The sequence below is a fragment of the Nocardia sp. NPDC019323 genome (genome assembly GCF_044389845.1).
Lineage (GTDB): Bacteria > Actinomycetota > Actinomycetes > Mycobacteriales > Mycobacteriaceae > Nocardia > Nocardia implantans.
Window position 1 is genome coordinate 1 of record NZ_JBIRYN010000001.1, and the last position, 57,671, is coordinate 57,671.

At 68.4% G+C, this 57,671-nt stretch carries 44 protein-coding genes (1 of these 44 running past the window's edge); 14 read left to right on the top strand and 30 right to left on the bottom strand.

Features of this window, described 5'->3' with window-relative positions:
• Nucleotides 1–232 precede the first annotated feature (232 nt).
• From ACH49X_RS00005 to ACH49X_RS00050, 10 genes are all read right to left on the bottom strand, one after another.
• Nucleotides 233–1,945 carry an acyl-CoA dehydrogenase family protein gene (locus tag ACH49X_RS00005; RefSeq protein WP_195083275.1) on the bottom strand — a complete coding sequence of 571 codons (1,713 nt, stop codon included), beginning with the start codon at nucleotides 1,943–1,945 and terminating at the stop codon, nucleotides 233–235.
• Nucleotides 1,946–2,041: 96 nt separating this feature from the next.
• Complete coding sequence (locus ACH49X_RS00010) at nucleotides 2,042–3,520, bottom strand: phospholipase D-like domain-containing protein (RefSeq protein WP_195083276.1); 1,479 nt, start codon at nucleotides 3,518–3,520, stop codon at nucleotides 2,042–2,044.
• A 68-nt stretch (nucleotides 3,521–3,588) separates the two neighbouring features.
• Nucleotides 3,589–3,894, bottom strand: coding sequence for a MerR family DNA-binding protein (locus tag ACH49X_RS00015; RefSeq protein WP_195083335.1), 306 nt, complete (start codon nucleotides 3,892–3,894; stop codon nucleotides 3,589–3,591).
• A gap of 40 nt (nucleotides 3,895–3,934) precedes the next feature.
• Nucleotides 3,935–4,846 (bottom strand): cutinase family protein, encoded by a 912-nt coding sequence (locus ACH49X_RS00020; RefSeq protein ID WP_195083277.1) that lies wholly within the window; start codon nucleotides 4,844–4,846, stop codon nucleotides 3,935–3,937.
• A gap of 611 nt (nucleotides 4,847–5,457) precedes the next feature.
• Entirely contained in the window at nucleotides 5,458–6,165 is a 708-nt protein-coding gene (locus ACH49X_RS00025) for a DUF6069 family protein (RefSeq protein WP_397068457.1), read from the bottom strand.
• Between the two features lie 151 nt (nucleotides 6,166–6,316).
• On the bottom strand, nucleotides 6,317–7,441 hold the full coding sequence (locus ACH49X_RS00030) for a bifunctional 2-methylcitrate synthase/citrate synthase (protein ID WP_357209029.1): 1,125 nt from the start codon (nucleotides 7,439–7,441) through the stop codon (nucleotides 6,317–6,319).
• Nucleotides 7,441–8,355 (bottom strand): methylisocitrate lyase, encoded by a 915-nt coding sequence (prpB, locus tag ACH49X_RS00035; RefSeq protein WP_357209031.1) that lies wholly within the window; start codon nucleotides 8,353–8,355, stop codon nucleotides 7,441–7,443. Before prpB ends, ACH49X_RS00030 begins: the two co-directional genes overlap by 1 nt.
• Nucleotides 8,355–9,857 carry a 2-methylcitrate dehydratase PrpD gene (prpD, locus tag ACH49X_RS00040; RefSeq protein ID WP_357209033.1) on the bottom strand — a complete coding sequence of 501 codons (1,503 nt, stop codon included), beginning with the start codon at nucleotides 9,855–9,857 and terminating at the stop codon, nucleotides 8,355–8,357. The genes prpB and prpD overlap by 1 nt, the downstream gene beginning before the upstream one ends.
• A gap of 229 nt (nucleotides 9,858–10,086) precedes the next feature.
• Nucleotides 10,087–11,796, bottom strand: a complete 1,710-nt coding sequence (gene ctaD / locus ACH49X_RS00045) for a cytochrome c oxidase subunit I (protein ID WP_357110981.1) — start codon at nucleotides 11,794–11,796, stop codon at nucleotides 10,087–10,089.
• A gap of 113 nt (nucleotides 11,797–11,909) precedes the next feature.
• The gene (locus ACH49X_RS00050; protein WP_357110978.1) at nucleotides 11,910–13,703 is read right to left on the bottom strand and encodes a thiamine pyrophosphate-requiring protein; all 1,794 of its coding nucleotides are present in this window, start codon (nucleotides 13,701–13,703) and stop codon (nucleotides 11,910–11,912) included.
• A 327-nt stretch (nucleotides 13,704–14,030) separates the two neighbouring features.
• Here ACH49X_RS00050 and ACH49X_RS00055 point away from each other — a divergent pair, with 327 nt between their 5' ends.
• Both ACH49X_RS00055 and ACH49X_RS00060 read left to right on the top strand, forming a co-directional pair.
• Entirely contained in the window at nucleotides 14,031–14,867 is an 837-nt protein-coding gene (locus tag ACH49X_RS00055; RefSeq protein WP_195083284.1) for an alpha/beta fold hydrolase, read from the top strand.
• Nucleotides 14,868–14,876: 9 nt separating this feature from the next.
• Nucleotides 14,877–15,794: an AraC family transcriptional regulator gene (locus ACH49X_RS00060; RefSeq protein ID WP_357209035.1), complete on the top strand. Its 918-nt coding sequence runs from the start codon at nucleotides 14,877–14,879 to the stop codon at nucleotides 15,792–15,794.
• A 6-nt stretch (nucleotides 15,795–15,800) separates the two neighbouring features.
• Here ACH49X_RS00060 and ACH49X_RS00065 read toward each other — a convergent pair whose 3' ends face one another.
• The 5 genes from ACH49X_RS00065 to ACH49X_RS00085 form a co-directional block, all read right to left on the bottom strand.
• Entirely contained in the window at nucleotides 15,801–17,207 is a 1,407-nt protein-coding gene (locus ACH49X_RS00065) for an acyl-CoA synthetase (RefSeq protein ID WP_357110972.1), read from the bottom strand.
• Nucleotides 17,208–17,307: 100 nt separating this feature from the next.
• A complete protein-coding gene (locus ACH49X_RS00070; protein ID WP_357110969.1) occupies nucleotides 17,308–18,822 on the bottom strand; it encodes a carboxyl transferase domain-containing protein in 1,515 nt (504 codons plus the stop codon).
• Nucleotides 18,823–18,883: 61 nt separating this feature from the next.
• Entirely contained in the window at nucleotides 18,884–20,524 is a 1,641-nt protein-coding gene (locus tag ACH49X_RS00075; protein ID WP_357209036.1) for an FAD-dependent monooxygenase, read from the bottom strand.
• A gap of 90 nt (nucleotides 20,525–20,614) precedes the next feature.
• Nucleotides 20,615–21,892 carry an MFS transporter gene (locus ACH49X_RS00080; protein ID WP_357110963.1) on the bottom strand — a complete coding sequence of 426 codons (1,278 nt, stop codon included), beginning with the start codon at nucleotides 21,890–21,892 and terminating at the stop codon, nucleotides 20,615–20,617.
• Between the two features lie 148 nt (nucleotides 21,893–22,040).
• Entirely contained in the window at nucleotides 22,041–22,721 is a 681-nt protein-coding gene (locus ACH49X_RS00085) for a FadR/GntR family transcriptional regulator (protein ID WP_195083289.1), read from the bottom strand.
• Between the two features lie 118 nt (nucleotides 22,722–22,839).
• Here ACH49X_RS00085 and ACH49X_RS00090 point away from each other — a divergent pair, with 118 nt between their 5' ends.
• The 4 genes from ACH49X_RS00090 (at nucleotide 22,840) to ACH49X_RS00105 (ending at nucleotide 26,833) form a co-directional block, all read left to right on the top strand.
• Nucleotides 22,840–23,757, top strand: a complete 918-nt coding sequence (locus ACH49X_RS00090) for an alpha/beta hydrolase fold domain-containing protein (protein WP_195083290.1) — start codon at nucleotides 22,840–22,842, stop codon at nucleotides 23,755–23,757.
• Nucleotides 23,754–24,800 (top strand): quercetin 2,3-dioxygenase, encoded by a 1,047-nt coding sequence (locus tag ACH49X_RS00095; RefSeq protein ID WP_195083291.1) that lies wholly within the window; start codon nucleotides 23,754–23,756, stop codon nucleotides 24,798–24,800. The genes ACH49X_RS00090 and ACH49X_RS00095 overlap by 4 nt, the downstream gene beginning before the upstream one ends.
• 44 nt (nucleotides 24,801–24,844) lie before the next feature.
• Nucleotides 24,845–25,726 (top strand): LysR substrate-binding domain-containing protein, encoded by an 882-nt coding sequence (locus ACH49X_RS00100; protein WP_195083292.1) that lies wholly within the window; start codon nucleotides 24,845–24,847, stop codon nucleotides 25,724–25,726.
• A gap of 240 nt (nucleotides 25,727–25,966) precedes the next feature.
• Entirely contained in the window at nucleotides 25,967–26,833 is an 867-nt protein-coding gene (locus ACH49X_RS00105; RefSeq protein ID WP_195083293.1) for a universal stress protein, read from the top strand.
• A 71-nt stretch (nucleotides 26,834–26,904) separates the two neighbouring features.
• On the opposite strand, the gene ACH49X_RS00110 is transcribed toward ACH49X_RS00105, so the two are convergent.
• On the bottom strand, nucleotides 26,905–32,361 hold the full coding sequence (locus tag ACH49X_RS00110; RefSeq protein WP_357209038.1) for a carboxyl transferase domain-containing protein: 5,457 nt from the start codon (nucleotides 32,359–32,361) through the stop codon (nucleotides 26,905–26,907).
• Between the two features lie 573 nt (nucleotides 32,362–32,934).
• Entirely contained in the window at nucleotides 32,935–33,594 is a 660-nt protein-coding gene (locus tag ACH49X_RS00115; RefSeq protein WP_357209040.1) for a TetR/AcrR family transcriptional regulator C-terminal domain-containing protein, read from the bottom strand.
• A 238-nt stretch (nucleotides 33,595–33,832) separates the two neighbouring features.
• Here ACH49X_RS00115 and ACH49X_RS00120 point away from each other — a divergent pair, with 238 nt between their 5' ends.
• The 3 genes from ACH49X_RS00120 (at nucleotide 33,833) to ACH49X_RS00130 (ending at nucleotide 36,310) form a co-directional block, all read left to right on the top strand.
• A complete protein-coding gene (locus ACH49X_RS00120; RefSeq protein ID WP_357209042.1) occupies nucleotides 33,833–34,594 on the top strand; it encodes an ADP-ribosylglycohydrolase family protein in 762 nt (253 codons plus the stop codon).
• Complete coding sequence (locus ACH49X_RS00125) at nucleotides 34,570–35,745, top strand: XdhC/CoxI family protein (RefSeq protein ID WP_357209044.1); 1,176 nt, start codon at nucleotides 34,570–34,572, stop codon at nucleotides 35,743–35,745. Before ACH49X_RS00120 ends, ACH49X_RS00125 begins: the two co-directional genes overlap by 25 nt.
• Before the next feature lie 271 nt (nucleotides 35,746–36,016).
• Nucleotides 36,017–36,310, top strand: a complete 294-nt coding sequence (locus tag ACH49X_RS00130) for a hypothetical protein (protein ID WP_195083298.1) — start codon at nucleotides 36,017–36,019, stop codon at nucleotides 36,308–36,310.
• A 161-nt stretch (nucleotides 36,311–36,471) separates the two neighbouring features.
• Here the strand turns inward: ACH49X_RS00130 and ACH49X_RS00135 are convergent, their stop codons facing one another.
• The 4 genes from ACH49X_RS00135 to ACH49X_RS00150 all read right to left on the bottom strand — a co-directional run bounded on the left by ACH49X_RS00135 (nucleotide 36,472) and on the right by ACH49X_RS00150 (nucleotide 41,539).
• Nucleotides 36,472–37,575, bottom strand: a complete 1,104-nt coding sequence (locus ACH49X_RS00135; protein ID WP_195083299.1) for a spore photoproduct lyase family protein — start codon at nucleotides 37,573–37,575, stop codon at nucleotides 36,472–36,474.
• Nucleotides 37,576–37,900: 325 nt separating this feature from the next.
• Nucleotides 37,901–38,812, bottom strand: a complete 912-nt coding sequence (locus ACH49X_RS00140) for a manganese catalase family protein (RefSeq protein WP_195083300.1) — start codon at nucleotides 38,810–38,812, stop codon at nucleotides 37,901–37,903.
• Nucleotides 38,813–39,171: 359 nt separating this feature from the next.
• Entirely contained in the window at nucleotides 39,172–39,807 is a 636-nt protein-coding gene (locus tag ACH49X_RS00145; RefSeq protein ID WP_357209046.1) for a hypothetical protein, read from the bottom strand.
• 91 nt (nucleotides 39,808–39,898) lie between these two features.
• Complete coding sequence (locus ACH49X_RS00150; RefSeq protein WP_357209048.1) at nucleotides 39,899–41,539, bottom strand: RecQ family ATP-dependent DNA helicase; 1,641 nt, start codon at nucleotides 41,537–41,539, stop codon at nucleotides 39,899–39,901.
• A 185-nt stretch (nucleotides 41,540–41,724) separates the two neighbouring features.
• Between ACH49X_RS00150 and ACH49X_RS00155 the strand changes: the two genes are divergently transcribed.
• On the top strand, nucleotides 41,725–42,216 hold the full coding sequence (locus ACH49X_RS00155; RefSeq protein WP_323124024.1) for a DUF1360 domain-containing protein: 492 nt from the start codon (nucleotides 41,725–41,727) through the stop codon (nucleotides 42,214–42,216).
• Between the two features lie 5 nt (nucleotides 42,217–42,221).
• Here the strand turns inward: ACH49X_RS00155 and rox are convergent, their stop codons facing one another.
• From rox to ACH49X_RS00185, 6 genes are all read right to left on the bottom strand, one after another.
• Complete coding sequence (gene rox, locus ACH49X_RS00160) at nucleotides 42,222–43,646, bottom strand: rifampin monooxygenase (RefSeq protein ID WP_357209050.1); 1,425 nt, start codon at nucleotides 43,644–43,646, stop codon at nucleotides 42,222–42,224.
• Between the two features lie 195 nt (nucleotides 43,647–43,841).
• Nucleotides 43,842–45,113: an ATP-grasp domain-containing protein gene (locus tag ACH49X_RS00165; RefSeq protein WP_357209051.1), complete on the bottom strand. Its 1,272-nt coding sequence runs from the start codon at nucleotides 45,111–45,113 to the stop codon at nucleotides 43,842–43,844.
• Nucleotides 45,103–46,488 (bottom strand): MFS transporter, encoded by a 1,386-nt coding sequence (locus tag ACH49X_RS00170; protein ID WP_357209053.1) that lies wholly within the window; start codon nucleotides 46,486–46,488, stop codon nucleotides 45,103–45,105. The genes ACH49X_RS00165 and ACH49X_RS00170 overlap by 11 nt, the downstream gene beginning before the upstream one ends.
• A 101-nt stretch (nucleotides 46,489–46,589) precedes the next feature.
• The gene (locus ACH49X_RS00175) at nucleotides 46,590–47,567 is read right to left on the bottom strand and encodes an AraC family transcriptional regulator (RefSeq protein WP_357209054.1); all 978 of its coding nucleotides are present in this window, start codon (nucleotides 47,565–47,567) and stop codon (nucleotides 46,590–46,592) included.
• Between the two features lie 323 nt (nucleotides 47,568–47,890).
• A complete protein-coding gene (locus tag ACH49X_RS00180) occupies nucleotides 47,891–48,115 on the bottom strand; it encodes a hypothetical protein (protein WP_195083308.1) in 225 nt (74 codons plus the stop codon).
• Nucleotides 48,116–48,144: 29 nt separating this feature from the next.
• Nucleotides 48,145–48,585 carry an RICIN domain-containing protein gene (locus ACH49X_RS00185; protein ID WP_195083309.1) on the bottom strand — a complete coding sequence of 147 codons (441 nt, stop codon included), beginning with the start codon at nucleotides 48,583–48,585 and terminating at the stop codon, nucleotides 48,145–48,147.
• A gap of 426 nt (nucleotides 48,586–49,011) precedes the next feature.
• Between ACH49X_RS00185 and ACH49X_RS00190 the strand changes: the two genes are divergently transcribed.
• Nucleotides 49,012–49,227: a hypothetical protein gene (locus ACH49X_RS00190; protein WP_195083310.1), complete on the top strand. Its 216-nt coding sequence runs from the start codon at nucleotides 49,012–49,014 to the stop codon at nucleotides 49,225–49,227.
• 63 nt (nucleotides 49,228–49,290) lie between these two features.
• Here ACH49X_RS00190 and ACH49X_RS00195 read toward each other — a convergent pair whose 3' ends face one another.
• Both ACH49X_RS00195 and ACH49X_RS00200 read right to left on the bottom strand, forming a co-directional pair.
• Entirely contained in the window at nucleotides 49,291–50,184 is an 894-nt protein-coding gene (locus tag ACH49X_RS00195) for a serine hydrolase (RefSeq protein WP_195083311.1), read from the bottom strand.
• The gene (locus tag ACH49X_RS00200; protein WP_195083312.1) at nucleotides 50,181–51,056 is read right to left on the bottom strand and encodes a LysR family transcriptional regulator; all 876 of its coding nucleotides are present in this window, start codon (nucleotides 51,054–51,056) and stop codon (nucleotides 50,181–50,183) included. Before ACH49X_RS00200 ends, ACH49X_RS00195 begins: the two co-directional genes overlap by 4 nt.
• A 196-nt stretch (nucleotides 51,057–51,252) precedes the next feature.
• On the opposite strand from ACH49X_RS00200, the gene bla reads away from it, so the two are divergent.
• Nucleotides 51,253–52,152 (top strand): class A beta-lactamase, encoded by a 900-nt coding sequence (bla, locus tag ACH49X_RS00205; RefSeq protein WP_195083337.1) that lies wholly within the window; start codon nucleotides 51,253–51,255, stop codon nucleotides 52,150–52,152.
• Nucleotides 52,153–52,192: 40 nt separating this feature from the next.
• Here bla and ACH49X_RS00210 read toward each other — a convergent pair whose 3' ends face one another.
• Nucleotides 52,193–52,918: an SDR family oxidoreductase gene (locus ACH49X_RS00210; protein ID WP_195083313.1), complete on the bottom strand. Its 726-nt coding sequence runs from the start codon at nucleotides 52,916–52,918 to the stop codon at nucleotides 52,193–52,195.
• Between the two features lie 90 nt (nucleotides 52,919–53,008).
• Between ACH49X_RS00210 and ACH49X_RS00215 the strand changes: the two genes are divergently transcribed.
• The gene (locus ACH49X_RS00215) at nucleotides 53,009–53,416 is read left to right on the top strand and encodes a MarR family transcriptional regulator (protein WP_323124021.1); all 408 of its coding nucleotides are present in this window, start codon (nucleotides 53,009–53,011) and stop codon (nucleotides 53,414–53,416) included.
• A 162-nt stretch (nucleotides 53,417–53,578) separates the two neighbouring features.
• Nucleotides 53,579–57,671, top strand: partial view of a CHAT domain-containing tetratricopeptide repeat protein gene (locus ACH49X_RS00220; protein ID WP_357209055.1) — the 5' portion only. It continues 503 nt past the right edge of the window; only the first 4,093 of its 4,596 coding nucleotides appear in the window; its start codon is at nucleotides 53,579–53,581; its stop codon lies off the right edge, out of view.

Consider the following 57,671-nt stretch of genomic DNA (forward strand, 5'->3'; position numbering starts at 1 on the left):
ATACGCTGGGAACCGAAAGACTTGGTCACACTCTCGGTCCTGACCTCGACGCCCACGCCAACCTCCACAATTCTCAGCGAGCTGCCCCACCGGCGGACCCCTGCGACCGTGATCGGTCCCGCAGCGACAAGTTACTCGAAATTCATACGTGATAGTACTGGAACAGGTTACTGTGCACAGCACTCTCGGTCCCCGCTGCGCCCGCCCGAGCGCCGCGGGGACCGGCAGCCGACTACGGGTTCATTTCGAACGCCCCCGCATAACTCATCACCTCGTCGTGCAGGCGTGCGGTTCGCCCGCCGTCGATGATCGGCTTACGCAGCACACTGAGCGCCCAATCCTGCTGGGCCGTGGTCGATGAGGCTTTCGAGAACACTCCCAGCGCGTAGGCGGAGAAGTCACGCACGAATATCTCGAAGATCGAATCCACGATGTCCTCGGACGCTCCGGTGATCTCGGCTTGCTCCAGGATGAGCTGCCCGTAGGGCAGCAGGGTGAACAGCTCCCCCACCGCGAGCTGGTAGTCCAGATCTTCGAGCTGGTCGGGGGTGGGCGGCGCCTCCACCGGGAACTGGGTGAATCGCTCGGCTTGTTCGACGAACAACGCCACATTCGGCAGGTGCCGATAACGCGCGTACGCGGGGCGCCAATCCGCGAATCGCACCGCGCCGAGACCCGCCGCGCCCGGTTGCCGGAACAACGATTCGTCGTCGCCGGGATCCCGTCGCACCGGGACCGGCGGCAGATCCGCGGGGTTGAACAGGAAGTTCGGCATGAACTTCAATGTCAAGGCCATATTGACGTGCGCGGTGCCCTCCAGCCGTGGCATCGAATCGATGGTGCCGCGGGCCGTCGAGAAGTAGGAGTCCTTCTCGAAACCCTTGGCGGAGATGACATCCGAGAGTTCGCGGAACACGCGCTCGGCCTCGCGGGTGACCTTCATCTTGCCGATGGAGTTGAACATGACGAAGCGGCGGTCCTCCGGCGTCGAAGAGCGCATGTAGTCGATCGCTCGTTCGTGGTAGAGCCGCATGGCGTTCATGCGCACGTAGCTGTCGCTCAGAATCTGCCGCACCTGCGGGAAGTCGGTGACGGGATGCCCGAACAGGATCTTGGCGCTCGCCTGGTTGATCGTCTCGTAGAAACAGTGCTGGACGATCCCCAGCGCGACCATGCCGATGTTGAACTTGCCGCAGTTGACCGCGGCGAGCGCGGAGTCGAATGCCTTGCGGCCCACGTGCAGGACGTCGTCGGCCGAGACGGGGTAGTCCACCAGATCGTAGGCGGAGACGAAGTTCTGGCCGTGGATGACGTTCTTGACCAGCCGGTAGTTCGAATGCTGGCTGTCGGCGATGAACCAGACGTACGCGTCGGCCCCTTCCAGGTCGGTGCGCCTGCCGATGGTGGGCACGATCCTCGCGACGTTGCCGTTGCCGATGTAGTACTTGCTGCCCGTGGCGGTGAATCCACCCGCCCCGTCCGGGGTCAGCAGCATGTCGGTGGCGTAGATGTCGGCGCCATGATCCTTTTCCGACAATCCGAACCCGATGATCCCGCCGCGGTCGAGTTCCTCGGCGGCACGCAGGTGCGCCTTGGCGTTGGCGCTCTGCCAGATGGTGGCGAGGCCGAGCGTCGAAACACCCCACGCGTACCAGTACTGCGATCCATAGAAGCCGGTGATCTCGTTGAACCGGGAGATGAACGCGGTGTCCCAGCGCTTGTCCGGATCCGCGCCCGAGATCGACCGCGGGGTCGCCATGTGGGCGATGATCCGGCTCTCGGCGAGGAACCGCATCCAGTCCTCGTACCACTCCCCCCGGTGCGCGTCGCCGGTGAGCGCCTGTTTGCCCTTCCGCTCGAAGAAGTCGACCACCGACCGCAGCCGAGCCCGCGTGGCTGGATCGAACTCTTCGAACGTCTCGGTTTTCGGGTTGAACAGGGCCATGACGACACCTCTCATACTGATGGCAGGTGCCGTCACTTTAAAACTGATGGCACCTGCCGTCAATCATGCGCCGCGAGCCGCGAGCTCCACTGCGGTCTATCGGCGCCCCTTCGCCGCTGCCTTCCGCCTGCTCCAGCCGAGCCAGGGGCTGTCCCACACGCTCGGCGGCGTGCGTTCGGGGTCCATCAGTCCGTTCTCCGCAAGCGGGCTGTCCTCGTCTTCGACAGTCTGCGGCTCGAATCGCACCAGAGTCCGGCCGTTGCCGCGCAACATCTCGACAGTGCGCAGAAGCGACGACGTCTCGGCGAACACGGCGTCGAAATCCGCGATTGCGGCATCGAGATGTTCGCAGATCAGCTGGCGCCGGATACCGAGGATGGTCTCGCGCAGCAGATCACCGTCCGCGGTGACGGGGGTGACCTCGACCGCCAGGTCGCATTCGGTGTCGAAGCCCATCGAACGGTTGTTGAGGTTCGACGAACCCACCCGCAACAGCCGATCGTCCATCACCAGCACCTTGGCGTGCACGTAGATCGGCGCACCGGCCTCGGTGACGGGGTAGTAGACGCCGAAGCGGTTCTCCACATCGGCGTCCCACAGCACACGCAGTAGGCGGCGGCGGGCCCCGTCCATCGCCTGCTGCTCGAGCCAGCCATCGGCGTGACGCGGCAACACCAGCACGATCTCCGGACCGTTCGGCTCGCGCAACCGCGCGGCGATCGCCTCGGCGATGACGCGCGAGGCCAGATACTGGCTCTCGATGTACAGCGACCGCCTGGCGCCGGCGATCGCCGCCAGATACAACGCCTCGATCTCCCGGACTTCGGCACGGTCGGCGAGTTCCGGGAAGGTCCGCGCGATACCCACCTCCACAGACCGCATCGTCGGCTCCAGCCCCTCCGGCCACGGCTTGTCACCGGCGATCTCGTCGATCGCGGCCAATTGCTGCCCCGTCGCCGCCTTCCACCGCGCCCGAGCCAATTCGCCGATCGCCCTCGCCGCGGCGCCGTCGACGGCGGTGGTCGCGTCGTGCCACGGTCCGTACCGGTTGCCGTTCGGCTCGGTTCGGTAGTGGTTGTCGTCGCGATGGTCGCTGGTGTCCCAGCGATCGACGGTCATGTCGATACCACCGCAGAACGCGAGCGCGTCATCGATCACGACGATCTTCTGATGGTGCGCCGAACCGATCGGGTGCGCGCCGTCCATTTCCAGGTGCAACCGCCGATCGGTCATCCAATTGATGACGAAGATCGGTGTCATCCCACGGCCGATCGCCGCGATCGCGCCGACATTCCATTTCAGCAGGTAGATGTCGAGATCAGGCCGCTGCTTCGGCAGCCAGGACAGGAATTTGCCCAGCCGATCGGGCCCTTCGAGGGTCTTCTCCCGGGGTTCGAACTTGATCCGGGTATCGAAATCCCAGCCGATCAGCACAATGCGCTTGCGGGCCTGCAGCATCGCGGACTTGGCGTGGCGGAAATAGTCCGCCGCATCGATGATGCACGCCAGCCGATCGGCCCGTGCGATCTGCCAGCAGGTGTCGCCGGGGATGAGGATTGGTCGCTCGTCGCTCATGTAGTCAGTTCTCCGTCCAGCCGGACACCCGTCCCCGCAGGTGAGCGCTTCAGAGTACTGCGCGTCTATCAAGCGCCGTGGCGGCGACCGCTGAGGTCATCGCACCCGGCGGCCAGCGCGGCGTGCAGCGAATCGCGCACCGCGGTCAGTTCGGCGAGCTTCGCGTCGACCTCAGCCAATTTCGTCGCGGCGCGGGCCTGCAACCCGGCATCGACGCGGCGGCGTTGCCCGCGCCGGGTGCCCGCCAGCAGATCGGCGACTTCGTCGAGCGTGAACCCGAGCCGCTGGGCCGCCTTGATCACCCGCAGCACGCTCACCGCCTGCTCGGGATACTGACGATGCCCGCCCAGCGTGCGGTCGGGCTCGGCGAGCAGCCCCCGGCGTTCCCGGAATCGGGGGCCGGTGGCGAACCGCTCAGGACCTCGTCGCCTCGATGAGACGCTGCCGCAGCCAGGTCAACGGCGTCGCCGCATCGGGACCGATGGCGTAGAAGGGATAGCTCTGGTGAATGCCGGACTTCAGGAATTCATCGATCTGCTGCCTGCGCTGTTCGTACGCGGCGGTGTTGAGCTGATCGGACAGCAGGCCGAGGCCGCCCGCGGCCAGTGCGTCACCGATGATTTCGGCTGCCTGCCGCTGGTAGTCGTCGATGTTCGCGGGATCCGGATTCGACAGCTGCACGAAGAATCCCGCGATGCGCCCGGCGAAGTCGCCGTCCGGCATCGCGCAGTACAGATCACCCGCGACGCAGAAGGTGTATGTCCGCGCGGAGAGCCAGCCGAAACCGCCCGGGCGGGGCCCGATCGCGCCCGCGCCGGGAACGGGCGGGCCGATCAGGACGTCGCCGGGTGAGCGACGCGGATCGGAGATCAACCCGACCAGGACGACCCGGTGCGGCGGCACCACCCCGAGGCCGGTGCCGATCTCCGCCGCGAGATCACCTGCCGCATCGGCGCCTTGGCTGTAGCCGAGCAACGCGATCCGGGCGGCTCCGCACGCCTGCGCCATTGCCGAGACCAGCTCGCGCGCTTTGTCGATCGCCTCCTGTTTGGAGCGACCGTACACTTCGCCTTCCCAGGGGAAAGCCGTCGCCGCATAATGGACATAGTCGACCTGGACGTCCCCGGGCAGATCATTCAGGCTCATCGCGAGCATTCCTTCGCCCGGATCGGTGTTGGATGTCTCCCAGGTGCCGGGAATCGCCACGACATACAACTCCGGGCAGTGCGCCGGTGCGCCATTCGCGACGGACACGACACCGAACGGAATGGTCGTCACCGCCACCGCCGCACACGCGGCGGCCATGGTTTTCCATCGAGTGAACATCGAATACTCCAGGTACTCGTCACCGAGTCCGCGCGATTCGCGCAGTTTCGGTTGAAGGCGGGGAACGAGGGCCGGGTCAGCGGAGCCGGTTCGGCACCGGCGGATCCGTCATGCCGTTCGGGCCGTACCGAGTTCGACCTCTCGCAGATCCGGTCACTTCCGATCGTGACCGCGCGACGGGTTCCGACGCCGCGCGTCGCCTCAGTACATCCATGCCTGCGCCACTCCTCGTCGAGCCGAGCACCGATCGTGCGCACGCAAGGGCGGCCACACGATGCAACGAACAGAATATCCATTAACTTAATGACCGTCCAGCGCGTCGAGTCCGGCTGCTCGGCATCCGGTCGCAAGCATCTGCCCACTGGACGTCGCAAGAACCCGGCGGCATCGGCCACGTCGCACGCCAATCGCCCACCCGCAGCCGCGCAGCTCTCCGACTCAGAAGCAGTTGAATAGTCGGTCACATATCGACACAATCGACCGCACGATGGCGGATGGTTTCGGCCGCGGTGGTCACCGGCTCCGTCGGACCCGGTCGACCGTCGAAAGCCTCCGCGAACCGTTGAACCCATCCGGCGGCGAGGGCAGGAGCAGCCTCGGCAGCCGGGCGATCACCGATAGACGATGCTCTTGGCGCCCACCATGCGCACGAGGCTGAAGATCGGAAGCCCGATCACCAGATGTTCGATTCCGGTGGAGATGCCTATCCAGAGGTCGCTGGACAGCGCCAGTGGGATGATCACCGCCGCGGCGGTGAGGATGCCGACGATCCAGCCGAAGAACAATTCCGGCGACGGAGTACCCAGGCGCAGCAGATACCACAGCACCCCGCCCAGCAGCGCGCAGATGAACGCCACCACGGCGAACCAGTACGCGTCCTGGGCCATCGGGTTCCACACCCCGAACTTGCCGCTCTCGCTCACACGGGTGGCGATGATCTCGATGATCCAGGCACACAGCCACGCCGCCAGCGCGGTCACCACCGCGGCCGCGACGACACCGCCGACGAACATGCCGATATTGACGTCCGGCTCCTGCCGCGGCCGAGGTTGCCTGCCACGAGGTTCGGAGTGCTGATACGCACCCGGCCCGGCATCCTGACCGTACTCGGAGGCCTGGTCCTGGCCGTACGGGGAGGGCTGGCCGTATCCGTGGTCCTGGCCGTATCCGGCGGGCTGCCCGTACCCGCGAGCGGGGCCGCGCCCGGAAGGCTGGCTGTATCCACGATCCTGGCCGTACCCGGGATCACGGTAATCGCCCGGCTGATAACCGGGTTCGTAGCGTGCGGTGTGCTGGTCGCGCGGATCCATGGGATTCAACCGCCGATCACCTCCGTGGAAAGCATGCGTGTGCGTCGAGTGTAGGGCGGGACCGTGACGGCCGCTGGCTCCCTACCCAACTCCGCTGCGCCGGTGGCCGCGCCATGGACATCGGAACGGCCGCACCCGCGCCTCCGCGCTGCGCGAAACTTCAGGCCACGACCGAGCGTTGCGGGACGCCGACGTATGCGCTCAGCGGCCGGATCAGCGCGTTCGATTCGCCTTGTTCGACGATGTGGGCGGTCCAGCCGGTGATGCGGCTCATCACGAAGATCGGCGTGAACGCTTCGATATCGAATCCGAGCAGGTAGTAGGCGGGGCCGGTGGGGAAGTCGAGATTCGGCTCGATGCCGGTGGCCTCGTGCATGGCGCGCTCGACGGCCTCGTACATCCGCACCCATTTCTGGCCGCCGGTCGCCGCGGCGATGTCGAGGAAGGCCTTCTTCATGGTGGGGACCCGGGAGTCACCGTTCTTGTAGACCCGATGGCCGAAGCCCATCACCTTTTCCTTGCGCGCCAGCTTGTCACGCACCCAGTCCCCGGCCAGCGCGGGATCGCCGATCTCCAGCATGTCGTGCATGACGGCTTCGTTCGCTCCGCCGTGCAGTGGCCCCTTCAACGCGCCGATGGCGGCGGTGACGGCGCTGTAGATGTCCGACAGCGTGGAGGTCACGACGCGGGCGGCGAAGGTGGAGGCGTTGAAGCTGTGCTCGGCGTAGAGGATCAACGACATCTCGAACGCTTCGACCAGCTCGCGTGCCGGGACGGTTCCGAAGCACATGTTCAGGAAGTTCTCCGCGTATCCCAGGTGGGAGTGCGGTGCGATCGGGTCGAGACCGTGGCGACGGCGGTGGTCGGCCGCGACGATGGTCGGCAGCACCGCGAACATGCGCAGCGCCTTGGCCCGATTGGCTTTCGCGGAATTGTCGTCTTCGGCCGGGTCCTCGGCGCCCAGATAGCTGATGGCGGTGCGGACCACATCCATCGGGTGGCAGGTGTCGGGCAACTTGGCCACCAGCGACAGCAGTGATCGGTCGGCTCGACGGGAGGCGCGTTCGCGCTGCTGGAACAGCTCCAATTCGGTGTTCGATGGCAACTCGCCGTACCAGAGCAGATAGGCCACCTGCTCGAAACTGCAGTGGGCGGCCAGGTCCTGCACGGCGTAGCCGCGGTAGGTCAAGGAGTTGGTTTCCGGCACCACCTTCGAGATGGCGGTGGTGTCGACGACGACGCCTGCCAGGCCTTTGCGGATGGCCGGTATCACGGTCTCCGGCATCACTGGTTCCTCTCCAGAGTGAAATCGAATATCGCGGAGTCGAATTCGTTGTATCGCTCGTACCGGAGCAATTCGTAGAGACGCGAACGATGCTGCATGCGATCGAGCAGGCCCGATTGCGTGCCTTGCTCGAAGATCTCCCGCAATCCCGCTTCGGCGGCGAACATCGCCAATCGCAGTGTGGACACCGGGTAGATCACCGCGTTGTAGCCGATCTTTTCCAGCGTCGACGCGGGAACGAGTTCGGACTTGCCGTATTCGGTCATATTCGCCAGCAAAGGAATCGACACCGCGGCCCGGAACCTCTCGAAATCGGCGACGGTGCGCAGCGCTTCGGTGAAGACCAGATCCGCGCCGGCCGCGGCGTAGGCTTTCGCCCGATCGATCGCGGCGTCGATGCCTTCGATCCCGGCGGCATCGGTCCGCGCACAGATCACGAAGTTCGGGTCCCGCCGGGCGGACACCGCGGCCCGGAGTCTGCGCACCATCTCCTCGGTCGGCACCACGGCCTTGCCGTCGAGGTGACCGCACCGTTTCGGGTTCACCTGATCCTCGAGGTGACACCCGGCGATTCCGGCGTCTTCGAGGATGGAAACCGTGCGCGCGGCGCTCATCGGTTCCCCGAAGCCGGTGTCGGCGTCGATGAGCACCGGCAGATCGGTCACTCGCGCGACCTGCCGGCCGCGCTCCGACACCTCGGTCAACGTGGTGAGCCCGATATCCGGCAGCGCGAGATCGGCCGAGACCACCGCGCCGGAGACGTAGACGCCTTCGAAGCCGATTTCCTGGATCAGCTTGGCCACCAGAGGATTGAACGCACCCGGGAGACGCTGCAGACGATTCGAGGCAAGCCCCGCGCGGAACGCGGCGCGCTTGTCGGCGGCCGAGGTGGCGGCGGCCAGCAGTCCCGTCATCAGAACAGTCCCTTCGGCAGCTTCGGCGCACGCGCCAGAACGTCATCGGACACGGTGAGATTCAGCTGCGGCAGTTCGTCGGCGGACAACGCGCCCGTACGCTGCGCGATGTCGAGGAAGCGTTCCTGTTCGGCCGGGTCCACCACGCCGTCGGCGAGAGCGCGGAACTTCGCGATGTACTGGTCGCGGGCGAAGGGCCGCGCGCCGAGCGGATGCGCGTCGGCGACCGCCAGCTCGTCGACGATGACTTCACCGCTGTGCAGCGTGACCTCCGCGCGGGCGCCGAACGCCTTCTCCTTCGGGTCGGTCGAGTGATAACGCCGGGTCCACTCCGGGTCCTCGGCGGTGGAGATCTTGCGCCACAGCGCGACGGTGTCGGGCCGCTGCGCGCGCTCGGGGGCGTAGGAGCGTTCGTGATGCCAGACGCCGTCCTGCAAGGCGACGGCGAAGATGTACATGACGGAGTGATCGAGCGTTTCCCGCGACGCCTTCGGGTCGAACTTCTGCGGGTCGTTCGATCCGGTGCCGATCACCACGTGCGTGTGGTGGCTGGTGTACAGCACGATCGAGGCGATCCGATCCAGGTCGCCGATTCGCTCGCGCATCCGGCGAGCCAGATCGATCGGGGCCTGGCTCTGGTATTCGGCGGAATGCTCCTTGGTGTAGGTGTCCAGGATGCCGCGCTTGGGTTCACCCGGGCCTGGCAGCGGCACCGAGTACTCCTTCTCGGGGCCGCCCAGCAGCCAGGCGATGACGCCGTCCTCGCCTTCCCAGATCGGCGCGGGCGCGCCTTCGCCGCGTAAGGCGCGATCGACCGCCTCCACCGCCATTTTCCCGGCGAAAGCCGGCGCGTAGGCCTTCCAACTGGAGATCTCCCCCTTGCGCGACTGCCTGGTCGCGGTGGTGGTGTGCAGTGCCTGGCCGACGGCCTGGTAGATGGTCTCGGTGTCGAGCCCGAGCAGGGTGCCGATACCGGCGGCGGCGGAGGGACCGAGGTGGGCGACATGGTCGATCTTGTGCTCGTGCAGGCAGATCGCCCGCGTCAGATCCACCTGGATCTCGTATCCGGTCGCCAACCCGCGGATCAGATCCCGGCCGCTGCGCCCGGCGTGCTGGGCCACCGCCAGGACCGGCGGGATGTTGTCGCCGGGGTGGGAGTACTCCGCGGCCAGGAACGTGTCGTGGAAGTCCAGTTCGCGCACGGCCACGCCGTTGGCCCACGCCGCCCACTCCGGTGCGTATCGGCCGCCGACGCCGAAGACGGTCGCGCCGGGCCGATACGGGTGTGCCAGCGCCTGGGCGCGCGCGTTGGCCACCGGGCGGCGCGTCACCGACGCCGCCGCGACCGCCGCGTTGTCGATGATCCGGTTGACGATCATCTCCTCGGTCTCCGGCACGACCGCCACCGGATCCGCGGCGACCTCGGCGATCCGCCACGCGAGATGCTCCTCGCGCGGGAAGTGCTCGGCGGAGCGGTGGGTGCGGACGAGGTGATTTTTCACGAGGTGAGCCTCCAGACAACAAATTCCGTGTTCTCGAATTCGCACACTACCCATGCGTCTATCGGCCGGAAATCCGTCGCAAATGCGGAGATTTGCGTATTCGATTCAGCGAATTTGTGGAGGTTGCGAAAACCATCGGCGGAACCCGCCCGAGCCGCACAGCGGGTGGCTCCCCTCAACGCGGCGCGCGGCGGTGGCGACCGTCATCCGCACTGCCGAGGCGGACGCGTCACGAGCCTGCCTGCGAGCCCCAGCCGACGTGCAGTTCGTCGCGCATCCGTTCGCGCATGTGCGGGTAGTGGAGTTCGAAGGCCGGGCGTTCGGACCGGATACGAGGGAGTTCGTAGAAGTTGTGGCGGGGAGGCGGGCAGGTCGTTGCCCATTCGAGGGAGTTTCCCGCGCCCCAGGCGTCGTCCACCGTGACCACCTCGCCGTAACGGTAGCTGCGGAACGCGTTCCACACGAACGTGATCATCGAGACGCCCAGGATGAACGAGCCGACGGTCGAGACGGCGTTCAGCGCGGTGAACCCGTCGGTCGGTAGATAGTCGGCGTACCGGCGGGGCATTCCCTCTGCGCCCAGCCAGTGCTGCACGAGAAACGTCGTGTGGAAGCCGACGAAGGTGGTCCAGAAATGCAGCCTGCCGAGGCGTTCGTCCATGTAGCGCCCGGTCATCTTGGGGAACCAGAAATAGATCCCGGCGAAGGTGGCGAAGACGATGGTGCCGAACAGCACGTAATGGAAGTGGGCCACGACGAAATAGCTGTCGTGGATCTGCCAGTCCAACGGCGGGCTCGCGAGGATGACACCGGACAGTCCACCGAACAAGAAGGTGACGATGAAGCCGACGGCGAACAGCATGGGCGTCTCGAAGGTCAGGTTCCCTTTCCACATGGTGCCGATCCAGTTGAAGAATTTCACCCCGGTCGGCACCGCGATCAGGAACGTCATCATCGAGAAGAAGGGCATCAGCACCGCGCCCGTGGCGAACATGTGATGCGCCCATACCGCTGCCGACAGCACGCCGATCGAGATGGTGGCGTACACCAGAGGTCCGTAGCCGAACAGGGGTTTGCGGCTGAAGACGGGAAGGATCTCGCTGATGATCCCGAAGAACGGCAGCGCCACGATGTAGACCTCGGGGTGTCCGAAGAACCAGAACAGATGCTGCCAGAGCACCACCCCACCGGTGGCGGGGTCGTAGATGTGCCCGCCGAGGTGCCGGTCGTAGGCCAGCGCCATCAGGGCGGCGGTGAGGATGGGGAACGCGAGCAGGACCAGGATGCTGGTCACCAGGATGTTCCATCCGAACATGGACATCCGGAACATCGTCATACCGGGCGCACGCAGACACACGATGGTGGTGATCATGTTCACCGCGCCGAGAATGGTGCCCAATCCGGATACGGCCAAGCCCATGATCCACAGATCGGCGCCGGCTCCGGGCGCATGGACGATATCGCTCAGCGGCGTATACGCCGTCCACCCGAAATCAGCGGCTCCGCCCGGAGTGACGAATCCGGACACCACCATCGTCCCTCCGAAGAGAAACAGCCAGAAACTCAGCGCGTTCAAACGTGGAAACGCCACGTCGGGTGCGCCGAGTTGCAGGGGCAGGACCGCGTTGGCGAATCCGAAGACCGTCGGAGTCGCATACAGCAGGAGCATGACGGTGCCGTGGATGGTGAACAACTGGTTGTATTGCTCGGGCGACAGGAACTGCAGGCCCGGCCGCGCCAGTTCCGCGCGCATGAGCAGCGCCATCAGCCCGCCGACCAAGAAGAAGGCGGTGGCGGCGACGAGATACATGATGCCGAGCACCTTCGGGTCGGTCGTGGTGACCACCCGCCACAACACCGCGCCCTTCGCAGCGGTTCGCGCCGGATACGGTTTGGTCGGCGTGAGCTGCGGTGTGAGTGGAAACGACACCTGAGTCATCGCTGCTCCTCATCTCCTGCCGGGGGCTCGGAACCACCCTCCGACGCCGGAGGCGAACCTCCTCCGCCGGGACTGCCGTGGTGGCCGCCGCCCGCGACGGGGGATCGAGACGTTCACCCGCGGCGGCCTGGCACGAATTCTTGGACTTTGGTTTTCGCTCCTTGCGCCACGAGATGCCAGGCGTCCGGGTCGCCGCGAAGAACCGCTTCCGCGGTGGATTTCATCTGCTCCCAGGTGGCGTGCGGCGGGATCGGCGGCACTTCCGGATCGCAGCGCACGTCGAGCACCGTCGGCCGCTCGGCCGACAGCGCCGCTTCCCAGGCGGCCGCGAGGTCGCCGGGATCGTCGACGGCGATGGCGCCGAGACCGTAGGTGCGGGCGAGCTCGGCGTAGGACACCTCCGGCAGCGACTGCGATTCCTCGAATTTCGGCGCGCCGCCCATCGAACGCAGCTCCCACGTCACCTGGTTCAGGTCGTTGTTGTGGAACACGCACACCACCAGCCGCGGATCGCGCCACTGCTCGCGATAACGCCTGATGGTCAGCAACTCGCCCGCGCCGTTCATCTGCATCGCGCCGTCGCCGACGAGCGCGACCACCGGCCGGTCCGGGTGGGCGAACTTCGCGCCGATCGCGTACGGCACACCGGGCCCCATGGTGGCCAGCGTCCCCGACAGCGAGCCCCGCATCCGTCCGCGGAACCGCAGACAGCGCGCGTACCAGTTGGTGGACGACCCGGAGTCCGCGGTGACGATGGCGTCCTCGGGGATGCACCGCGACAGCTCCCACACCACCCGCATGGGGTTGACCGGCTTCGCGTCCAGCATCGACTGGCGTTCGATCGTGTCCCACCAGCGGGTCACGTTGGATTCGATCGTCTCCCGCCAGCTGCGATCGGACTTGTGGCGCAGCAGCGGAAGCAGTTCGGTGAGCGTGCTCTTCGCGTCGCCGACGAGGTTGACCTCGGTGGGGTATCGCATGCCGATCATCGCGCCGTCGATGTCGATCTGCACCGCACGCGCCTGACCGAATTCCGGAAGGAACTGCGAATACGGGAAATTCGATCCGATGATCACCAGGGTGTCGCAGTCGCGCATCAATTCATAGCTGGGCCTGGTGCCGAGCAGCCCGATCGATCCGGTGACGTACGGCAGCTCGTCGGACAGCACATCCTTGCCCAGGAGAGCCTTCGCCACCCCGGCTCCGGTGATCTCGGCCAGCTCCATCACCTGGTCGGCGGCGTCACGAGCGCCTTGCCCGACGAGGATCGCCACCCGCGACCCCGCGTCGATGATCTCGGCGGCCCGTTCGATGCCGGCGCGGTCGGCGGTGACCGTGGCGTGCAGTGCCGCCGGCGGGCTGGAGGGGATCTGTTTGAACGCGTGCTCGGGCGGCTGATAGCGCTCCTCCTGCAGATCGGAGGGGATGATCAGCGCCGTGGGGGCGCGACGGGTCGCCGCGATACGAAACGCGCGGTCCAGCGCGTTGGGCAATTGATCGGGAACGTTGACCTCGACCAGATAGTCCGAAGCGACATCCTTGAACAGGCTCTGCAGATCGACTTCCTGCTGATAGCTGCCGCCCATCGCGCTGCGCGCGGTCTGCCCGACGATCGCTACGACCGGCACGTGATCGAGCTTGGCGTCGTAGAGGCCGTTGAGCAGATGGATCGCACCGGGACCCGACGTGGCGGTGCAGACGCCGACCTCGCCGCTGAACTTCGCATAGCCCACCGCCTGGAAAGCGGCCATCTCCTCGTGGCGGGCCTGGATGAAGGCCGGTTCGTTGCCGGCCCGCCCGAACGCCGCGATCAAGCCGTTGATGCCGTCGCCCGGATAGCCGAACACCTGCCGCACGCCCCAGTCACGCAGCCGTCGCAAGACATAGTCGGCGACCTGGTCAGCCATGTCGTTCTCCTGTCCGCCTTCGAGGTGTCGTCTCCGCGGGCCGATTACCCCGGCGAACAGGCCTCAACCCGGCATACGCGGTCCTCGGGAGGGTATTCGCGCTGTGTTCTCTCCTGTTCCGACGCTCGCCTGCCTGGGCGTGGCCCGCGTCGCGCGGCGCCTGCGTCAGCCCATCGGCGGCGGCGCACCGGTCGGCCTGCCCGCTCGGGGTGAACAACGCGCCGGTCCACCATCGCGGGCCGCGGGCCGAGCGTCCGCCGCCACAGTGGGCGTGGCGCTGACATTTGTCCAAGACCGGCCACAGGCGGTCGTCGTATCGTCTCGCTCATGGGTGATTACGACGTCGAGCAGTCGCACGGAATGCACGTGGTCCACGACGGCCCGCGGCAGGCGGCGCCGCTGTTGCTCGTGCACGGATCGGGCGCCTCCGGTGCCTCGTGGGGCCCGGTGGCCGGGGCACTCGCCGCCCACCATCACGTCATCCGGATCGACCTTCCCGGGTGCGGCCAGTCCCCGCCCGCGTCGTCCTACGACGTGCCCGACCAGGCCGGCCGCTTGGCCGCGCTCCTCGACGACCTCGGGCTGCGGCGGGTCCCCGTGGCCGGACACTCCAGCGGTGGCTTCGTCGCCACCGCGCTCGCCGAACAGCGCCCCGATCTGGTGGGGTCCATCGCGCTGCTCAGCACCGCCCCCGCTCTGGACGCGCTGCTTCCGCAGCCGTTGATCGTCCGCGCCTTGCTCGCCCCGCCCTTCGGACCGCTGCTGTGGCGGAGGCGGTCGGTCGGGCTGGTGCGCAAGGCGATCAGCGCCACGACCGCTCGCCCGGTGGACATTCCGGACGAGATGATCGCCGACCTGAAGAACATGCCTTACTCCGCGTTCCGTGAAGTGTTGCGCCGCAACGGCGCTTACGTCGCGGAGCGGAACGTGCCCGAACGCCTGGCGGCTCTCGACGTCCCCGTTCTGGTGATCTTCGGCGCCGCCGATCCTCGCTATGAGCCGTCGTGCGCGCATCGGTACGAGGCGGTGGCGGGCGCTCGGGTCGAGATGCTGCCCGGCGTCGGTCATCTACCCATGCTCGAAGCGCCCGAGACGACGAGCGAACTGCTGCTGGGCTTCACGGCGACCGCGGCGGACACCCCGTCGATAACCCCCACGGCATAGGCTGGTCAGGTGCTGTCGGTCAGGTCGTCATACGACTGGACTTGGGCGGAGGTGGATGTCGCGGTACCGCGTCCGCCCGATCGGCTGCCGGGCATCAGCATGGCCGGGTTCCACCAACGGCTGTCCACGCCCGTGGACATCGCCATGATCGCGCACCCGTCCGTCACCCTGATCGTCGACCTGAGCGAAGCGGGCGGGATCGTCTACGACGACCGCGGGCGGCGCCGGCGCGGCAGCTTCGTCGCCGGACTCCTGCCCGGCCCGCTTCGGACCGGCGGATCGAGCGGCGAGTGCCTTCAGATCCGCTTGTCGCCGCCTGCCGCGGCCGCGGCGCTCGGAGCGCCGGTCGATCTCACCGGGACCGTGGCATCCCTGGACGAGGTCTGGGGCCGCGACGCCGGGCGGATCGAGGAGCGGCTGCGCGCCGCCACCTCCTGGGACGAGCGGTTCACGATCGCGGCCGATGCGCTCGGCCGACGGCTGCGCGACCGTCCATCGGTCGATCCGGAAGTCGCCCACATCTGGCGGCGCACGGTCACCGGCCGGGGGCGGGTACGGGTCGACCGCATGGCGGACGAGGTCGGCTGGAGCCGGCAGCGCCTGTGGTCCCGGTTCCGATCCCAGCTCGGACTCACGCCCAAACGCGCCGCGCAGCTGGTGCGCTTCGACCACGCCGCCCACCTGCTCGCGGCGGGTCACACCGCCGTGAGCGCTGCCGTCCACAGCGGCTACGTCGACCAGTCCCACCTGCACCGCGAGGTCAGGGCGATCGCCGGAGTCACGCCGGCCGCGGTGGCCACCGCGCCCTGGCTGGCGATCGACGACGTAGCGTGGCCTGCCCACACCGCGAGCCTGACGCCACCGCCGACGATCCGCGGTACCCGCACGTCCACGGCTCGGCCGCCGAAACGGTGGCCGAGCCGGTAACCCGTCTCAGTACCCTTCGAGCAGAACCTTCTTCTGCACCTTGCCCATCGCGTTGCGCGGCAGCGCGTCGACGACGCGAACCTCGCGCGGCCGCTTGTGGACCGACAGCGAGCCCGCGACGAAATCGATGAGCGCATCCTCGCCGTGGGCGGCGCCGACGACATAGGCGACGATCCGCTGACCGAGATCGGCGTCGGGCACTCCGACCACGGCTGCCTCCGCGACATCGGGATGCGCCAGCAAGGCCTGCTCCACCTCCCCCGCGCCGATGCGGTAGCCACCGGATTTGATCATGTCCACCGATTCCCGGCCCACGATGCGGTGGAAACCGTCGGAGTCGACGACCGCGATGTCGCCGGTGCGGAACCAGCCGTCCGGGGTTGTCACCTCCGCGGTCTTGGCCGGATTGTTCAGGTATCCGTCGAACAGGGTGGGACTGTGGATCTCCAACTGACCCAGCGTTTCCCCGTCGTGCGCGACCAGCTCCCCGGTTTCGGAGCGCAGCCGGGTTCGCACGCCGTCGACGGGCACGCCGACCCAGCCCGGCCGCCGTTCACCGTCGAAACGAGTGCTCACCGTGATGAGGGTCTCGGTCATGCCGTAGCGCTCGATCGGGGCGGATCCGGTCAGCTGCTTCAGCTGCTGGAACACCGGCACCGGCAGCGGGGCGCTGCCGGAGACGAGCAGGCGCGCGCGGGACAGCGCCGCGGCCGACGTCGTGTCGGTGCACAGACGCGACCATACGGTCGGCACACCGAAGTACAGCGTCCCGCCTGCGGCGGCGTAACGCTGCGGCGTGGGGCGGCCGGTGTGGATCAGCCTCGACCCGATCCGCAGCGCACCGAGTACGCCCACGATGAGACCGTGGATGTGGAACAGCGGAAGGCCGTGCACCACGACGTCGTCGGCGCTCCACTGCCAGGCTCGCGCGATGCCGTCCAGGTCGGCCGCGATCGCCCGGCGGGAGAGCACAACGCCTTTGGGCGCGCCCGTGGTGCCGGAGGTGTAGATGATCAGCGCCGGGGTCTCGGGGGCCGGTTCCGGGTAACCGGTCGACGAACGCGCCGCCGGATCGGGTGTGATCGTGGGCAACGCGACGTCTTCGCGGGGCTCGCCGATCCAGAACTCGGCCGCGGAATCGGTGAGGATGTGGCGGCGCTCCATAGCCCCGGAATCGGACGGGACCGGCACCGCGGCCACGCCGGCGAGCAGGCAGCCGACCGCGGCGATCACGGTCTCCAGCTCGGCGCGGGCGTCGATGGCCACCGCCGCCGCGCCCGCGATCTCGTCGGCGACCGCGGCGGCCGCGGCCAGCAGATCCTCCCGCGAGATCGAGCGGTCCGCCACGGTGACCACCGGAGCCGACGCGTCCTCCGACGCGAGCAGCAGGGACCTCAGCAGTGGTTCTGGCATCGTTGTTTCCTCACAGATCGGTTGGATGGATTTCACTCGGGAGCCGGGGTCGCGGTCCCCGCTCGACAGCGTGCGGCTGTCCGGCGCCGCCGGGACAACGTCATCCGGGCACTCCCAGGCCGCGGTATCGCAGGCGACGCCGGTGGTAACGGTCGGCCGGATCCATGACCACGAGTGCGCGTAGCGCCCCGCCGACGGCGGCCTCGAGCCGACGGCACAGCGCGGGGCCGTCACCGTCCTCGCCGATGACCTGATCGACGATTCCGTGGCGGCACAGCGAGGCAACGTCCATCCCCTGCTCGCGGGCCAGCTGGGGGGCGTGTTCGACATCGTGGTGGACCACCGCGCTCGCCCCCTCGGGCGGGAGCGGGCCCAGCCAGGCGTGCTGGGTGGCGATGACCCGATCGGCGGGCAACCAGGCCAGGGCCGCGCCGCCCGCGCCCTGCCCGAGCAGCACCGACACGGTCGGGCTGTCGAGCGTGACCAGTTCCGCCAGGCATCGAGCGATCTGACCGGCGATCCCTTCCTGCTCCGCCGCGACGCTCAATTCCGCTCCCGCGGTGTCGATCACGGTGACCAACGGCAGCGCCAGCTCGGCCGCGAGCCGGATCGCCCGGCGCGCCACACGCAGCGCGGCGCCGTTCGGTCCCGGCGCGGCGCCGCCCTGCCGCGCGCGTGTGCCGTGCCCGAGGAACACACAGGGGATGTCGGCGATGCGTGCGACCGCGGCCAGTATCCCCGGCGCGACCTCCCCCTCACCGCTGCCGTTGAGCGATAGGTGGCGGGGCGCGATGGCGGTGAGCACGTCCCACGCCCCGACCCGTCCGGGCCTGCGCGACGCCAGCACCGATTCCCAGGCGTCGGAGGGAAGCCGATACCCGTCGTGCGCGCGCAACTGCGCGCTCGTTGCCTCGCCGAGGGCCCTCCGCCCGGCCGGCTCGAGTATGCCGAGGCATCGGCGCAGCCACGAACCCAGTTCCTCCGGCGGCACGACGGCATCGATGATGCCGTGCCGCAGCAGGTTGCCGGTGGACTGCACACCGTCGGGCATGGGAGAACCGAGGGCCTCGACGACGCGGGGTCCGAGGAACCCGACCAGGGCGTCCGGTTCGGCGGCGGTGATGTGCCCCATCGACGCCCACGAGGCGAACACGCCGCCCGTGGTCGGATGCCGCAGGTACACCAGGTAGGGCAGCCCGGCTCGCTTGTGGTCGGAGACCGCGGCGGCGATCTTGATCATCTGCGCGAACGCCACCGCCCCCTCCTGCATCCGGGTGCCGCCCGAACACGGCAACGCCACCAGCGGCAGGCTTTCGCGCGTCGCGCGTTCGACCGCGGTGAGCAGCCGCTGCGCGGCGGCGACGCCGACCGAACCGCCCAGGAAGCCGAATTCGCCCGCCAGCACGGCGATCCGGCGGCCACCGACGCGTCCTTCCCCGACGACGACCGCTTCGTCGAGTCCGGTGCGTTCACGCGCCGCGGCCAGTTGCCGCGCGTAGGAGGCGTTCGGGTGTACGTCGACGAGCCGGTCGTGCCAGGGCAGGAAGCTGCGTGGATCGAGCGTGTCCGTCAGCAATTGCGCCGCCGACCGTCTCGTCCCTGCTGAACGAGTCATGGATGTTGTTCCTCGCACCGGGTGGGCCGGGTTCGATACGGAGGCCGGACTTCTGCGGATCTCATCGCCCGACGGCGACATCGAGCGCCCTCTCCCCGCCGTCCGGATCGTCGGCACGCCAGGCGACGTGCTGATCCGGCCGTACCAGGACCAGCCGGGCGCCGAGGAGTTCCGACAGGCCCGCCTTCGCGGCGATATCACCGTCGGTCAAGCGCAGCACGGTCAGCGGGACACCCAGCTCGGCGGCCCTTGCCTCGATGCGTCCGACATCGAGGTGCTGCCCGTCGTCCTCGATCGTGACGAGGGTGTACTCCGGGCCGAGCGCGTCGTAGAGCGACCGGCCGTCGTGCAGCCACACGTGCGGAAGCAGCGCGCCGGGACAAGCGGAGGGGTGGTATTCGATCGGATCCTCCACGGGTGGCGTCGACCCGTCCGGCGTGATCACCGGGGAGCCCACGTAGGTGTAGCCCAGTACCAGCCCCAGCGAGTGGAATTCGCTCTTCTTCACCGCGAGCGCCGCCGCGGTGCGGGTGCGCGCCGTGTCGCCCGCCGGCCCGGCCTCATTGATCTCCGTCGCCGAAAAGTGGTGCGCGAGTGCGGTTTCCTGCGAACCGGCATCGGCGATGGTGCGTGCGGCCACCGGACGTCGTTCCGCCTCGTAGCTCGCCAGCAGCGCGGGCCCACCCCACCCGTGCAGGACGGCGGCGATCTTCCACGCGATGTTGACGGCGTCACCGATACAGGTGTTGTAGCCGTGGCCACCCCACGGCGGGTTGAGATGGGCCGCATCGCCGACCAGGAACATTCGGTTCCTGCGATAGCTGTCGGACAGCAATTGCCGCGCCACCCACGGATCGGTGGCGATCACCTCCACCGGATGGGTGTCACCGATCAGGCTGTGCAGCAACGCCTCCGGGTCCACCGAGTCCACTCGCACGTCGATCCCCTGCACGATGGCCCACCAGGTGTCGCCCTGGTCGAGCCGCCCGACGATGCCCGCCGCGCCGGGCGCCATCACCCAGTAGTGAATGGCGTTGTCGAATCGGACGCGTTCGGCCAGACCGGGGGCGCGGAACAGGATGCTGAGATTCGGCCGCTCACCCGAGGTGCCTTGAAATCGCGCGCCGATGCTTTCCCGGACGATGCTGCCCCCGCCGTCACAGCCGAGCAGGTATTCGGCCTCGATCGAGCGGGGCGACGCGGTGTCGTCCTCGATGCGCGCTCGGACATTGCCGTTCGGGAGTTCGGTGACCTCGGTGACGCGGCCGCCCAGACACAGCTCGATGTACTCGTTGCCTTCCACAGCCTCGCGCAGGACGAGTTCCACCACCGGTTGCGGCGCTTGCTGACCGCGTTCGGGAGCCAGCTCCGGTTCGGCGACATCGAGCTGGAAGCCGTTTTCGAACCGGGTGATCTCGTATCCGAGCAAGGTGGAGCAGAACACGATGTCCTGTGCCCACTCGACCGGAAGCGGTGCGGCCGCGCGGACCGCGTCCGCGAGTCCCCATCGCCGCAGATGCGTCATCGTCCTGGCGTTGGTCGTCTTCGCGCGCGGGCGGCGGGTATCGATCTCCACCCGCGGTTCCACCACGACGCTGCGAACGCGGTGCTGAGCCAGTTCCAACGCGGCGGCCAGCCCGGACGGTCCCCCGCCGACGATCAGGACGGGCACCACGCCGGGTGGCGAGGCGATGTCGCTCATGCGCCCTTCCTCCCGCTCGCCGCGACGATCGGCACCGGGCCCTGCTCGGTTCCGCGACAGCCGACGATCTTCATCCGGTCACCTTTCCTTTCAGTGTGTCGCCGGCACGGAAGCGGCGTCGTAGTCCATGGCGGTGGCCGCGCGCGGTCGCCGCGGGAGCGCGGCCATCAGCAGCCCACCGGCGAGCGCAGGCACGGCGAACGCCATCGAACTGACGGCGACCGCGGCTGCGCCGGCCACGAAGGCGGCGCCGTAGGTGGGGCCTGCGATCGCGCCCACGCGCCCGATGCCGAGCGCCCAGCCGAGCCCGGTCGCCCGCAGCGAGGGCGGATAGAAGCTCGCGATGTGATCGTTGAGCATGTTCTGGGTGCCGAGGCCACCGAAGCCTGCGACCGCGACCAGCAGCATCAGGGCGAGTTTCGGCGGGTGGGTGCCCAGCAGCGCCAGCGCCACGGCAGCCATGGTGAAACCGGTGAGCACCAGGGGTTTGGGGCCGAACCGCTCGGCCAGCGCCGCGGCCAGCAGCGTCCCGATGATAGCGCCCGCGCTGTAGACGAGCAGGAAGGTGACCGACGACCCGATCGGGTAACCGGCTTTGCGCATGATCTGCGGCAGCCAGGTGGTGACCCCGAACATCGTCAGCATGCTGCACGTCGCGACGAACCAGATACCGGCCGTCGCCCGCGCCATGCCACCGTCGAACAGTCGCGCTGCGGGGGAATTCGCCAGTCCGCCAGGACGTTCGGTTTCCGCGCCGCGTTCCGGGGACGCGAAGGCATGCGACTCGGGAAGCAGGAAATAGGCGACCGGCAGCAAGGTGACCAGCGGGAGCGCGCCGAGGGCGTACACCGGCCGGAAACCGGCGTCTTCGAGCAGCGCCAGCGCCGCCGTGGAAGCCAGCACGCCACCGAACGCGGGTCCGGTGAGCACCATGCCGAGCACGCGGGAGCGATAGCGCGGCGCGGCGAATTCGGCGGCCATCGCGATCGCGGTGGGCATCAGACCGCCGATACCGAGACCCGCGACCAATCGGGTCGCGGCGAACACCAGGAACGACGGGGCCAGCGCCGTGACCAGAGTCGCCGTGGCGAACAGGGCCAAGCAGGCCAGAAACAAGCGACGACGGCCGAGGATGTCGGTGAGGGTCCCCGCGGTCAGAGATCCGAGGAGAACTCCGATCAGGGCCACACTGCCGACGAATCCCGCGGCGCCCGCGGTGACCTGCCATGGGTCGTGCCCGATCAGGACGGGCAAGGTCGCGCCGTAGACGAACAGGTCGTATCCGTCGCTGAGGAGGGCGGCCCAACACAGGATCGGGACGAGTATTCTGCCCCGGTCGACGCTGGCCGAGGTGGTGGAGAAGTTCATGCGAGCCCCTGAGAAGGAGTGTCAGAAAACACCATAATGGTTATAACCATTTGGGTGGTTGTGATGGTAGCCACAGGCCATGGGCCGCTGTCAATACCTGGGCCGTAATCGATGCGCAGGCGGAGCTTCCGGTCCGCTCAGCGGAAAATCAATGCTGCGCGTGCGCTACGGCGGCCGCGCGGGCACGGGCCGGGTCGCCCGATTCGATCGCGCGGATCAGCTCCTCGTGGACGGCGATCCGCTGGGCGAAGTACTCGGCATTGTCGGCTTCCCGAGATCGGCTCGCGCGCGTGGCGTGATGCTCGATGTACTCCTCCAGCCCGAGGTAGGTAGCGCGCAGCACCTGGTTCGGGACGATCGCCACGATCCGCCGGTGCAAATTCCACACGCCCCGGATGAACCCTTCCGGATCCCCCGCCGCATCGCGCGCCACGGCCAGCAGGCGACCGAGCTCGGCGAGGTCCGCGCTGGTGCGGTGGCGCGCCGCCAACTCCGCGACCAGCGGCTCGAGTTCCTCGCGCACCGCGATCGCATCCGCCACCCCGGCAGGATCGTCGTCCACGGTCAGCAGGGTCCGGCCGAGCCGGACGATCGAAGACGGCTCGGCGACGAACAAGCCGCCGCCCGGCCCGGGCCGGACGGTGATGACCCCACGGTCCTGCAACAGCCGAACCGCTTCGATGACCGTCCCCCGTGCCAGCCCCGACTCCTGCTGCAGTTGCTGCCGAGTGCCCAGCTTGTCGCCCGGCTTCAACTCCCCTGCCGCGATGCGGTTCTGGATGAACGACACCAAGGACTCGGCCCGCGTGGGTGCGCCCTGGATCGTCACCGCGTCAGTCTAAAGGGGGATCCGAAAGGTGGCGATACCATCGCTCGTTCGGGACGCCCGAACGATCCTTCGGAAGTTCCCGCTGGTCTGCGGCCCGAGCCGTTCCGATACTGAGCGAATGCCGACCGACCCCGCACGCACCCTGGTCTTCGCCACCCGGCCGGAGGGCCCGCTCCTGCTCGACCTCTACCGGCCGCGGCACGGCGCTTCCCGGCTCCCGCACCCGGTGGTGGTGTGGGTGCACGGAGGCGGCTGGTTCACCGGAGACCGGACGTTGCTGCCGGACCCGCGGCCGTTGCTGCGACGCGGGATCGCGGTCGCGTCCATCGAATACCGGCTCAGCGGCACCGCGCTGTTCCCTGCGCAGTTGCACGACGTCCGGGACGCGATCCGGTTCCTGCGCACCGGCGCCGCCGACCTGTCTGTCGACCCACGCCGCATCGGCGTGTGGGGCGCGTCGGCCGGCGGGCATCTCGCCGTGCTGGCCGGACTGACCGGCGGCATCGACGCTCTGCCGGGAGAGGAGAACACGGGCGACAGCTCCGTACTCGCGGTGGCCGACGCCTACGGACCGGCCACCCTGGTCCCCGGCGTGGTCCCGGACGGCGCGCAATGGTCCGATCGGTGGCCGCCGGAGTGGCGTCTGATCGGCGGCGACCCCGCGGATCTCCCGGACCGGGCGCGGGCCGCAAGCCCGCTGTCGGTGCTGTCCGACCTGCCCGCGGGCGCCGCACTGCCGACGTTCCAGATCGCGCACGGCACAGCGGACCGGCTCGTCCCCGACGAGCACAGCCGCAGGTTGCACGCGGCGCTCGGCGCCCGCTCGCAGTTGTACCTCGTCGACGGGTATCGGCACGGTTTCCTCAACCCACCGGACCGGCCCGACGTCCCGGCCGGCATGGACGACGGCCGCCTGGCCCGCGAGCGGACCGCGGCCGCCGCCCACCTCACCGGCGGCACCACGCAGACCACCACCTTCGGCTTGGACACCATCGCCGACTTCTTCGCCGTGACCCTGACAGGAGAACCCGCATGACGACCGCCGACCTGGACCACATCCACCGGTTGCCGCTCGCCGACACCCTCCCCGGCGAGCCCGTTCCGTACTACCTCGCCAGTGCAGAGGGCCTGCGCTTCGAGGCGTACGGGCAGTTGTGGACGGTGCTGGCGCGCTCATCCGACAGCGGAGGACTCTTCGACGCAGCGACCATCTGCGGGCCACGCGGCGCGTCGGCGCCGTTTCACGTGCTCACCGAGAATCAGCGGACCTATCACGTGACGGCCGGAGCGGTGCGCGTCTGGCTGCCCGGCGAAAGCCGCCTGCTCACCACCGGTGATTCGGTGCACGTCGCACCGGGTGTCGCCTTCGCGTACCGGTTGGAAGCACACCAGTCGAGCATGCTGTTCTGGTCCGCTCCGGGCGGCGCGCTCGACGCGCTTCTGAGGCACCGCCCGGTGACCCGGCACATCTACTCGGCCTCCGCGCTCGGCGCCGACGCCGGAACACCGATCGGCACCGTGGTCGACGGTATCGACCACGCCGAACTCGGCGCGGGCCCGGACGACCGAATCCCCGCCGACCAGCAGAGCTATTTCCTGCGAGCGGCCACCGGCGACCGGCTCGGCTGGCCGGACGCGCTGAACACGGTGACCGCGCGCGGACGCAACACCGGCGGGCGCTACTTGGCCGTCGCCACGACGGGCGGCCGGCAGCCCTACATCCCCCGGCACTTCCACCGGCTGCACACCGAGAACTTCTTCTGCACGGCGGGCCGCGTGTGGATGTGGGTCAACGGCCGGGAGGTGCTGCTCACGCCGGGCGACTACCTGCACGCTCCGGCCGGCACGGTGCACAGCTTCGCGTTCGGCGCGCACAACACCTCGATGCTCGGCATCCTGACCTCCGATGTCTTCGAGCCGTTCTTCGACAGGACCGGTGAACCCACCGAGGACCACGTCTACACCGAGGGCCTCATCGATCCTTCCGTGCTGGCGGGGAAACTGCAGGCGGTCGCGGACGAACTCGATCTCGTCCTGGTCGGCCCACCGCCGAAGCGCACCCTCGCCCCGAGCTTGTGAGCCGAAGCCGCGGCGATCCGGCGCCACAGTAGACTGGCCCGAGCATGAGTATCACGGTGCCCCAGGCCAGGAGCTTTCTGGCGGTCGCGGAGGATCTGAACTACACCCGGGCCGCGCGCCGTCTGCATATGAGCCCCTCGTCGCTGAGCGAGCAGATCACCACGATCGAGCGGCGGCTGGGGCGTCGGCTGTTCCGCCGCACCTCCCGGCATGTCGAACTCACCGAATCTGGCGCCGCGCTGCGGCCGCTGGCCACACGCCTGGTCGAGGCCGCGGATGAGCTGGAGCACTGGGCCACCACGGGGCCGACGACGATCCGGCTCGGATGTCCGGTGTCCAGCCCGCGGTTCCGCGCCCTGCTCGCCATGCTGACAACGACCATGCCGGAAGTCGAGTGGCGAGTGCGCCGACTGCCGTTCGCCCAGGCGTATTCCGCCCTCATCGGCGCGACGGTCGATTGCGTCTTCGTCGCCGAGACAGCCGCGCCGCCCGCCTCGGTGCAGGCGATCGCGCTGTGGCGCGAAGACGCGATCGTCGTGCTGCCCGACGATCACCGGCTGGCCTCGCGCGAACTGCTGCATGTCGACGACCTGCTCGGCGAGACGTTCGTGACCACCGAGGATCCCGCCACGTCCGAGCGCTGGCTGGCCGGGATCAGCCCGGGCGGCGCCCCACCGAAGACACTTCCGGCCGCATCGACACTCGATGAAGCTCTCGATCTGTGCGGCGCGGGCATGGGCATCAACATCGCCGGTTCGTTCGCACCGGACACCTACGCCCGCAAAGGTATTCGCTTCATCCCGCTCGAGGGGGTGCCGCCACGCACCACGTATCTGTGCTTACGGCGCGAAGCCCACAGCCCGGGGCTCCAGGGTCTGATCCGTACGGCGACCGAGGCCCGTTCCCTGATGCCCGACCGGTCCTGACGCACGCCCGGCTCGACGCGAGGACCTCCTCGCCGGACCCGCGCACGACTTCGCCATAGCGGTCGCCGCGCCGCGTGCGGCGGCCGCGCCCCGCGCAGGAGCGGGACCTTGGTCCCTCGCCCCTGGCTACCGGTTGCTCTACTGCCGCCTCGGTAAGGAGATAGACACTCGTCCAGGTACGCCGCGACGACCTCGGCTCGCCCGACGACGGCCCCTGCACGCGAACCGGAGGAGCACCCCATGTCCACCTCGAGCAAGGCTCCGATCCTGGCGGGCGTCGACGGCTCCGGCGTCGCGCTCGCCGCCGTGCGCTGGGCCGCCGTCGACGCCGCCCACCGCGGCGCGCCGCTGCACTTGGTCTATCTGACCGGCGGCCTCGGCGACTGCGGTTCCGGCGTCGAGCGCATCCCATCGGCCCCCGGCAGGCATCGGTGGGGCGGCCCGGAGCTGCTGGAGATCGCGTACGCCTCGGCCGTCGCCGAATCCGCGCGGATCAACCGGATCGAAGTGACCGTCGAACTGACCAACGCTGCCCCCGTTCCCGTTCTGCGCCGCCGATCCGAGCACGCGCGGCTGCTCGTCGTCGGCTCCCAAGAACTCGGCGCGTTCAGCCGCGCGATGCGGGGCTCGCTGAGCACCGCGCTGGCTCGGCAGGCGGGATGCCCCGTCGCCGTCGTTCCCAACGACGCCGAGAACGGTGACGGGCCTGTCGTCGTCGGCGTCGACGCCTCCGCCAGCAGCGCAGCGGCCATCGCGCTGGCTTTCGACGAGGCGGTTCTCCGCGGCGCCGATCTCGTTGTGGTGCATGCCTTATCCGGCCTGCGCGGCAACGGCTCGCCCACCGAATCACGCGAGCAGGGCGAGGAATTGCTCGACCGGAGCCTGACCGGGTACAGCGAGGCGTATCCGGAGGTCACCGTGCGGCGCGTCGTGGTCGAGGACCGCCCCGCCAGGCGACTGCTCGAGATGGGCGAGAAAGCGCGGTCGATCGTAGTGGGCAGCCGCGGGCACGACGAACTCCCGGCGATGCCGCTCGGTTCGGTGAGCCGGGCCGTACTACACGCGGCGCAGGTGCCGGTGATCGTCACCAGGGGCGGCGACCGCTGATCGGATCGTGTCGCGATCGCACACAACCGACCATGCGGCCGCCGCCCGCCGTGGACGTGGCCAGCCCGCCGTCAGCCGCCCAGACGCGCCTGGATGGCCTCGATGACCCGTGGCCGCAACTCCGCGGCACGGATCACCGCGTCGACGGAGCCGACTTCGACGGCACGCTGGATGTTGTGGATGCGGTCGAACTCCGTGGCCACTTCACCGAGCTTCTCCGCGCGCACCGACGACCGCAGTTCGTCCAGTTCCGCGATCAGCGCGGCGCGATCGGTGCCGGACGCGTTGGCCACCCGCGCCTCCAACTCCTGCACCCGCGGATCGGCCGCGGTGCGGGTGGCGACATCACCGGAGAACACCGCCGCCGCGGCGGGCGCACCGCCGAGCACCGACGCGAACGAGCCCTCCAGCGCCAGCACGGTCATGTTCGGGTTCAACGCCTTCGAGAAGACGACGAACGCGCCACCGTGATAGCGAGAGATCACGCAGAACACGATCGGGCCCTCGAAATTCACGATCGCCCGGCCGATCTCGGCGCCGTACTCCAACTGCAGCTTGCGCATCGACTCCGGCGACCCGTCGAAGCCCGACAGGTTCGCCAGCACCACCAGTGGCCGGTTGCCGCTCGCGGCGTTGATCGCCCGTGCGGCCTTCTTCGACGACCGCGGGAACAGCGTGCCCGCGGTGTAGGTGTCCGGGCCGTCGGTGGGCGGAAAACCGTGCCGCGGCACGCCACGCGACTCGATGCCGAGCAAGCACACCGGGATCCCGCCCAGATGCGCGTCCTGCACCACCGCGGTCTCGGCGTCGGCCATTCCCGCCCAGCGCTCCAGCACGGGGTGGTCCTGGTCGGCGACCGCGCGCATCACCGTGCGGATGTCGAAGGGCTTCTTCCGATCCGGATTCGCGGTGCCCGAGAAGATCTCGCCGACGGTGGCGAAGTCGCTGCCGGCCAGGACATGCGGGAAATCGGAGATGTCGCGATCGATGGGATCGCTGGTCCGCGACCGCCGCGGCGCCTGCTCCCCCTGGGCGATGTAGGTGTGGTCGTAGTGCGCCATCAGGATGTCGCGCGCCGCGGCCAGGTTCGGCGCCCAGTACTGCGCCTGCCCGTTCGGACCCATGACCCGGTCGTAACCGCCGATGCCGAAGTTGTCCTCGGCCGACACGCCGCCGGAGAAGTCCAGCGCCTGCTTACCGGTGAGCACCATGGCCGAATCCGGCGTCATCACCAGGATGCCCTTGGTGTGCATGAGCATGGTCGCCTCGGCGTTCCAGTACGGCTGCGCTCCGACATTGATGCCGGCGACCACGATGTTGATCTCGCCGCCCGCCTGGGTGAATTCGACGATCCGCTTGAGCGCGGCCGCCACCCAGTCCATGTTCTCGGTGCCCGATTCCATCGAGATGCGAGCGCCCGCCGACAACGCGTACCACTCCAGCGGCACCTCCAGGCGCTCGGCCAGGTCCAGCGCGGCGATCACCCGCCTGCACTCCGGTTCCGACAGCGCGCCCAAGGATTTCGTCGGGTCGCCGAGCAGCACCACCCGCGTGACGCCCTCCGGGTGTTTCGGCGTGGCCGTGGTGATGACGCCCGCGACGATCGCGGCGGTGTTACGCCCCTTCGGCCGATCGACCGGAACCAGCGTGTGGTCGGCGTCCAGATCGTATTCGGTGAACTTGCCGAGCAGACCGGTCAATTCGTAGGGGTACACGGCATTGCGGCCCGCGGCGCGCAGCACCTTCTGCCGATACGCGTCGAGCGGTTCGATCGGTTCGTCCGACGGCTCGCCGAAGGTCACCACGGTGCCGCCCGCGGCATCGAAGCTGATCCGGATGGCCACCTTCGCCAACTCGCCGGTGTCCGCGTCGCGTTCCCGCGCGATGAGCACGATCTCCTCGAGTCCCGCGCCCGCGGTCGTCGGCAGCACATGGCCGCCGATGCGCTCGAGCTCGGCGCGGGTGACATCCAGCGGCGGCCACACGTACATCACGATGCGATTGGTGTTGAACCGCTTCGCCGACGGCCGCTGCGCCTGCGCCCGGCGGATGGAGTCAAGGCAGGTGGCGATGGTGCTCTCCGCGGTGGGCAGCGCGAGCAGCCGTCCGTCGTGCTCACGCAGCGCGGTCAGATCCCGCACCTGCGCGAACGCGATGAGCCGGTCGTCGGCCGGATTGTCCTTCGCGACGCACCGGAACAGGTAGACCTCCTCGTCGTCGGAGGACGGCAGGCGCGTGAGGTCGAACTTGCGCAGCCGCTCCATCTGCATCCGCTGCGCGATGTACGGGTGCAGACCGCGGATCAGCCGTTCCTCGGTCGGGCCGGTGGCCGACGGACGGAAGGTGAAGTGGTGGTGCATGACCGCCCCGTTGCTGCCGGCGACCGTCGCGGTGATCCGGTGCACCTGCTTCGGCAGCGGCTGCGCGCTGAGCACCGAGTGCAGCTCCGCGGCCATGGCGTCGAAGTCCGCGGGCTGCTTCTCCCAGCTGAGATAGATGTCGGCGTCGATCGACACCGCGTCACCGGTCAGTTCGCCGAGCCCGCGCACCGCGGCGCCGAGCGCGTCGAAGCGCACCGCGGCGGACACCAGGCTGCTCCCGTCGCGGTCGGCGATCAGGTAGCGGCAGCCGTCGACGTCGTGGGTGCGGACGCCGGTGAGCCCCTTGTTGCCGTAGTACCGGCGGGTCAGCACCTCCAGCATGGCGGTGTTGTCGTCGCTGCCGCGGACCAGCCGCTGGCCCAGCAGACGCACAAGCGGCTCGGTGCTGCGGACCATCTCGGAGATGCGCTCGGCGCGATCGGGCGCGTCCGGATGGGTGTCCAGATACCGCAGCGACCGGCGGACGTTGGTGTAGACGCGAGCGCGGTTACGCCGCAGCAACGGCTGGCCGTACCAGGCGAACACCAGACCGCGAGCGAGATCGGCGACGACGGGGAAGTGCACCTGGGTCGCGGCCACCAGTCGTTCCAGTGCCAGGCCGACCGGTTCGCGCAAGGCTCGATCCGGCATCGGCTCGCCCAGCCACTCCCGCAGCAGCGCCGTCACGACCGCGACGGTGTCGGTGCGTTGCTGGGCCAGGAAGATCCGGAAGACCGCGGCCTCGAGTTCGGGGGAACGCTCCAAATCGGAAACCCCGTAGTGCCCGAGCGCCCGCGCGAGCTTGAGCTTGAACGACTCCGGCAGTCCGGCCCGTTCGACGTCGAGGCTCTGCAAGTAGGTGTGGAAGTACTCGCGGGCACTGTGGACATGCCCCTGGGCGTCCTCGCCCGAGGGCAAGTTGTGACTCAGCTCGGCCAGGTCGGTGAACACGTCGACGAGCTCGAGTTCCTCCGCCAGCGGCCTGCGATCATCGGCGACGGCGGCACGACGGGCATCGAGGTAATCCGTCAGCACCCGGCGGTCGTCGTGCGGATCGACGTCGAAGCCCAGCAGCAGGCCGCGCAAGTCCTCCGAGCGCCGGGCGATCCGCTCGTGCGGACGAGCCTGGGCATCCCCGGCGGGCAGATCCAGTTCGACCGAACCGACCGCCGCGGCCTCCTCGACCGCGTCGTCGACCAAGCGCTCCAGCCGCAGCAGGGGCGCGCCGGTCTCCACCTGGGTGCCGACCGAGACGGCGCATTCCTTCAGTCGGGCCTTGAACGGCGCGCGCAGCACCGTCTCCATCTTCATGCTCTCCAGCACCAGCACCGGCGCGTTGGCCTCGACCTCGTCGCCGACCTGCAGCGGCGTGGCGACCACCAGCGCGGGGGCGGGTGAGCGGACGACGCCGCCCTCGTCCCGGCTCACCCGGTGGGTGACACCGTCGACGTCCACCACATGGGTCGGTCCGTGCGTGCCCGCGGTGACCCGGAAGGCGGTGCCGTTGACCACGATCTGCCCGGAATGCCGGTCGTAGCGCACGAGGTCGACATCGGCGGTGCGGATGTCGTCGCCCGCCTCGATGCCGATGCGGAACCGATGCGGGCCGGTGCGGGCCACCCGCACGCGATAGCCGACACCCCGCAATTTGAGGTCGAGCGGCCGGCCGGCGTGGTGCTGCACCAAGGGACGTCCGCCCGCGGCGGTGGACAGCAGCCGGTTTCGCTCGGCGCGTTCCTCTTCCTCGTAGGCGTCGATGGCGGCGGCGGCGAGCGCGACGGCGGAGTTGCGATGCGAGACGAGACGGCCCTGCCCGCGCACGCGGTCGATCCAGCCGGTGTCGGCGCTCGCGTCGATCACCTCGGGCTGATCCAGCAGTTCCAGGACGAAACTCTTGTTCGTGGCGCCGCCCTCGATGATCACCCGCGTCTGCGCGACGGCGCGGCGCAACCGGCCCAGCGCCTCGGAGCGGTCGCGACCGTAGGCGATGATCTTGGCGATCATCGAATCGAAATCGGCGGGAATGGTGTCGCCTTCGCTGACGCCGGTGTCCACGCGGACGCCGGGGCCAGCGGGCAGATCGAGGCGGGCGATCCGGCCCGGGGCGGGAGCGAAGTCGCGGTCGGGATCCTCGGCGTTGAGCCGGGCTTCGATGGCGTGCCCGCGCTCGGCGGGCGGCTCGCCAACAAGACGCTCACCGGAGGCCACCGCGAGCTGCGCGCGAACCAGATCGAAACCGGTGGTCAGCTCGGTGATCGGGTGCTCGACCTGCAGACGGGTGTTGACCTCGAGGAAGGCGAACAGCTCGTCACCGGGGTGATAGAGGAATTCCACGGTCGCCGCGCCGCGGTAACCGACCGCCACCGCCAGACGCTCGGCCGAGGCCTTCAGCTCGGTCACCTGCTCCGGACGCAGCACCGGCGACGCCGACTCCTCGATGACCTTCTGGTTGCGCCGCTGCACCGAGCAGTCGCGCACGCCCAGCGCCCAAGCGGTGCCCTGACCATCCGCGATGACCTGCACCTCGACATGGCGAGCGCCAGTGACGAGCCGTTCGAGGAACACCACGCCACTGCCGAACGCGCGGGCGGCCTCCTGCCGGGTGCGTTCGTAGGCGTCGACCAGCTCGGCCTCGTCGTTGACCACGCGGATACCGCGTCCGCCGCCGCCCGCGGTGGCCTTCAGCATGAGCGGATAGCCGATATCGGCGGCCGAGGCCAGCGCGTCGTCGACGGTCTCGACCGGGCCGCGGCTCCACGGCGCGACCGGGACACCGACCTCCTCGGCGATGAGCTTCGCGCCGATCTTGTCGCCGAGCTTGCGCATCGCCTCGGCATCGGGACCGATGAAGGTGACCCCGATCTGGTCGCACAACTCGGCGAACGCCGGGTCCTCCGCGACGAAACCCCACCCGACCCACGCGGCGTCGGCGCGGGTCGTGACCAGCGCGCGTTCGAGCGCCTTGAGATCCAGATACGGTCGCGCGGAGGCGGGCCCCAGGTCGTAGGTGATGTCGGCCTCGCGCACGAACGTCGCGTTGCGATCGACATCGGTGTAGAAAGCGATGGTCTCGATCGAACGTGCCGTTTCCGCGGCCAGGTCTCGGACCGCGTGGATGAGGCGCATGGCGGCCTCTCCCCGGTTCACAATGGCGATGCGGCTGAACACTCGCCGGTTCCTTCCTCTCCGAAGTTTTGGCCCGGTCGACGGGCAAAGGGTGAATACCCTTTCTCGCACAGCCGGTCGGTGCGAAGACACCTGTCCGGCGGTTACTCGGCCGTATCGTCGCGCGGGCCGGGGGCGGACGCGCCGGGTAGCTGGCTGCCGGCTGCGACTGCCGGGGAAGCGTGGAGTGATCCGGCAGCCGTCGGTCGCAGGGATGGCGATACCTGCGACGGCCGCCCCGACGCCGCATGGTAAGCATCGTTCACCACGCGAAGGGTAGAGGCAGGCCGGTGCCGCGTCAATCGTTTCGCCTCGTCCGAGCCCGCGTCGGCGCGTTGCAATATGGAATCAGAAACACGAATTACTGGTCGGTTTCGAAACACGTCCATTACCGGAGCGTCGGCGGTGAACCGGACCCGGCGGCCGATGCCTGCTTCGTCGTCGGGACGAAGTCGGCCTGCCGACGAGCGTCGACGACGCCGTCCCGCACCACGCCGTAACAGTCGGCGTCCAGCCATCGCGACCACGCCACAGCGGCATCGAAACCATGCCGCCCGAGCTTGCCGTCACATACCGTCAAATACGCAGTGTGGCGGCGAGATTCGCCGCATCGCGAACCTTGCCGTGGAGAACCGTGCGCAATCCTCCGGTGAATCGCACATCCCGGTCGCCGGTCATGATCGCCAGAACGTCATCGGCGCCTTCCGGCCTGACATGATCACCCGTCGAGATTCGCGCCACCAGCGACTCCCACTCTCCCGCGTTGCTCAGTTCGAGGTAGGCCTGTTCTTCGATGACGAAACCCGTTATGTAGGAACGCAAGACGAGCACGATCTCCCCGACGCCGAACTGCGGCAGAAGCACACCGCGCAACAGCGCCATCAGCGTGCTGGAAACTCTGATGGTCTCCGGCGAAGGCGAGTACGAGCCCGCGACGACGCGGCCCCCTTCACGGAAACGCAGCATCGCCGCACGAATACGCTGACAACAGATCATCGTCTGCGCGACATCGGGATTGCCGACGTCGAGGTCCGAGAGGTCCACGGCCCGGAAAACGGTGTCGGCCATCGCACGCTGGAGGTCCTTCCGGTCCCGTACGTGCTTGTACAACGCGCCAGGGGTCACCTCGGCCGCCGCCGCCAGTCGCCGCATCGTGAGGGCGTCCAAGCCGTGCTCGGAAACGTAATCGTGAGCGATGTCGGCCAGCCGCTCCCGCGTCAATCCCCGCTTGGTCATCGAAGTCGCGCGGCTCCCCCGCCGCAAGCGCACCGCATCGCGCGGCCGGCATTTCGCCTCACCTCATCGGCGCATCTTTGCCACCGAATCACCTGAACCGGGGAGCTTTCCCGGCCTCCACAACAGGGGGCGAGAGCACGCACCGCCGGGTGATCAATGTTCACTTTTGCGAGGCTAAGGCAACCCGACAACTGCCGTCAACCACGCGATCAGTGGCACAGTCGCGGAACATCGTTAAATGCGCATATCGAAGTATGAACATGGAATTCGCCTCCTCGCCGGTCGAGCATCCCCGCCGTGGACGCTGTCCCGGTACGGACCAGCCCGACCACTGGTCACCGCGCAGAACACGGTCCCGTTCACGGTGTGGGTCGCGGCGCGGCATCTCGACGACTACCCGGCCGCGATCACCGCCTGCATCGCCGCGGACGGAGATATCGACACCACCAGCGCCATCGTCGGAGGAATCATCACCGCCTACACCGGCACCAGCCCGCACGCGGGAGTGCCGCAAACGTGGCTCGCCGCGCGAGAACCGCTGCCCGCCTGGCTCGAGACACGGCCCGCCGACCACGACGGCGCACGAAATTCGGTTCCGGGCGCGTTCGGCAATGGTTGTCCGGCGCTACGTGAGAACAACCACCTGACGACGGACGCACGCCCCACGAACCGGCCCCTCCCCCACCGACGAGGAACGTGCTTCCGGCTCTGTGCCGGTTTGCCGTGGTCCAGGTGCGCGTGCGCGGGGTGGCTCCCACATAGCCGGCCGACATTTGTCGCCGGTGTACCCGTCGCGGCCGCCGAACCGGAAGCTGCCGGACTCCCCCTCCGCCCGTGCTCGACTCCGCGACAAGGCCTGGAAAGGTACGGACGGACACAGTCGAGCGCACCCGCGCTGGCCGGGCGTCACGATCCTCGTTTTAATCTGGAGATCGACGCGGCTCCTACCGCCGCGTCCCGGCCGGAGGACGCATCATGCGGGACGTGCTCACGGATCTGATGGCGATCTGGAACACCGGGGGCACGGCGGGGCTCGCGACGGTCGTGCGGACCTTCCATTCGGCGCCTCGACCGCCGGGCGCGGCCATGGTCGTCGCCCCGGACGGGACGGTCGGTGGCGGGATCTCCGGCGGCTGCGTCGAAAGCGCGGTATACGAGCTCGCCACTCAGGTCATGCGGACCGGTCGTCCGGCAGTACAGCGGTACGGGTTCTCGGACGACGACGCCTTTGCCGTCGGCCTCACCTGCGGCGGCATCATCGACATCTTCGTCGAAGCGATCTCCCGGGCCACGTTTCCGGAACTCGGCGCGGTCGCCGCCGACATCGCCTGCCACCGGCCGGTCGCCGTCGCGACCGTCATCGAGCATCCGGACCGCGCTCGGATAGGACGCAGGCTGCTGCTGCGGCAAAGCGGTGCGCACGGCACGCTCGGGTCGGCGCGCACCGACGACGCGGTGACCGACGATGCGGCCGGACTGCTCGCGGCCGGCCGCAGCGAGGTGCTGTCCTATGGTCCCGATGGACAGCGCCGAGGCGAGGGTATGGCGGTTTTCGTCGCCGCTCATGCCCCCCGGCCGCGGATGCTGGTGTTCGGGGCCATCGATTTCGCCGCCGCCGTAGCGCGGCAGGGATCGTTCCTCGGGTACCGGGTCACGGTGTGCGACGCACGGCCGATCTTCGCGACCTCGGCGCGGTTCCCCACCGCCGACGAGGTCGTCGTCGACTGGCCGCACCGCTACCTCGCCGCGCAGATCGCGCAGGGCGCGGTCGATGCGCGGACCGCAGTCTGCGTGCTGACCCACGATCCCAAGTTCGACGTTCCGCTGCTCGAGGTGGCTCTGCGCGCGCCGCGGATCGGCTATGTCGGCGCCATGGGATCGCGGCGCACGCACGACCAGCGGATGACCCGGCTACGGCAAGCCGGCCTCACCGACGCGCAACTCGACCGGCTCGCCAGCCCGATCGGCTTGGATCTGGGCGGTCGGACGCCGGAAGAGACGGCGGTGTCCATCGCGGCCGAGATCATCGCGCGACGGTGGGGCGGGGACGGTCGTCCACTGACCCGAACCGCCGGACCGGTGCACCACACGGCGCCGGCAGCGGATCAACCGGCTTCTTCCATGACGCCGCCGCGCCCCCCTGGCGTCTAGTCCGGCTGCCGGAGACCGAAAGCGCGTCACGAGATCCATTCCGACGCACACCGATACGCGCCACCGCGGCAGAAACAATCGAATTCGATCATGAAATGCGATCCGGGGTGAAGATCAAATTGTGTTACCTCGACACAATATCTCGTTAGCCAATTATTAACGGTGATAATTCACACAAGAAGAGAAGTGGATTAGTGGATTTCTTTTTCTTAACGTTGCTGAGGTGCGTCGTGATGGCGCCGTTATCCAACTGTGAAAGGAAGCTCCGTACATGATCTCGCGCATGACCCTCGCCGCCGCCTGCACCGTCTCCGCCGCCGCCCTGCTGCTCGGCCCCGCCGCGGTGGCCTCCGCCGCCACCGGCTCCGCCGCCACCGGCTCCGCCGGCCTGGCCTCGGGTTCGGCCGACGGCGGCTCGTCCACGGGTTCGGCCGGCTCGTCCTCCGGCTCGGCCATGCTCGACTCCGGCAGCTCGGCCCTCGACGGCGGCACCTCCGCCATCGTGAACGTCATCGATGCGATCACCGGCATCAGGGACCTGAGCCAGCCCAAGCCCGCCGCCTGATCCTCACCAGGGCGGTCACCGCGTCGCCGGTGTCCCCCCGAGGCGGAACTTCTTTTGCGCCGCTGACGCTTCACGGCAGCGTGCGCGCACCATTGCAGTGAATTTGCCAGAATCTATCCGTTCATTCGCCGCGCCGAAGTAGCCGCGGCGAATGAGCACAATCAGAACGCGTAGCGCACCTTCAGCCAGGGCGCCCGCAGGGCGATGAGGTCGGTCAAGGTTTCGACCCCGCCCGCTTTGACGTCGTTGCGGTAGCGCACATTCCACATGCCCGACTGGGAGCGCTTGGCCTGCTGGATCGGCGGCCGCCACAGCAGGTCCTCGGCCTTCGGGTGCCAGCCGAGGTTGAGTTCGTGCAATTGCTCGTTGTGGGTGAGCATGATGATCTCCGCCGCGGCCTGGGCCTTGAAGGCCGAGCCCGTACCGTCCGACAACTGCTCCAGCAGCTGCGCCCAGTCCTCCTCCCAGCCTGGGCGGACGACGACGGGGGAAAAGTTCACATGCACCTCGTAGCCCGCTGCAACGAAATCATCGATCGCGGCGATGCGCTGGCGGATCGGCGTGGTACGCAGGTCCAGCAGCTGGGAGTCCGCCTCGGGCATGAGCGAGAACCGGATCCGGGTCCGCCCGCGCGGATCGAGGTCCAGCAGGTCGCGGTTGACGTACTTGGTGGCGAAGGATGCCTTCGCGGTGGGCCACGCGCTGAACGCGGTGATCAGGTCGGCGACGTTGTCGCTGACCAGTGCGTCGACCGAGCAGTCGCTGTTCTCGCCGAGGTCGTAGACCCACGCGTGCGGGTCGCACTGGTTCGGCGCCTGCTTCGGCCCTTGCCTGCGCACGTGGCGTCCGAGATAGCCGATGATCTTGTCGATGTTGGTGAACACCGTGATCGGGTTGGCGTAGCCCTTGCGGCGGGGAACGTAGCAGTAGGCGCACGCCATCGCGCAGCCGTTGGACGTCGAGGGCGCGATCCAGTCGGCCGATCGACCGTTCGGACGGGCCGTCAGCGACTTCTTGACCCCGAGCACCAAGTCCTCGGTCTTGACCCGGATCCAGCGGTCGACGTTGCCCGCGTTGCCGTGCAGCTGGTCGATCTTCCAGTGGGAGGCGACGGTGATGATCTCGGCGTCGGGAAAACGCGCGCGCACCTGCTGCCCGCGCGGGCTCGCCAGCGCGTCCGGCTCGGCCCACAGGCGACGGACGTCCAGCAGACGCGGGCCGGAAGCCGGCCGGAAGGGGTCCGGAACTGCGGTGGATCGACTCATAGCCCCTGCCTACTCCTCCGCACCGACATTTCGGTGGGCGTGAGCGACCAGGTGTGTGCAGCGCCACGGCAATGCATCATGGCGCGCCCCGAGCGGCCCGCCGACCGACCCACGCCATCACCCAGCGCCCGTGGAAGCGAGCGCTGGCGCGCGATCTCGGATGCGGCGTGGCCCACGAGTTGTTCGGCATCTCCGCCGACCGTCTCTTCTGACACGATCGCCCCGGCGGGCAGACGGACCGCCGCACCGAGGTCGGGCCGGCGCCGGCCTGGTCAGCTGGGAACACAGGTGGCGCCGGCCCGGCAAATACCCCGGGGCGACCCGACTAGGGCTTGGTGGGGTCGAGAGCGTCTTTCACCTTGCCGACCAGTCCGGCCTCGGTACCCAACGCCGCCGAACGCGGCTTGCCCTGCGAGCCGTCGTAGGTGGCGTACAACTGCGGGTCCGGCGGCGGTGCCGACGCCTTGTCACCCAGCGGTTTCGGGTCGGCGAGGAAACCGTTCTGGTGCACGCCGTCCGGAGCGACACCGGTCGCCCACCGGCCCGCGCCGGCATCGGGTCCGTCGGACAGATGCCACAGGCTCGTCGCATGCTCGGAGTGCTCCTCGTCGAACAACGCGTTCGGCGTGACGGTGCCTTCCAGTCCGTCCTCCTTCAGCTGCTCGATCGCGGCAAGCCAGAGGTTCTGGTGGTAGGTGTCCCTGGCGAGGTTGAACTTCAGCATGTCCTTGACCCCTGGGTCGTCGGTCATGTTGTACAGGCGCGCGGTTTGGATGCGACCCTGCGCTTCGGCGGCCACATTGGCGCGGAAGTCGGCCAAGAGGTTGCCGCTGGCCACGATGTACCTGCCGTTCCACGGCACCCCGTTGCTGTCCGACAGCGACGCCCCGCCGCCGGAGACGATCGCCTGCTGCGGATCCATCCCGCCCAGCACCGCCGCCACCACCGGATCAGCCGCCGCTTCCTGGGTGGCGCGCGTCGCGGGCGCTCCTTCCAGCAGCCGCGCGATCATCGTCGCGATCATCTCGACGTGGCCGATCTCCTCGGTCGCCACATCCATGATCATGTCCTTGTACTTGCCGGGCATCCGGCAATTCCACCCTTGGAACAGGTACTGCATGGTGACGGTCATCTCCCCGAACGCGCCACCGATCAGCTCCTGCAGCTTGCGCGCGTACACCGGATCGGGCTTCTCGGGCTTCACATCGAACTGCAAGTAATCGGTATGACGAAACATGCACTCTCCTCCGACGAACGGAACAACGTCCCCTCCCCGTCGCCGGGTACCGCCGCCCGCCCGGCGCAAACCGAGAAGAAACCACGAATTGATCGGATTTACTTGTGTCACAACTTATTTCGCGCACGACTACAGAACCCCTTGCCCGAAAGCGATTTACGGACGAGTGCAACGCACGGCCGGTCGCGTCCCGTCCGGCCCGGCGCGATGCGCGGATCGTGGGGCTCCCGCATCGGCGGGTTCCTTCCGCACCCGTGTTACCCCACTGCCCCGGCGTGAACCTCTCAGCATCGATGGTTCAAAGGCAATGGCGGGGCCGGATGCGACCCACGCCGTGTTCCCGCGCGACCGCGACGAAGTCAGGCGCTGCGGGGCAACGTCCGAGCCGCCGGGTCGAGGATCAGGCCCGCCTCCCAAGCACGGTCGATGACCTGCGCGATATCGATACGCCGCACCTGACTGATCTCGCGGCTCGACAGCAGCTCCCCGACATAAGCGACGACATGATCGACGACCATCGAGCGCACATCGGCGAGCCGGTCGAGCAGCCGAGCCGGCCTGTCGACCGGACGAACCTTGATGTCCACGTGCTCCTGACGAACTTCTTCGGTACGCACGAACACCGCGCACGGATCCTCCAGCACCAGCCCGACCCGCAAGCGCACCCGCCCCGTGGCGACGAACCGTCCGACGACCCCGGCGATATCCACCCGCAACCGAAGCCTGATCGGCAACTCCAGCGCAACGTCCCATTCCTCCCCGTCGCAGGCTGCGGCCCGCACCTTTCCGGGCCAACCGGTGGCGGTGACGGAGGCCAATCCCCCAGGACCGGCCTGCACCGGCCCCACCTCGATACGGTCACCGACGATGTCCGCGATCACCTCCGCGATGCGCTCGGGCCGGGCGGCCGATCGCAACACCTCCCGCGCGAAACGCGCATTCGCCGAGTCCTTCGCGGACCATTCCCGGCCGTCGCGGCCATCGACTTTCAGCATCAGCCACCTCCGTTCACCACCCGGCGAATACCCCGCGATCGGAAACAATCACCTGGGCCGCGCCGGCTTCCCGCCGCGGACCGCCGATCGCTCAGCGGCGGCTGAGGAGATTGTGCTTACGCACCTCGGGCAGGGACAGCGTCTTGTAACCGACCTCCTCGAACAGCACCGTGAGGCGATCTGCTTCGGTGGACATCACGATCCCCTCGCCCCAAGCGCGGTGCCGGACCGAACTGTCCACCGGGAACTCGTCGCCACCGGGGACGCGCTCGGCGGCCGTTCCGGCATCGCAGGTGTCGCAGTTGGCGCACGGGTCGAGAAGTTGCTCACCGAAGTAGCCGAGCAAATGTTGCCGCCTACAGCCGGTGGTCTCGGCGTAGCCACGCATCATGTCGATGCGCGAAGCGGTCAGTTCTTCGTAGGCCTGTGCGGCCTCGGCTGCCTGTTCCACCGCGCGCTCGGGTGCGCGTCCTCGATCGGCTCGGATCAGACCTTTCGCGGTGGTCGTGATCGCACCGACCTGTTCGAGCAGGTTGATCGCCCGCGTGCGGCGAGCGGGGGCGGCGTCGACTTCGAGCTCGGACGGCCGCACCGGATCGTCGCGCCGATACAGGGCACGGGCGACTTCGGCGATGGTGTCCGCGGGGACCCTGCTCGAGGTGAGGAATCTCTGGAGGCTCAGGTCCTCGGGGCGGTAGCACAGGATGATCTCGGCGCACTCGCCGTCACGTCCGGCTCGGCCGATCTGCTGGTAGTAGGAATCCAGCGAATCCGGCGCAGACGCGTGGACGACGAAGCGGACATCGGGCTTGTCGATGCCCATGCCGAAGGCCGAGGTGGCCACCACCACGTCGATATCCCCGGCGAGGAAGTTCTGGTGCACCTCGTCGCGGAGGGTGGCCTTCATCCCCGCGTGATAGGCCGCTACCCGGATGCCCGACTCCGACGATTCCCGCGCGTAGAACTCGCTGTCCTTGCGGCTGGCCACGTAGACGAGTCCGTTCCCGGTCGCCGGGTCGGCGGCCAGCGTCCGGATGCGAGCGATGACGGCGCCGCGCTTGTCGGCGTCGCTGGTGAATCGCTCGACAGCCAGGTGCAGGTTCGGTCGATCGAAACTGGCGACGACTTCACCGTGGTCGCGCATGCCGAGCCGCGTCACGATATCGCGCCGGACCGGTGGTGCGGCGGTCGCCGTCAAGGCGACCACCCTGGGACGCCGGAGCCGCTCGACCACCGGAGCCAGGCGCAGATAGTCCGGCCGGAAGTCGTGCCCCCATCCCGAAACGCAGTGCGCCTCGTCCACCACGAACAGCGAAACCCGAAGGGCCGCCAGCTCATCGACCAGATCGTCGTTGGCCAGTTGTTCCGGCGAGAGGAAGATGTACTCGGCGTCACCGCGGCGTAGTGCGTCCCAGGCCGCCCGGCGCTCGCTTTTGCGCTGGGTGGAGTTCAACGCCACCGCGTCCGGGGCACGGCTGCCCTCGATGCCATCGATCTGATCGTTCTGCAACGCGATGAGCGGAGAGACCACCACGGTCGGACCGTCGAGCAGCAAGGCGGGCACCTGATAGATCGCGGACTTGCCCGCACCGGTCGGCAGCACCACGAGCACGTCCTTGCCTGCCATCACCTGCTCCATGGCACGCAGTTGCTCGTCGTGCAGGTGCGCCAAACCGAACTTCTCGGCGGCGGCGTCCCGCAGGCGGCTTTCGTAATCGGACGAGCTCGTCATCGGGCTGGCATACCACCATCGGTCCGGCGGAAACGCCGGTCGGCTCTCGGCGAACGTCGCGGCGCCGTGGCATCGCAGGCGGCCCTCATCGGCCTCCGGGCGGCAGGGCTCCGATGGCGGCATCGGGCCGGGGCGACGATGGCGCGCCTCCGTGTGGGCTCCGCCTGCCTGGGTATGCACGCCACATGAGTGACGCCGAACGCGGGGCGACCGAACACCACGGCTCGTTGCGCGGATATCTCGCCACCATGGTGATGTTCGGCATCACCGTGACCGTCGCCGCTGTGCTCGGCAGAGTGACCGGCCGCAAGCTGCCACAGGCGATGAGCGTGCAAGATCTGGTGGTCACGGCGTTGGCGGCGCACAAACTGTCCCGGACCGTGACCAAGGATGCGATCACCGCCCCGATCCGGGCTCCGTTCACGCGGCCGACCGGCGACGGCGGCCCCGGCGAGGTCATGGAGCAACCCGCGGCCACCGACGGTCTGGCGCACAGCATCGGAGAGCTGCTCACCTGCCCGTTCTGCTTCGATGTCTGGGTGATCACCGGATTCACCCTCGGCCAGGTCTTCGCGCCGCGCACCACCCGCATGGTCGCCGACGCTCTGGCCGCCTTGACCGGTGCCGATTTCCTCCACCTCGCCTACGCCACCGCACAGCAGATCGCGCAGAAATAGCGTGGCTACGCCGGCCGGCCGAACCAGCGCGGCAGGTGCTCGAGCAGATCCTGCTGCTCATCGCCGACCCATGCGACGTGGCCGTCGGGGCGCAGCAGGACGGCGGGCACCTCGAGTTCCTCGCTGACGTCGACGACGTGGTCGATTCGATCCGCCCACCCGGCGACCGAGAGCCCGCCGGTCTGGTCCAGGAGCAGGCCGCGCCCGTCGTGCATCAGCTCGTAGAGGCGGCCGCTTCGCAATCGCACGTCGCGCAGGCGACGGCCGAGCAGATCGTGGCCATCGCCGAAGTCGTAGCGGATGCCGATCGCGACGACCTTCTCGATCAGGTACCGGTTCACCTCCTCGAAGTCCATCAGTTCCGACAGCAGTCGGCGCACCGCCTGGGCGCCCGGTTCGGTGGAGATCAGCTCGGCCTGCGCGCGGGTGTTGTCCAGAACGTCGGCGGCCACGGGCCGCCGTTCGCTCTCGTAGCTGTCCAGCAACCCCTCCGGCGCCCAGCCCTTGATCTCGGCGGCGAGTTTCCAGCCGAGGTTGAACGCGTCCTGAACGCCCAGGTTGAGTCCCTGCCCGCCCATCGGCGGGTGGACATGCGCCGCGTCGCCTGCCAGCAGCACCCGCCCGACCCGATAACGCTCGGCCAACCGGGTGGCGTCGCCGAATCGGGACAACCAGCGCGGCGAATGCACCCCGAAGTCGGTGCCCGCGAACGCCCGCAGTTGCCGCGCGAACTCCTCGAGCGTCGGCGCGACCGCACGGTCCTCGACCACCTCGGCCGCGGGTACGACGACGCGGTACACCCCGTCGCCGAGCGGTCCCAGGCCGAATCGCAACTCTCTCTTACGGATTTCGGCGACGGTGGCGGCGATTGTCCCCGGATCCTCGGTCGCCTCCATTTCCCCCAGCAGGGTGTCGCGGCGGGACGGTTCGCCGGGGAAATCGACGCCGAGCAGCTTGCGCACCGTGCTGCGGCCGCCGTCGCAGCCGACGAGGTAACGCGCGCGCAACCGCGTGCCGTCGGCCAGCTCGACGGTGACCCCGTCCTCGTCCTGACTCAGCCCGGTCGCCTCGTCGCCGCGCCGGAGCTGCGCGCCGAGCTCGACGGCGTGCTCGGCCAGCAGGCGATCGGTGCTGGGCTGCAGAATGCCGAGCACGTAGGCGTGCGCGCTGTCCAGCCGCTCGGACGGCGGCTTCGTGATGCCGGCGAAGAAGCCCCCGAGCGGGTGCTTGCGGCCGAGCGCGAGGAACCGCTCCAGCAGACCACGCTGATCCATCACCTCGATGCTGCGCACATGCAGGCCAAGGGAGCGGACATACGCAGGCGGCTGGACCTCCTTCTCCAGGACCACCACGCGCACGCCGTGCAGCCGCAGCTCACCGGCCAGCATCAAGCCGGTCGGACCCGCGCCGGCAACGATCACATCGAACATGAGCCACCCATCTGCCGAGAGTTTGCGTTCCGCCAGGCGCTCCCGCGGTCCGCGCAGACCGCACGAACCCCACGTTTTCGCAGGTCCTGACCCTTCGGCCGGACATTCTGCGCCATGCACCCGGCCTTGCCGCAAGTCCCCCGGTGCGATATATGTTGAAAAGGGAGGGAGAATCCCCGACCATTCAGCTCGACTTCAGGCGGCCGTGAAAAAGTCCCGGACTCGCTTGCGGACTTCGGCACACCGGAAATCCAGTTCCGCCATGTCCCCGGCGACGACGAAGGCGAGTCCCAGCGCAACCGAATCCATCATGGACCTGGTAGCCGGGTATGTCCTGCCCCGCTCGGCCGCCATCAGCACCTCCAGCACGCCGGGGAGTCCTGCGAGTTCCGCTTCTGCCCCACCCAGATACCGGGCCTGGTGATCGATGCTGAAGAGCACGAGCGCGCCGCGCTGGGACAGGGCGTAACCGGTCCTGCGCTCCTGCGCCGGAGCGCGGATGCCGAAAAGTTCGGCGATGTACTCGCATTCGCGGTGTATCTGCGAGTTCCCGGTGAGCAGATAGGTCTGCCGAGGGTGACCGATCCCATGCGCTCGCGCGCCGAAGTCGATCAGGCGGGGACCGAGCGCACCGGACATGATCTCCATGTGCGCGGGACCGACGCGCACCCCGAGCGCGTCGAGCACGCGGCACGCGTAATCCGTCAGCTCGCCCACCACGGGGTCGTCACCCTCGAGCCAGCGCCCCCGCTCATAAACGAAGTCGCCGGAAGCCGACACCCATTTGTCGTACACGCTGACACAGACAAGTTCGTGTCCATCCGGGGTGGAGAAGGTGTCCACGGCGTATTCGACTCTGGGCGCGGGATACATCTGCTGGATCAGCGCGGCCGAGCCGGACCCGAAGAGTCCGGCGTTGCCGGTGATCGCGGAGACAGCGGCAGTCAATTGGTCCGGAGTGTCCACCAATCGAACGTCCACGGAGGCGGCTCCCCTGGCCGGTTTCACGACCAGCTTCCGGCCGCCGCGCAACTCCGCGATAGCCTCGGCCGGAACGGCATTCCCATGCGCTTCGACAGCCCGGGTCGTCAGACTCGGCACGCCTGCGGCCGCCAAGGCTTCGAACATGCGCTGCTTGTCCCATCTGCGCGTCGGCGCGGTCGTGTCGTTGCCGGGGCAGTCGGGAAGGTCCGCGCGCAGACGATCGCACAGCTCGACTCCCGGTTCCGATCCGGCGATCACGTATTTCACCGAGCGGTCCAGACACCACCGCAGCAGCAGCCGGTAGGACGATCCGAAGTCGGCTTCGAAATTCAACGCTCCGGGTGTGGGCGCGCGGCGGAATCCCGACACCAGCGCCTGGTCGGTATCCAGCAGTAGGGTGTCGATGCCATATCCCTCGAGCAAGGACGGGTACAGCGTTCCCGAACTCACCGGATCGACGATCAAGACCGACTTATCGGACACGGTCCGGACTCCTGTTCTTGTCTACCCCCGCTACCACCGCTACCGCCCCCGTGACGAATGAGATCTGGACGATCAGCGCCCAGTACAGCGAGAGATCGTGCAGGACTCCGAAGGCGCCGATCCCGGGCCCGACCGCGAAGCCGATCGACTGGGCGGCCGAAAGAAAACCTTGATACCTCGCGTTCTCCGACGAGGTAGAGAGCTTCGCTATCGCCGCGCTCGCCTGCGGAAGGAAAATCGCCTCGCCGAGGGAGAACAGGACGAAGCCCGAAATGCAGACGGTCCAGCTGGTCCCGAGCCCGCACACCGCGAGTCCAAGCCCCGTGACGAATATGCCGAGCCCGAGCGCGTAGTTCCACCGGATCCGTGATGTCACGAAGCTCAGCGGCAACTCGCAGACGATGATGAAGATCGAATTCACCGCGATCAGAACACCGTAGAGTTGCCCCCCGCCGGAAATCCGTTCCAGGGAAAGCGGTGTTCCGCTCGTGCTCTGGGCGTAGATCGCCATGGCCGTTGCGAACACTCCGACAACCGCCCACAGCCGCGCCGTCCGGAAGGTGTCGTATCCGGTTTCCGTCGCGGAACGGGGATCGAATTCCGTCGCACTCTCCCGCGTCCGCGCGCGTTCTTCTGCCGACCGCAGCCTGGCGCGCTCACTCAACAGCAACACCCCGGTGAGCAGCGAGCCGAGCGAGGACAGGAAGAACAGCGTCGAGAAGTTCTGTTCGCCGACCACCGCGACAACGATCGGAGCGACCGTGACGCCGCTGCTGAGAAATATCCGGTGGAAGGCGACCACGGTCACGGTGTCGCCCTGGTAGCCGGAGCCGGTGACCAACGCGGCCGCGGGCCCGGCGAACGACTGTGTCACCGCGACGCTCAGGGATGCCGACACGATCGCAGAGACCGGCTCCGTCGACAGCGATCCGAGCAGGAACAACAGTGGAACGTTCAGTACGGAGCCCGCGATCAGTACGTCGGTCGACCCGAACCGGGCAGCGAACCACCCGCCGGCCAGCGACCCGAGCACGCCGGCGAGCCCGGCCGCGAACAATGCCAGCGACAGAGCGGCGGCACTCAGCCCGATCGATGTGTAGAACACCGTGGAGTACAGCGCGAGGAATCCCACCGATCGACTGAGAAAGGTGGTGACCGAGACGATCCATACTTCCGCGGGAAACGATACGGGTTTCCGTCTTTCGATCACCTCGACGGTCAACGGGGCCACCGCTTCACGCCGGCAACACGTACTGCGCGACAGCGACTCATCGAACGTTCCCGATAGTCGTTGCTGTAGCTTCGCGCACCTGATCCTCCTTGCGATAACCACTGGTACGCCGCCATATCGGTGGGCAATGCGGACGTTAGTCATCGCCGTCCGGCGTCAGTTGCTCGCGCGCGAACAGAAGTTGCTCCCGCGCGCAAAGTTGCCTCGATACGCCGGCTCCTACGATGTGCCGCTCGCGGCCGATCTCACCTGCCGGCGGCGGTGGCCGGCCGGACCGAATGGCGGATATCGCGGGGGCTGACTCCGAAGCGCCGCCGGAATATCGTGCTGAACGCGCTGGCCGAACCGAAACCCAGACCGCCCGCTATCGCGGCGATGCTCTGGTGACGAAACGAGGGATCGCTCAACCGCCGGTACGCCAGTTGCAAGCGTTCTTCTCGGATCAGTTCCCGCGGTGTGGTTCCGGAATGCCGGAGGGCGAGCTGGATCTGTCTGGTCGACCAGCCGAGCGAGCGCGCGATGGTCGCGGTGGAAAGGCCGGGGTCGGTGGCGTGCGCTCGGACGTGATGACGTATCGCCGCGTCCAGTTTGTCGAGGTGGTCGATGCTCGTCATCTTCCGAGCGCGCGCATGCATGCAGAGCAGATCCACGATGTGGGAGGCCGCGGCGTCGAATTGGTAGCCGTCGAGCGCATCGCTCTCCTCGAGCAGGCCGGTGAGCATGTCGGTCACCACCCGCCCCAGCCCGGAGGTCAAGTCCATCGGTCGCGCGAACAGGGAATCCTCGGTGTCGACGCGGTGCTCGAGCTCATGGCGCGGGATCGTCATCAGCACACCGCTGGTGCCGTGCCCGTGCCGGAGGCCGATCGGCCGATCGAGGGTCACCAGACGGCCGGCACGATGCGGCAGATGTGCTCGGCCACCGTCGTCCCAGAGTTCCGTCCGGCCTGCGAAAGTGAGCAGAAGCCGGAAATCGTCGTCGCTGTCGTCGCGTACGTGGTTGGGCGTCCGGACGTAGGACACACCGTCGGACTTCCACCCCACCAACTGGTACTTACTGGTGCGACACAGTTTCGTACGCCCGTTGAAGTCGCTCCCGCCGGGAAAGTCGTATGCCATGCGCCGGTGATAGGAGGTGATGAGTTCCGCCCAGTAGTCCGCGCGTTCGCCCGGTTCGACACCCTGGGTAGTCGAGGTCTCCACCGTCAGGTGAGGCTTGTCCACCGCCGTAACTCCTGCTCGAACCGAACCGTATGCCGAATGGTTGCCCGGCACAGCGTATCGCCGCATCGATCCGGCTGCCGGTGTGAAATTCGTTGCGTGGCCGTCCGTGCCGCATGGCTCGACCGATGATCCGGCGGGTTGGGCCTGGCAGTAGCTGGCACCCACAGCCGCCCGCCAGGCCCAACATTCCCAGTCTGGGCAAAACGCTCGTTCCGGCGGCCGGGCTTTGCGTGCCTTTGCGCCCTTGGGGGGTTACGACCGGATGGTCGGTCCGACACGATCAGGGTGTCGGACCGGGACCTCGCTTTCCCCGAGAAGTCCGGTCACTCATAAGGTTCGACGCCCAGAACGTACTCGAGGTATCCGGCCCGGTCGGCCACCTCGGGTTCGGAAGCGATGACGACGCGGTCGGCGCCGCAGAGCCGGACGACCTCGGCCTCGCTCTCGGCCAGCCAGTCGAAGAACTGCTCCCGGCCCCCGCGCGCAGTCACCCCGTGGCCGAGGAGGAGCGGATCGAGACGGACCAGATAGGTACGCGAAGCAGTCATAACCTTCTCCTTTCCGTAGTGCTTCGCGATCAGGCGCGCTGGAACTGCCATCGCTGGGTGCTGCTGGCGGGCGCATACCGCGTCAGTCCGATCTGGTCGGCCTCCGCACCACCGTCGTGTCCGGACAGCCCGAGAACGAGTTCGCAGGCAGGCCAGACCGCGATGCGATAGCGGTCGGCGTCGGCTTCGTCGGTCACGATCTGCCACCCCATGGGTGTCCCGCTGCACTCGACACGAGTCCCTTCGCAAGCCAGCCCATCGCCGAGTCCGAGCCGCGTGCCGGTGCGGCCGTTGGTGATGTACCAGATCTCTTCGCCGAACTCCGGCGCGCTCGACAGCAGCCAGTGCTGCCAGCCGTCCTCGACGCCCGGCTCCCCCACGACTCTGACCTGGTCAGCGCTCTCGAGCGCCAGCACGCAACCCGTGCCCGCATTGACGATCCGATAGACACCCTCGCCCAGCTCAGTCATGATCTGTCGTCCTCACCGTCCGCGGAAGTCCGACGCCCGAGGCCCGCGCCGGAGTGCCCCAGGCCTGGGCGTCTCGCCATCGCCGAATTACCCGCCCGCTGACCGGTCAATCCCTTGATCCTCTGCGCCGAATTCGGCGCCGGAATTCCCCCATGTCTCATCAGCCACGCCAGCAACAAGGCTCGCGAATCGACAGGCTCCGACCTTTCCGTAAATAGGTATATGTCGGTGAAATCACCGATGCGGGCCCGTACCTACCCGACCATGCTGGATGCGTGCTCAGGCACAGGTCCGGCCGGCGACGCCGTCACCGGGCCCCGCCCTCGACAACGACGTCGGTAGGCCGCCAAGGAGGTCGGCCACGCAGGCGGACTTCGCGATCCGACAAGCCAGAATGCTGTTCACATGTCCCTCACTCCACCCAGTATGTTCGGCGTGGTCGCCGCGCTCGATGGCCGCAACATCCGAGCTCATCGCACGGGCGCGATCGAGGACTGCGCGTTGTGCACCACGGTGTCCATCCCGTCCGGCAGGTGCCCCGCCGGCCACGCCGCCGAGATCACGCGCGCCGCGGCGCATCCGTTGTCCGCCGCCGAAATCCTCGATCGACTCCATGGCGCAGGCTCTTTGAAAGCCTGGTAGCAGACTCCGGCGTGCCCAAGCAGATATTCGGGCGCGGCATTCTCACCTTTCCCACCGCTGTTGCTACGGCAAAGGGAGCCGGAGTTCGGTGACGGCGATGCGGGCGGTCTCGGCGATAGCGGCGTCCACGGCGGGCAGGTGCGGGTCCGCGCGGGCCGCGCGAGTGAATATGGCAACCGCGACGGGGTGCTCGCCAGGAAATTCGACAACCGCTACCTCGTTGCGAATCACCCCGATGGTGCCGGTTTTGCCCGCGGTCGAAACGTTGCGATGCGGAAAGCCGGCCGCGACGCGATGCGGCCAGACCTGCAGGCGCATGACGGCGCGGACGAAGTCGGTCTGCTCCGCGGACAGCACCGTGCCGTTCCAGAGCGCGCGCAGCAGCCGCGTCATCTCCTCCGGCGTGGTCGCGCTGGTGTAGGACGGGTCGTACGCCGACACCGACCATGCGTCGTCGTTCTGCGCCAGCGCCGCGAACGCCTCCGCGGTGCTGTGAGTGTCGGTGTCGCGGACGAGGCTGCGGTGCAGGTCGGCGGTGCCGCCCACGATGCGGGTGCGCTCGAGGCCGAGATCGTCCAGCAGGCTCTCGACGGCGCCGAGTCCGGTCGCGCCGAGCAGGACGTCCGCCGCGGCGTTGTCGGAGACGGTCATCATGGACGTCGCCAGGTCGCGCAGGCTCATGGTCACCGGATCGCGCATGACGGCGATGCCGGTCGGGCCGGGGGTGCAGTCGGACGGGACCACCGTCAGCCGGGTAGCGGGATCGATGCGCCCGGCGTCGACATGGCGGCAGAACGCGACGAACAGCGGCAACTTGTACACCGACGCCAGCACGACCCGCTCGGCACCGCCCACGGAGATCTCGGTCGCGGAGCCGTCGCACCGGCGGGCGTGCAACCACCCGGTGCATCCGGCGTCGGCGAACACGGCGCGGATGCGGTCCTCGACGGTGCTCACCGCAGTCGTTCCCGGTACAGGACCCGGTCGACCGCGTCGGCATGGGCGTCGGCGCCGGGCCGGTGGACGACGCGGACGCGCAGGGCGACCGCCTGCGGCGCGATGCGCAGCCACGTCACGCCGGGCGTGCGCGAGGGAGCCGTGGCAGTGAGACCGAAACTCGTTCCGGCCGCCACCGCCGCGAACAGGGTGCGATCGTCTGGCGCGGGCACGGTCGGTGCGTCCAGCCCGCGCTCACGCAGCAGGTCCACGGCGGTGTCGAAGGCGGGTGGGTTGGCCGCGCGGGGCGGACAAGCGAAGTTCAACCCCGCGAGCATGGGAAAGGTGGGGCGTTCGGCGGCCGCGCTGCGATGATCCGACGGCACCACGAGCCAGCGCGGCACCTTCACGACCGGGCGCACCTCGACCCCGTCGACCAGGGCGGGGTGCTCGATGACCGCCACATCGAACATGCCGGCGCGCACATCGGCGACCAGATCGACGCTCGTGCCCACCCTCGTCGACACCGCGGCGCCGGGCGCGACCACGGTGCGCAAGGCGCCCACACACGCCGTGACCACCCGGTCGGGCAGTGCCGTGATCGCACCCCAGTGCACGGCGCCGTGGGCGTTCGCGATGCGGTGGGACTCGGCGAGCAGGCGCTCGGCGTCGTCCACGAGCAGCCGAGCGCGCGGGAGCAGCTGCACACCGGCCGAGGTGAGCACGGCTCCTTGCCGGGTACGGCGGATGAGGTCGACGCCGAGATGCCGTTCGAGCCGTCTGAGTCCCTGCGACAGCGGAGGCTGGGTCATGTCCAGCGCGGCCGCGGCCCTGCCGAAGTGTCCTTCATCCGCGACGGCAACGAAGAAACGAAGGTGGCGGATCAGGTCCATGCGGTCATTGAACCAGCGGGGCGTCCGGCATCGGTTCGGCCGCGCACCGGCGCGGTCCGCTCCGGAGCCGAAAGAGCGAGCAAACCTGCGGCGATATCCAAGCCGACTCGCCCGCGCCGGAACCGGATATTGGTGTCGGCGAACGTGTCGATGGTGTGGTGCGTCGGTGATCATTTCCGTTTCCCCTCGGCGTGACCTGCTCGGTCACCGTCGACTTCTGGCCGCCGCGGCGGTATCAGCGCTGTCCCTCGTCACCACCGCGTGCGGGTCGGCTGCCGACGTGCCTGCCGCCTCGCAGACCACACCGCCGGCCGCGGCCGCGCCGTTCACCGAACTCGAGACCGACCACGCCGCCCGGCTGGGTGTGTCCGCGATCGACACCGGCTCCGGCCGCACCGTCGCCCATCGAGACGCGGAGAGGTTCCCGATGGCCTCCACCTTCAAAGGTCTCGCCTGCGGTGCGCTGCTTCGCGACCATCCGCTGTCCACGGGCTACTTCGATCAGGTGATCCGCTATTCCCGCTCCGAACTGGTCGCCAATTCGCCGGTGACCGAGAAGCACGCCGACACCGGCATGACCGTCGCCGAGCTGTGCGACGCGGCGATCACCGTATCCGACAACACCGCGGGCAACCAGGTGCTGAAACTTCTCGGTGGTCCGGAGGGTTTCACCGCGTTCCTGCGGTCCATCGGCGACACCACATCGCGCCTTGACCGCTGGGAGACCGAGCTCAACAGCGCCGTTCCCGGTGACGAGCGCGACACGACCACACCGGCCGCACTGGCCGCCGACTACCGCGCCCTGGTCCTCGGCGACGTTCTCGCCGATCCCGAACGGGCGCAATTGAAATCGTGGCTCGTCGCCAGCAAGACCGGCGCCGACCGGATTCGCGCCGCGCTGCCCCCCGGATGGACCGTGGGCAACAAGACCGGCAGCCCCGCCTACGGCAGCGCCCTCGACGTCGCCGTCGTCTGGCCGCCGGGGCGCTCTCCCTTCGTCATCGCGGTCCTGTCCACGAAAGCCGAGCAGAACGCCGAGGCCGACAGTCCTCTTGTCGCCGAGGCCGCTCGAGCCGCCGTCGCGGCGCTGGGGTGACTCGATGGCGCGCGACCGCACCGCCTGCGGCCGCGCGCGCTCAGTACGCCCCGCCCGCCGCGTTGAGATGCTGTCCGGTGATCCATGCGCCGTCGGCCGAAACCAGGAACGCCACCACCGCGGCTATGTCGGCGGGTTCGCCGATGCGACCCAGCGGCGCCGTGACCGGCATCCGCGCGACCGCCTCGGCGCCGAGTTGCTCGACCAGCGCGTCCGTGCGGGTGGCGCCAGGCCGGACGCTGTTGACGGTGATCCCGCGCGCGCCCAGCTCATTCGCGGCGACCCGCACCAGATGCTCGGCGGCCCCCTTGCCTGCTCCGTAGGCGCCGGTACCCGGCCGTGCGGTCACGGTGACTCCACTGGAGACGACCACGATCCGGCCGTAGTCGCGCAGCCGGCGAGCCGCCTCGCGCAACGCGAGAAAGGTGCCGCGGGCATTGACGGCGAACTGACGGTCGAAATCGGCCGGTGTGGTCTCGGCGAGCGAGGCGAACCGGGTGACCCCCGCGTTCGCGACGAGGATGTCGAGTCCGCCGAAAGTGTCGACGGCGGTGTCGAACAGCCGTGTCATCCGGTCGGGATCGGCGGTGTCGCCCGCGACCGCCACGGCCCGCCCACCGGCGCGCTCGATCTCCGCGACGACGCCGGCCGCCGCCGCGGCGTTCTGCCGGTAGTTCACGACGACCTGCGCGCCGTCGGCGGCCAGCCGCAGAGCGATCGCGCGACCGATCCCGCGCGCACCGCCGGTGACGAGTGCGACCGTCATGCCGACCACCTTTCGGTAGAGATACTAGATAGTCGAGATCCTCTACTTAATGGTCGGTGATGTCAACAGTCCGGTAGTTAGACTTCCGGGGTGAGCGAAACGCCGGATCTTGCCGCCGCGGTGATGACGCTGCATCGCGAAACCGCCGCGCTGTACGCCGAGACCGCACGGCGGTTCGAGTTGACCAGCCAACAGACGCAGGTGCTGTGCCTGCTGGGCCGGCACCGGCCGTCGTTCGGCGAACTGGCCGCGCTGCTCGGCTGCGACAAGACCAACGTCACCGGCATGGTCGACCGGCTGGAGCGGCGTGGCCTGGTGGGCCGGGCGCCCGATCCGGCGGATCGCAGGATCACCCGCGTCGCGCTGACCGACGAGGGCAGCACGGTGGCCCGGAATATTCGCACCCACCTGTCCGCGGCGATCGCCGACCGCCTGACCGAGCTGGTGTCCGATGATCCGGCCCGCTTCGATCCGCTGCGAAAACTGCTGTCCGGCTGATCCGCCTGCCACGCCGCGACCGTCACACGGGAAACGCTGTGCCACAAAGGAACGCGACCGAGCCTGTGCCGCACCGAGTTCGCTGCCGACGCCATCCACGAGAACAGCACAGGGCGTACCGTCTCCGATACACGTTCGTGCGCATCTGGGGGACCGGTTCGGATGGAAACAAGCAGCGACCCCACGGGTGGTCTCTTCGCCGACCGGCGGATCGCGCTACAGAGCGCGATCGCCGCTCGCATCCGAAGAATGGAGCTGACCGACGATCCCGCAGCGGTCCTCGCGCCGGAGGCCGATCGACAGGCACGCGAGCTCGTCGCGCTGGTGAACGGCGGCGACCTGGAGTCGGCGCTGCTCGCGGGTTGGTTCTACTGGTACCGCTACGAGGCCAGGCCGCAGCAAGCCGAGCACCGTGACCTGTCGACCGCCGTCGAGATGTTCACAGCGTGTTTCGTCACCGGCGTCGACCTCGCACAATTGCCACAACAGCTGTTGCCGCTGCTCGCCGAGGAAGCCGCTCTCGTTGCCGTCGCATTGCTCGACCAGACCCAGGAATCCGACGATGTCGAGTTCGTCACCGCGGTTCTGCGGCTGTGGTGGCGCATCCTGGCCGCCACCCCGTCCGACAGTTCGGCGCGGGGCGGAATCCTGTGCAACCTCGGAATCGTCCTGCTGGCGCGGTTCCGCCTGACGCGCGACGCCGAGAATCTGCGCGGTGCCATCGAAGTCGGGCGACTTGCCCTCACCGGCATTCCCGCCGACCGAGCCGACCGCGGCACAGCGCTGGCTCAACTGTCGGCCGCGCTGCGAGCCCGATTCCACGAGGCCGGCGCCGGAATCGACTTGGACGAAGCCATCACGCTGGGACGCCATGCCATCGAGGCCACCCCCGAGCACCACCCGTACCGACCCGGCATCATCGCCAACCTGGCGACAGCCCTCTGGCAGCGATTCGAGTTCACCGGAGGGCCTGCCGACCTCGATGAAGCGATCCGGCTGCGGAGGCTGGCGGTCGAGACCGCCCCGTCCGACTACGACGATCTCCCGAACATGTTGTCCGGTCTCGCGATGACACTGCACACCCGATTCGAGCACACCGGGAACCCACAGGATCTGGACGAAGCGATCGAACTGGGACGGCGTGCCATCGCCGATCCGGTAGGCCGAAGCCATCCTTTGTCCAACCTGAGCAGCGCACTGCACGCGCGTTTCGAAATCGCGGGCGCGCGAGCCGATCTGGACGAGGCCATCGCGCTGGGCCGCCGGGCGCTGGCCGCGTTACCCGCAGGCAGTCCCGACCTCGGCCTCATGCTGTCCAACCTCGGGAACGCACTGCATACCCGATACAAAGCCACCCGGCAGGTGGCGAGCCTCGACGAAGCCATGGAACTGGGCCGCCGCGCGGTGGACGCGACACCTACAGGCCATCCCGACCGCAGCGGATTCCAAGCCAATCTCGCCAACACACTCAGAACCCGCTACAGCCACACCGGAGCGCTCGCGGACCTCGACGAAGCCATCGACGTCGGCAGGCAGGCCGCCGCGGCGACCCCGGTCGGCCATCCCGACCTCGCTCGCATGCTCGCCAATCTCGGCGCTTTCTTGCACATTCGCTTCGAACGCACACAATTCCCCCAGGATCTGGCCGAAGCCGTCGACCTGCACACCGAGGCCGTGGCAGCCACCCCGGACGAGCACCCGGCTCGCGGCCCACGGCTGGCCGGGCTGGGTGCCGCGCTCTGGAGCAGATACCAGCAAACGGCCGTACCCGAAGACCTCGAGGAAGCCATAGACCTGCTGGAGCAGGCGGAACCGCTCATCTCAGCGACGCACCCCGATCGCCCCATGGTCTTGCACAGCTTGGCCGATACCATGCGCGCGCGATTCGAACGCACCCGTAAACCCGTGCATCTCGACACGGCGATCGCTTACGGAGAACAAGCCGTGGCAGCCTGCGATCCCGGACTCCCTGGCCGCGAGCCGATAGTCGCCGCGCTGGAAATGACGCTGCACGCGCGCTTCGACCGGAGTGGCGCTCTCGAGGACCTGCGGCGGGTGGTGGGACTGCGGGGTGAACTGGTCGCCACGGCAGCCGCCGACGATCCCGCCTACCTCTCGATGCTGTACGCACATGCCCAAGGTCTGCGGACCTTGTACGAACACACAGGAACACCAGCGCTGCTGGACGAAGCCATCGAAGTCGGCGCACAAGCTCTCGCCCGCACTCCCGCCGACCACCCCGACCGGGCGATGCTGGCGGGAGATCACGGTTACAGCGTGATGCTCCGATTCGAACGGACCGCCGCGACCACCGACCTCGACGAAGCCATCGACCTGCACACCGAAGCCTTGGCCTCGACTCCCGCCGACGACCCGAAGCGGCACGCACGGCTCACGGGGCTGGGATCGTGCCTGCTGACCAGGTACGAACGGTTCGGAGCGCTACCCGACCTGGAGAACGCCGTAGCGTTCACTCGCCGAGCGCTCGCCGAAGCACCCGCCGACCACGCAGACCGAGCCGGCATCCTGACCGCGCTCGGCGCCGCCCTGTGGGCCCGATTCAAACGCATCGGGGCGCTGCCCGATATCGACGAAGCCATCGAGCATCTCCGCGACGCACTTCGCACGGTATCGGACGATCTGCGACTGGAGAATCGCATCCGATCCAACCTCGGCCTCGCTCTGCGCACCCGCTTCGAACGCACGGCCGGCGCAGCGGATCTCGATGAAGCGATCGCCACGGCGCGCCAGGCTGTGGCCGCCACCCCGGCTGATCATTCCGACCGCGCGCAGACACTGCACACCTTCGAGAACACCTTGATGTTCCGATTCCGCGAAAACGCCGCGGCGGCCGATCTCGCCGACATCGACGAAGCCATCGATATCGGCAGGCAAGCCATAGCCGCCGCCACGCCGGAGAGCCCCGGACTGGGCGGCATGCTCCTCAGCCTCGGTGGCGCACTGTACGCGCGATTCGAGCGGACCGCATCGGCAGCAGACCGGGACGAGGCGGTCGGTGTCTTCCGGCGCGCGATCGACACAAAGACCGCGACACCCTCGATTCGCGTGCGAGCAGCGCATGGTGCGGCGCTCTCGGCCGCGGGTTCGGACCCCGCACTGGCGGCACGAATGCTCGAAGGTGCGGTGCGGACACTGCCGGAGCTGGTACCGCCGCTGCTGGACCGAATAGACCAGCAACACGCCTTGGGCAACGGTTTCGGGATCGCCGCCGACGCCGCCGCGCTCGCGCTGAACGATCCATCCACCGCCGCATCGGCTCGGCCCGAACTGGCGCTGCGCTTGCTCGAAGCCGGTCGCGCAATACTACTCGGCCGCACCCTGAACATCCGCGGCGATCTGACCGAACTCGCGGTCCGACACCCCGATCTCGCTCAGCGCTTCACCCGGCTGCGTGCGCGACTCGACCACGAGACCAAGGCCGCGACCACACTCGATATCCCCCTCGATCCCGCCGCGGTGATCAGCGAGAACGGTCGGCACGTACGCGACCGCAGGCAGCTCGTCGCTGAATTCGACCGACTGCTCGCGGAAATCCGCGCACAGGACGGATTCCGCACCTTCGCCCTGCCGCCCTCGATCGGCGAACTGCTCGCGCAATCCGAACAGGGAGCGATCGTCACCTTCAACATCAGTCGATACCGCTGCGACGCGCTCGTGCTGGCCGAAGGGGCCGTCACCGGTCTCGCCCTGCCCGGCTTGACCATGGACGACGTCGTCGGCAGGGCGGTGAACTTCCAACGCGCTTTGGACGTCACCCGCTACTCCCCGATCGCAGCCGAACGGCGGGCGGCAGAAAGACAATTGCTCGACAGCCTCGAATGGCTGTGGGACACGGCCGCAAGCCCGGTCCTGGAGGCTCTGGGCCACAACCGGATTCCACCGGCCGGCTCCGACTGGCCACGAGTGTGGTGGGCACCAGGAGGAATACTCGGTCTCCTGCCCGTGCACGCGGCAGGCTACCACTCCAGCGGGCCCACATCCGGCGGTCGATCGGTCCTCGATCGGGTCGTGTCCTCCTACACCCCCACCATCGCAGCCCTCCGCTACGCCCGGGAACGCCGCGCTCGGCAACACTCGGCCGGTGCGACGCGCGCCGCGATCGTCGCCATGCCCACCACCCCCGGTGTGGACGGCCGGCTCCATCACGTACTCGACGAAGCCCGCATAGTCGAACGGCTGTTGCCCGACTCGGTCGTACTCACCGAGCCTGACCCCGCCCCTGAGGCCGACAGCG

What these genes read in the sequence shown, in the direction of transcription:
- ACH49X_RS00010 (WP_195083276.1), bottom strand. Translation starts at nt 3,520, where the DNA reads ATGAGCGACGAGCGACCAATCCTCATCCCCGGCGACACCTGCTGGCAG.
- ACH49X_RS00150 (WP_357209048.1), bottom strand. Translation starts at nt 41,539, where the DNA reads ATGACGAGCTCGTCCGATTACGAAAGCCGCCTGCGGGACGCCGCCGCC.
- ACH49X_RS00170 (WP_357209053.1), bottom strand. Translation starts at nt 46,488, where the DNA reads ATGACTAACGTCCGCATTGCCCACCGATATGGCGGCGTACCAGTGGTT.
- ACH49X_RS00140 (WP_195083300.1), bottom strand. Translation starts at nt 38,812, where the DNA reads ATGTTTCGTCATACCGATTACTTGCAGTTCGATGTGAAGCCCGAGAAG.
- ACH49X_RS00100 (WP_195083292.1), top strand. Translation starts at nt 24,845, where the DNA reads ATGAGTATCACGGTGCCCCAGGCCAGGAGCTTTCTGGCGGTCGCGGAG.
- ACH49X_RS00115 (WP_357209040.1), bottom strand. Translation starts at nt 33,594, where the DNA reads ATGACCAAGCGGGGATTGACGCGGGAGCGGCTGGCCGACATCGCTCAC.
- ACH49X_RS00135 (WP_195083299.1), bottom strand. Translation starts at nt 37,575, where the DNA reads ATGAGTCGATCCACCGCAGTTCCGGACCCCTTCCGGCCGGCTTCCGGC.
- ACH49X_RS00075 (WP_357209036.1), bottom strand. Translation starts at nt 20,524, where the DNA reads ATGAGCGACATCGCCTCGCCACCCGGCGTGGTGCCCGTCCTGATCGTC.
- ACH49X_RS00130 (WP_195083298.1), top strand. Translation starts at nt 36,017, where the DNA reads ATGATCTCGCGCATGACCCTCGCCGCCGCCTGCACCGTCTCCGCCGCC.
- ACH49X_RS00180 (WP_195083308.1), bottom strand. Translation starts at nt 48,115, where the DNA reads ATGACTGCTTCGCGTACCTATCTGGTCCGTCTCGATCCGCTCCTCCTC.
- ACH49X_RS00125 (WP_357209044.1), top strand. Translation starts at nt 34,570, where the DNA reads ATGCGGGACGTGCTCACGGATCTGATGGCGATCTGGAACACCGGGGGC.
- ACH49X_RS00050 (WP_357110978.1), bottom strand. Translation starts at nt 13,703, where the DNA reads ATGGCTGACCAGGTCGCCGACTATGTCTTGCGACGGCTGCGTGACTGG.
- ACH49X_RS00005 (WP_195083275.1), bottom strand. Translation starts at nt 1,945, where the DNA reads ATGGCCCTGTTCAACCCGAAAACCGAGACGTTCGAAGAGTTCGATCCA.
- prpB (WP_357209031.1), bottom strand. Translation starts at nt 8,355, where the DNA reads ATGACGGGACTGCTGGCCGCCGCCACCTCGGCCGCCGACAAGCGCGCC.
- ACH49X_RS00020 (WP_195083277.1), bottom strand. Translation starts at nt 4,846, where the DNA reads ATGTTCACTCGATGGAAAACCATGGCCGCCGCGTGTGCGGCGGTGGCG.
- ACH49X_RS00120 (WP_357209042.1), top strand. Translation starts at nt 33,833, where the DNA reads ATGCGCATATCGAAGTATGAACATGGAATTCGCCTCCTCGCCGGTCGA.
- ACH49X_RS00090 (WP_195083290.1), top strand. Translation starts at nt 22,840, where the DNA reads ATGCCGACCGACCCCGCACGCACCCTGGTCTTCGCCACCCGGCCGGAG.
- ACH49X_RS00070 (WP_357110969.1), bottom strand. Translation starts at nt 18,822, where the DNA reads ATGACTCGTTCAGCAGGGACGAGACGGTCGGCGGCGCAATTGCTGACG.
- ACH49X_RS00210 (WP_195083313.1), bottom strand. Translation starts at nt 52,918, where the DNA reads ATGACGGTCGCACTCGTCACCGGCGGTGCGCGCGGGATCGGTCGCGCG.
- ACH49X_RS00190 (WP_195083310.1), top strand. Translation starts at nt 49,012, where the DNA reads ATGTTCGGCGTGGTCGCCGCGCTCGATGGCCGCAACATCCGAGCTCAT.
- ACH49X_RS00055 (WP_195083284.1), top strand. Translation starts at nt 14,031, where the DNA reads ATGGGTGATTACGACGTCGAGCAGTCGCACGGAATGCACGTGGTCCAC.
- ACH49X_RS00065 (WP_357110972.1), bottom strand. Translation starts at nt 17,207, where the DNA reads ATGCCAGAACCACTGCTGAGGTCCCTGCTGCTCGCGTCGGAGGACGCG.
- ACH49X_RS00030 (WP_357209029.1), bottom strand. Translation starts at nt 7,441, where the DNA reads ATGCCGGAGACCGTGATACCGGCCATCCGCAAAGGCCTGGCAGGCGTC.
- ACH49X_RS00145 (WP_357209046.1), bottom strand. Translation starts at nt 39,807, where the DNA reads ATGCTGAAAGTCGATGGCCGCGACGGCCGGGAATGGTCCGCGAAGGAC.
- ACH49X_RS00200 (WP_195083312.1), bottom strand. Translation starts at nt 51,056, where the DNA reads ATGGACCTGATCCGCCACCTTCGTTTCTTCGTTGCCGTCGCGGATGAA.
- ACH49X_RS00155 (WP_323124024.1), top strand. Translation starts at nt 41,725, where the DNA reads ATGAGTGACGCCGAACGCGGGGCGACCGAACACCACGGCTCGTTGCGC.
- ACH49X_RS00080 (WP_357110963.1), bottom strand. Translation starts at nt 21,892, where the DNA reads ATGAACTTCTCCACCACCTCGGCCAGCGTCGACCGGGGCAGAATACTC.
- ACH49X_RS00095 (WP_195083291.1), top strand. Translation starts at nt 23,754, where the DNA reads ATGACGACCGCCGACCTGGACCACATCCACCGGTTGCCGCTCGCCGAC.
- ctaD (WP_357110981.1), bottom strand. Translation starts at nt 11,796, where the DNA reads ATGACTCAGGTGTCGTTTCCACTCACACCGCAGCTCACGCCGACCAAA.
- ACH49X_RS00185 (WP_195083309.1), bottom strand. Translation starts at nt 48,585, where the DNA reads ATGACTGAGCTGGGCGAGGGTGTCTATCGGATCGTCAATGCGGGCACG.
- rox (WP_357209050.1), bottom strand. Translation starts at nt 43,646, where the DNA reads ATGTTCGATGTGATCGTTGCCGGCGCGGGTCCGACCGGCTTGATGCTG.
- ACH49X_RS00105 (WP_195083293.1), top strand. Translation starts at nt 25,967, where the DNA reads ATGTCCACCTCGAGCAAGGCTCCGATCCTGGCGGGCGTCGACGGCTCC.